Here is a 42,563-nt window from a genome sequence, read left to right on the forward strand (position 1 = left end):
GCCTTAGTGAAAACAACTTCCTTCACTTTTTTGAAAAATATTTAGGACACTATTGAATTTTTGGTGCTTTTTGTTCCAAAAATGCAATAACCAGGCGAAACTTTGCTATGCCCTTTCCTAATGAAAAGCCGTAATTTTGCCACCCAAAACAAGATGATGATGATGAAGTCAATAAACGTAATGTGTAACTCCCGGCTATTTCTTGAAGGAATACTGGGTCTGTTGAGTGCCTTCGGTCCATTTGTCATGGATATGTATCTGGCAGCTTTCCCGGAGATTGCCATGTTCTATCGGACGGAACCGTCAATGGTACAGCTGTCTCTGACCGCATGCACCGTGGGACTTGCCTGCGGACAGCTTGTGTTCGGAGCCGTGAGCGACGCTTTTGGGCGGAAGAATCCGCTTCTCGCCTCACTGATACTTTACGTTGTGGCCTCATTCGTATGTATGGAGTCGCCGTCGATAACCATCTTCATAGCAATGAGATTCTTTCAGGGGCTCGCCGCAGCCGGTGGAGTAGTCATTTCCCGTTCCATCGCCGCCGACCGATATGCCGGTGCGGCATTGGCAAGAATGTATGGTGTCATTGGCATGATAAACGGTGTCTCGACTGTGGTTGCGCCGATGTTCGGCGGAGCCGTCATCGACGGTTGGGGCTGGAAGGCTGTGTTTCTTCTGCTGCTCATTATCGGTCTTGTGATGTTCCTCGGCACAGTGGCGCTGCCGGAATCTCTTCCCGTCGCATCAAGGCAGAGACTGAACCCGTCGGTTTTCGTTCAGGGAATGAAGATGGTGGCCACCAACCGGAAGTTCTCTTCGCCCACGGTGCAGTATGGTTTTGTCATGGCAATGATATTCATCAACCTTGCCTCCGGTCCTTTTATCATGAACAGATACGGACTGACCCCCGGGCAGATAAGTCTCGTTTTCGGTGTCAATGCCGTTGCCATCGCTATTGCGGCAGGTGTGGCTTCAGGTTGTCGAAGCATGAGGAAGACAATGAGAATCGCAAACATCGGCATGCTGGTCTTTGCGTTTGCAACTTCAGCAACACTCCTGTTGGAGCTTGGCTTTTGGATTTATGAGATAGCCGTATTCTGTATGTACCTGTTCATAGGAGGCATGTGCACTGCCTCGACAACGCTTGCAATGGAAGCCGAAAGGGAGAACGCAGGCATGGCATCTGCCATCTTCGGTACAATTGGCTTTGTCGCGGGAGGAATCGTGTCGCCGCTGGTCGGCATCGGCGACATACTGTTGACGACCTCTTTATTATTCGTCGTCGTATCTGCCGCAGCTTTTTACCTGTCGTCCCTAAAGGGTGACAGGAACATTTCTATTAAGTAAATCAAGAAATCTGTAGATCTCTACTTTTATTATAAAAAAAATAACCTAAAGATAAATTTGAAACTATAACAATACAATTCCCTCCTGCTTCTTACCGTCCATCAATATGCGCAACGGCTTGTCGAAACGGACGTGGCGCACATAGGTTGACTCCTCAACGGCCGGCATGGCGTCGAGCAATTCCTTACGAAACACGCCGCCAGTACCGGGCGCATTGGTGTCAACGGTGAAATAACCCACACCGAAACTCGTCAGATTCTGGAAGAAATGCGTGCCCTGGCTGGGATCGACATGGTAGTTCTTCAACGCCACTTCCACGATAAGACGCGCCGCGCTGATGTGGGACCACTTTACGGGAATGCCCAAATAGTGGTCGCTGGAGCCCCAACGGCCGGGGCCAATCAGCACGTAGTTGCCTCCGCGGTCGACAAACTTGCGATTAAAACGCTCAATGTCAGCCGCGACATCGTAGTTGTGCATAGCCGAATATTGATCGTCGAACTTAACGTAGACCACGTCGCGCACGTCTTCCATCACACCGTGCCCCAACGAATTGTGACTGCGAAGCAGACACTTCTCGTCGGGAATGGCCTCTACGTCCTCTTCTATCATCTGCTTGGCGTCGACGATGGGACGGATTTGCAGCAGGTTGAAGTCGCCCGTGCGGTCGGCATTGACGTTGCAGGCAAACTCTATCTCGACGGGACGGCGCATGGCGGCCGAGCCGAACGTCATGGCCATCCGCATGAGCTCGGGCAACGGAAAGACACCTTGCTGTAAGACTCCGCAGAAAGAGATGATCTTGCGTCCTCCGTCGTAAATTCCGTCACGGATAATCTGATCGTAAGGATCGTAGGTGGAGGCTATATAGTTGAGCGATTGGTCATCAACTGCTTCCTTCACCTTGAGTGTTCGGATATTAAAACCGTCATCTACCTTGAAATCATCACTGCTGTTACTCATATCGAGTGCGTAGAATTGCGTTTGGGTTTCGCGCAAAGCCGTCTCCAACTCGCTGGTTTGCAACACCTGGTCGGGGTGATAGGGACTGACGCGCAGCGTCTGCCCGCCATCCACGATATACTTGCCCAACCCCAACGCCAAGGAGGCGATACCCTCTTCGGCCGTCTCGTCACCGATGGGATAGTAGTTGAGCGACCGCAAGACGCCGCTAATGTTAGGATAGAAGCGGTCGCCATACTGACGCCCCACCACTTCCTGTAAGATGACAGCCATCTTCTCTTGGTCGATGACATTGCGGGTGGCGGTCATATAAGCCTTTGAGTCCTTGTAATACACCGACGCGTAGACGCCCTTGATGGCGCTGGCCAGCATGCGAAGCATGGCATAGCGGTCGGCAAGATAAGGTATCATATAAGTACTATATATACCGGCAAACGGCTGATAGTGGCTGTCTTCGAGCAACGAACTGGAACGAACGGCTATCGGACACTTCACGGCCTCGAAGAAAGTGAAGAAGTCGTCGATGAGCGAATCAGGCAACTGCGCCCGCAGGAAGTGCTTGAGTATCTCATCGTCGCCGGCGTCACTGAGCGCGATTTGATAAAGGTTGTTTTGCTCCATGAACTGATCGAAGAGGTCGGTACAGAGTACCAGGGTCTTGGGAATCCGCACCGAGACGCCTTCAAACTTGTTAAACTCGGGATGCACCTTGACAATGTTATCCAAGAAGGCCAGACCACGCCCCTTACCGCCCAGCGACCCTTCGCCAATGCGGGCAAAGTGGGCGTAGCGGTCGAATTTCGTACGGTCGAAAATAGCGACGACACCGATATTCTTCATGCGTCGATACTGCACGATGGCGTCGAAGATGATCCGCCGGTGGGCGTCGACATCCTGCAACTTGTGCCAAGTGACGTTGCGAAGGAACGCCGACACGGGGAATATGGCCCGTGCGCTCAACCAACGGCTCATGTGGTTGCGGCTGATATGATAGAGCATGGAGTCGTCGGGAACCTTGAAGATATTATCCTGCAACTCTTTCAGACTATGGACACGCAGAATTTCCGCCCGCGACACGGGATCACGGAAGATGAAATCGCCGAAACCCATGTGCTCCTCAAGTATGTTGCGCAGGTCGACGCTCATCTTCTTGGAGCTCTTGTCTACAAAACGGAAGCCCTCGGCCTCAGCCCGCTGTCGGTTTTCTGACTCCGAACTCTCCATAATCAGCGGCACATATTCGTCCATCTGTCGGATGGCATGCAGCAGTTTTAGTCCCGCGTCAGGGTCTTTCACGGCCTCGCCACGGCCGTCGACGGCCGGCAATTGCGACAGACTGTCGTCCATGGGAAAGCGGGCGTCGGAGATAACGCCCAGACAATTGTCCTTAAACCGTTTGAACAATACCATCGCTTCCTGGTAATTACGGGCCAGAAGCACCTTGGGACGTCCACGCATGCGCAGGGTGGCCTGATGCTTATTGAGCGCTTCCGTAGCAAAGCGTTTGCTCTGAAGCAATATATAATTGTAGAGATTGGGAAGAATGGAACTGTAAAAACGAATGCTGTCTTCCACAAGCAGTATCATTTGTACGCCACCCTCCCGGATATCATGCTCCATATTCATCTTATCCTCGATCAACTTGATGATGGAAAGGATAAGATTGGTGTTGCCCAGCCAGCAGAAAACGTAGTCGAAGATGCTCAAGTCCTCATGCTGCATGCGCCTGGTGATTCCATGTGAGAAGGGCGTAAGGACTACGCAGTGAATCTTGGGGAATTTCCCCTTGATGGCTCGGGCCACGTCGAAGGCGTCGTTGTCGGCATTACCCGGCATGCAGATGACCAAATCGACCTGCGTGGTGTTCAGAATGGCCGACGCCTCCTCAATGGTACTGACTTGTGTGAACGTGGGCGGATAGCGCAATCCCAGTTCCATGTACTCATTATAGATTTTCTCCTCTACCCTGCCGTCGTCCTCCAGCATAAAGGCATCGTAAGGATTGGCTACAATCAATACATTGTAAATGCGTCGCATCATCAAATTGACAAACGTGACGTCTTTCAAATAAAACTTATTGAATTCCTGCGGTATTTTATTTTCCATGTCGCAATTTCAGAAATCGAAAATAATCGGCGTTTCTATACGGCTACAAAAATAAACAATATATTTGTAATTGGCTTTGACTTTTACCAAAATACATACGATTCGGCTGCATAAAATGGCCTACGTTTACAAGCTCGTACATCATATTGAGCATTAATTTACACAAAAACAATTTTGCCTTCAGAGTTTTTTACATATCTTTGCATCAAATACTTTACCATCTCCAAAATCTAAAATATAACCGAATGAAAAAGAAAAATCCTACTGTGGGCCGCAAATCCGGTCTCATGTCCGTAGCAGTCGTGTCGGCTTTGTCGTTTCTTGCCCCTGCAACCGCAATGGCGGAGTATGTTGACGTCGCGGCCATGAATGTCGTTCAACAGGGCAAAGTGAAAGTAACGGGAACCATCCTTGACAGCAAGGGAGAGCCAGTTATCAATGCTACCATCAGAGAAGTGGGCACAAAGAATGCCACAATCACCGACTTTGACGGAAACTATACGATAAGTGTAGCCTCCGGTGCCACGCTTCAGGTTTCATCGGTAGGCTTCAAGACCAAGACGTTTAAGGTTGGAAAAAGCGGAAAAGCTAATTTCACGCTGGAAGAAGACGCCACCATGCTGGGCGAGGTTATCGCTATCGGCTACGGAAAGGCCAAGAAAGGCGACCTTTCGGCAGCAGTCGCGTCGGTTGATAATGTAGATAAATTGCAGAAACGCCCTGTCAGCAGTGTATCACAAATGCTGCAAGGGCAGGTTCCGGGTGTTTCGGTCGTTGCCAATGGTGGTCATCCCGGCTCCGAACCTACGATTACCATCCGTGGCATGGGCTCTCCTAACGGCGAATCACCGCTTTATGTTGTCGACGGAGTGCCCGGCGCGCCTTTCAATATGAGTGATGTCGTTTCTATTACGGTGCTGAAAGACGCTGCTTCGGCTGCTATTTACGGTGCTTATGCCGGTTCGGCAGGTGTCATACTCGTGACTACCAAGCAGGCTTCGGCAGGCAAACCCGCCATCGAATACAACGGTGTATTCGGTTATTCAACCTCACAGAATCTGCCCCAATCACTTACTTGGGAAGACGAAATGAAGGTTCGCGCCTTCTCGTATAAGCAAGCCAACAGCAAACTTCCCGATGGATGGGGCGTTATTAGCAAGGACGCGATTTATGGTAAGACCAATACCGATTGGATTGATCAGATATTCCGCACGGCCGCTTTCAATCGTCACAACGTCGCCATATCGGGCGGTAATGAGGAGTTTTCTAATCGTCTGTCGGTAGAAATCAACAATGCCGATGGTACATTGGTGAACACTTATAACCGCCAAGTTACGGCCCGCCTGAACTCGATGTGGAAGATTGCTGACTTCCTCCGCATTCGAGAAGACTTTAGTTGGAAAGACCGAAAGGTTCGTGACATCAATACCACCAGTGCGGAGTCGGGCGTTATCCTCGCCGCATTGATGTTCCCCCGCAATACTTTCCCTTATGAAGGCAACGGTTACATGGGTACGGTGCCAACTGCTTATGCCGATTATGCCAACATTCACGGAGATGCCATCAACCCGATGCGTATTCTGGGAGCCGCTTACGACAACAACCATGCTTCCACTTTCACGTCGTCTACTTTCTTAGATATCATCCAGCCCATCCGTGGTCTGAACTTTACGTCACGCTTTACTTGGAAGCAGACCAACTACATGCAGCGTTACTGGCACCCCAAACGTACAGAAATCGGGAAGCCCAACCTGACCAACGAACTTTACTACCGCAACTATCGTGAGCCACAATGGGACTGGGAGAACACCATTACCTACGATCGCGTGTTCGGAAAGCATACCATGGGTCTGATGGCATCTACCACTTCGTCCCAATACAGCTATCGTTACAACGATGCGGCGATGCGTGGTTTTGAGAGCGAAACCAATCCAATGATGTACTTCGCCAATGGTACGCAGGTCATCAACCCAAGCGATTTGTACTACAAAGACCGCAACGTATCTTACGTGGCCCGTGCCGCTTACAGCTTTGCCGACCGCTATTTTCTCACCGCTTCCATGCGCCGCGACTACGCGAGCCGCCTGCCTAAGGGTAAAAAGTATGGCGACTTCCCATCGGTAACAGGTGCTTGGAAGATTACCTCTGAGCCTTGGTTCAAGAAAAACAGCACTCTGAACATGCTGAAACTGCGTGCCAGCTGGGGTAAAATCGGCAACTTAGGTTCTATCGGCTATGGCTACGGCATCGCAACACTGGCCACCCGTTATCCCAACGGCTCGTCCGACGTTGGCAGCCAGATTGGTATTGACAACCCCATATTGGCCGGTATCTACTTAGCTGATGGTTTTAACAGCAACCTTACATGGGAAACTTCGGAGCAACTCGACTTCGGTATTGATGCCGTTTTGTTCAATAACCGACTGAATCTGAGCGTTGACTACTTCAATAAGAATACCAAAAACCTTATCAAAACGCAAGACGTGAACTGGCCAAGTACCATCGGAATCTCCGCTCCGCTCATCAATGACGGCGAAGTAAACAACCGTGGCGTTGAAGTTTCGACTGCATGGAAAGACAAAGTGGGCAGCAATTTCAACTATTATATAGGTGCCAACGTTGCCACTCTGCGCAACCGTCTGACCAATATCGGCGCAGCCAACCCTGACGGGAGCAAACCGGTATGGACATACGAAAACACTTACAAGTATAAAGACCTCACCCCCTACCGCAGTGCCGAAGGTAAACCGCTCTATTCGTACTACTTAATCCGCACCGATGGTGTATTCCAGACCGATGCTGAAGCCGCTGCCTACGTCAATGAAAAGGGCGAACGCCTGCAGCCTAAGGCCAAAGCCGGCGATCTGAAGTTCGTAGACGTGAACAAAGACGGTAAAATCGGCGACGGCGATTATGAGTTCCGCGGCAACGCCATGCCCAAACTGACCTACGCTTTCAATGGTGGCTTCACCTATCAGAAGTTCTCTTTCGACTTTATGTTGCAAGGCTCTTACGGTGCTAAGCTCTTCAATGCCTACAAATACACCACGCTCAACGAAGCCGTAGGCAGCTTCAACCGTTCAGAAAAGATTCTGAAAGCCCTTAATGGTCCTACTTACGATGTGCCACGCATCTCTATGACCGACGACAACGATAATTTCGGAACCATCTCTGACTGGTATCTTGAAAGCGGTTCGTACCTCCGCATGAAGAATATCTCAATCGGTTATTCATTCACCGACCTGCTTCGCAAAATCAATTTCTTCAACGATCGCCAAAGCACACTTGATATAACGCTAAGCTGCGATAACCTTTTCACCATCACTCCGTATTCCGGTATCGACCCAGAAGTTGGTGGCGTAGGCTTCGATTGTGGGCAGTATCCAGTTTCAAGAACCGTTTCTTTGGCTGTTAAACTTAAATTCTAACTCTTTCAACACAGATTATTATGAAGATGAATAAAATATTCTTATCATTGCTGATTGCGGCCGGAACATTCAGTTCTTGCACCGGCGATTGGCTGGATACCGTAAAAGAAGGCACGCCCAACGAATCTAACTTCTGGAAAAATGATGCCGACTACATCAAAGCCGTTACCACATTATATGATTGCTACGCCTATGAGGAAACTTGGGGACGCGATTTATTCTATGAACAAGGTGCTGCCGATGACATTGTTTTCGGACGAAGCCGTGGCAGCAGTCAGATGAATTTGGCCAAACTGAAGATGAATGGTTCGTCTGAAGGACCTATCAAGTGGGTCTACAACCAGATGTACGAAACCATGTCGGCCGCGAACAACGTCATCTATCACGCGCTTCAGATTCCCGAAACAAAACGTACACCGATTCAGAAACGCTCTTTGGGTGAGGCTTACTTCATGCGCGCTTTCACTCATTACATGATAGCTTATCGTTACGGACGCCCCGACAATGGCGTGCCTTTCGTCAAGTATGAAGACTTCACCGACTATGCCAAACAGATTAATGAGATTCCGACCCAGCAAGCTACTGTCATGGACGACTACAAACTAATCGTCGAAGATCTCCAAAAGGCAGCCGACCATCTCGACTGGTTCAAGAATTATTCCACCGACGACTACGGACGCGCCACCAAGGACGCCGCATTGGGCTATATGGTTAAGACATACGCTTTCTGGGCACAGCACGACAAGAGTCAGTGGACAAAGATTCCTGCGCTTGTCGACAGGATTCAGAATGAAGGCGGTCGTGGTCTGCTCGACAGTTATGCCGATGTTTTCAAAGCCGACAACGAGTGGAGCAAGGAATATATCTGGTCTGTCAGCTCCAAAGGCAGCAACTATGCCGGTAGTATCTTCCCCGGAATATCACTTGAAAACAAAGGCTGGGGTGTCTACAACGGCTGGGGTTACATGAAGCCCACACTCGAACTCTTTGCCGAATACAATGACAAGGACGTTCGCCGTGGTGTTACTATCATGCAATATGGCGATTCATTCAGGTATTTCGGTGAAGACTGGAAGTGGTATTCCAATTCCGACATTGAGGTAGGTTTTGCTTTCAAGAAATACATGGAGCCATTCTCCTACGGCAAGATCCTGCGCGACGCTAATGGAAAGGTCACCGGTTATGAGAACAGTCATATCTCTACCAACGGCGACAGACCAACAACCGACCTGAATCTGCCTTTGATGCGTTTCTCCGAACTACTCCTTTTCAAGGCCGAAGCATTGATTATGCAGGGACAGAACGCGGCTGCGGCTGAACCACTGAACCGTATCGCAACGCGTGCACATGAGGGAATCAATTATACCAATCCGACTATGATGGATTTGATGCATCAACGTCGTTGCGAACTTGCGTTCGAATGGACTGATCGTCTGATGGATCTCAAGCGCTGGGCCGGTAGTGGTAACGCTGACTGGAACAAGGATGCGCTGGCTAAAATCAAGGGAGCCAAGCATGGTATCAAGCATGTGGACCGTACCAATCCTAACTCTCCTATTGATACTACCAACGGACAGACCATCACTGTGAATGGTAAGACCTATCAAGGAGCCATCGTTATCGGTGCCGGACAAGGCGATCCGAAGGAGTATGAGCCGGGCGGAACCTACAGCGTATTGCCTTACGAAATCAATCAAGTAATCAAGTCGAACGGCAAACTGAAACAAAACGCAGGTTATGCCTCAAACTTCTAATGGACAAATGTTCTTCTTTTAAATGAAGTAAAAGGAGTTAAAGGAGTTAAGGAGTTCAAGGAGTTAAGACAATAGCTAAACTCTGACTTCGCTATGTAGTTCAGAACACATTGTTAAGGAGTTAAGACAACAGCTGATTTGATAAAAGCGAATGTCTTAACTCCTCACAAGCAAAACGAGTAAGAACATCTTTAGTTCCTTTAACTCCATTCTCCCACTACTTGTAAATCGAGTGATAACACTCAAATTCATCAAATGAAAATTCTAAAATCCTTTATCATCACCTTTCTATCGCTTGGCACTTTGACTTCAAGCGCACAGAAAACGAACCTCCAAACCTTCACGCTCGATAAGCCTTACACTGTAGAGAAAATACAGGCGCCGAAGGGAAAGAAAGTAAAAAACGTGATCCTGATGATTGGAGACGGCATGAGCCTTATGCACATTCAAGCCGCGTGGACCGTAAACCGTGGCCGTCTGTGGCTCGAAAACGCGCAGGCGGTAGGCCTTTCCAAAACGCCGGCTACCAATCGGCTCATTACCGACTCTGGCTCGGGTGGCACATCGCTGGCTTCGGGCTACAAAACTTCCTACCACGCCGTAGGCGTAGACCCTACGGGCAAACCGCTTAAATCGCTCATCGATTATGCTAAAGAGGCAGGAAAGAGTGCCGGCGTGGCCGTCACCTGCCGCCTATGGGACGCTACACCCTGCGACTTCCTGAGCCATAATATTGACCGCGACAAGGAGCAAGAGTTGCTGGCCGAGATGATGAACAGCCAGGTTGACTTTGTTTTCGGCGGTGGAGCCAAGTTCTTCAACAAGCGCGACGACGGCCGCGACCTATTCAAGGAATTGCAGAAGAAGGGCTATCACGTATCGCGCACGTTCGAAGACTTGCTGAACAACGTGAAGAGCGGCAAGGTGTACTGCGTTCCTTTCGACGTAGACACCCCGCTGCCCGACGAGCGCGGCGACCTGCTGGCGCGTGCGTCGCTCAAGGGTATCGAACTGCTGAACCAAAACAAGAACGGCTTCTTCATGATGATTGAAGGTTCGCAACTCGATGACTACGGCCACTTCAACCAGCTTGACCTGTTGATGAAGGAGACGCTCGATTTCGACCGGACCATCGGCAAAGTGATGCAATGGGCCGCCCGAGACGGTGAAACGCTCGTCGTCGTGACGGCCGACCACGAAACGGGTGGCCTGACCGTGCACGGGGGCGATCTTGCCACGGGCACCGTCAAAGCCAACTTCTCGTCGAAAGGGCACACCGGAACGATGGTTCCCGTTTATGCTTTCGGCCCCGGCGCAGAAAACTTTACAGGCTTCATGGACAACACCGACATTTTCTGGAAAATCAAGAAGCTGCTCAAACTCTAAGATTCATCACAGACAAAAAAGATGCGTAGGATATTTTTCAGCCTCATGGCTTCGCTTGCGACCCTCACAGCCATGGGCCAGAACCTCATTCCTTCGGGGTCGCCCCTCTACAAGTTGCCTTATAAGAACACGTATGTCATGCAGACGCTCGTGGCCGAAAACGCTTTTCGCACGGCCAAGCAGGTGAAAACCAAGCCGGGAACGTTCGAACAGGCCCGCAAGGTGCTACCGGCACCCTACTGGGAGGGCCATCGGAAAGAAATCGACATGTATTGGAAAGCCTGGCAAATCGGCATTAAGAACATTTGCCAGCCACTCGACGACTCGGGCTTCATCACCAGTTACATCGCGCCGGCCTACAACGGCAACATCTTCATGTGGGACGACGCGTTCATCACAATGTTCTGCCGCTACGGCCGCAACTTCTTTCCGTTTCAGAATACGCTCGACAACTTCTACGCCAAACAGCATCCCGACGGTTTCATCTGCCGGGAAATACGGGGCGACGGCAGCGACTGCTTCGGCCGTTACGACCCCACCAGCACCGGTCCTAACCTGCTGCCGTGGTCGGAATGGCTCTACTACACGCAGTTTGGCGACGACGCCCGCCTCAACAAAGTGTTCCCCGTATTGGCCGCCTACTACAAATGGCTGAAGCTGAACCGCACCTGGCGCAACGGCACTTACTGGAGCAGCGGCTGGGGAACGGGCATGGATAACATGCCGCGGGTGCCCGAGGGCTACAACACCATTTACAGCAACGGTCACATGATATGGCTCGACGCCTGTCTGCAACAAATCATGACTGCCAAGATACTGCTCAAGATGGGCTTCTACTTGGAGCGTTGGCAGGAAATAGAGGAATTTGAGGACGACATCAAGAACCTCACCGCCTATATCAACCGCAACATGTGGAGCGAGAAGGACAGTTTTCTCTACGACCGGTTCGCCGACGACAGCCTCAGCGACACGCAGGGAATCTACGCCTACTGGGCACTCCACACCGACGTGCTGCCCAAGGAACGACTCGACCGGTTAGTCCGTCACCTCGGCGATACGACCAAGTTCAACCGCCCCCATCGCGTGCCGTCGCTCTCCTACTGCCATCCCAAGTACAAGGCCAACGGCCGCTACTGGGTAGGCGGCGTATGGCCGAGCACCAACTACATGGTTATCTCGGGACTCGTCAACAAGGGCTATCGGCAACTGGCCTGGGATATCACGATGAATCACTACGACAACGTGCTGAAAGTTTTCGAGAAAACGGGTACTTTCTGGGAGTATTACGCCCCCGAAAGCGCCGCCCCCGGCTTCATGGCCCGTAAGGACTTTGTGGGCTGGACGGGGCTGCCGCCCATCGCCGAACTCATCGAATACATCTTCGGTATCAGGGCCGACGTGGCGGAAAACAAACTGACCGTCGACGTCAACCTGACCGACGCCTACGGACTCAGCCGCTATCCCTACGGACAGGACGGCCTCATCGACATCAAAGTGGCCAAACGAGCCTCGAAAAACGAGAAGCCCAAGGTAACCGTCAAGACCAACGTGCCGCTGGAAGTGACCGTGATGTGGGGCGACCAAAAGGTCGTGAAGCACATGAAGGCCGGAAGCGAAACAATATGACACTATATGAAACAGCTCTTTCTTTTCTTTTCAGCCATCATTCCGTGCCTGTCGTTCGCCCAAAAGACAACACAGATTGACTGCCGGGTGGCAATCTTGTCGGACACGCACTTCGACATGCCACCCGAAAGCGACCAATGTTTTGAAGTGAAAGCCATCAACCGGGCCGGCAAAGATCATGGTGGACTGCACGGCGTGATTCATGCGGGCGACATGTGCGACAAGGCCGACCCGAAAATCATCAGTCTTTTTCGTCAACGCTACGACCGAGGCACGGGCGAGAAATCCATCCACTACGACTTCTATCCCACCTTCGGCAACCACGACGTCGCGCCTGCCAAGGGCCGTCCTTACGACGACCGCACGGGCAACGAGGTGAATCTGCAATATATGGACTCCGTGCTGGCAGCCTACAAGAAAGCGGGCAAGGTGGTCAACGTAGACCCGTCGAGCCGCAGCTACTCGTTCAATCTGGGTGGCGTGCACTTTGTCAACGCCCAGCTGAGCGCCGGCGAAACGTCATATTGCGCCGACAACCTGCCTTGGCTGGAAGCCGACCTACGCCGATATGCCGCCGACGGTACGCCCGTGGTCTACATCCAGCACTACGGTTTCGACGATGACGGACTGACATGGTGGAAAGAGGAAAACCGCAAACGGCTGTTCGACCTACTCGACTGCTACCAACTGGCGGGCTTCTTTGTGGGGCATGCCCACACCGCCACGCTCCGTTACTATCGAGGCTATCCCATCTTCCAGGTGAACAACGGTTGGAAAGACGGCGATGGCGACCCATCGTTTCTCATTCTGCACATCAAAGGCAGGGATGTGACCATAGAAAACTGCCACTTCAACAGTGGCGACGGCCGCTACCGGGTGACGCAACCGACATTGCGTCTGACAATTCCCATCAATCACTGACTCGCTAAAAAACGTTATTTCTCTTCATGGCTACGACAATAGCAATAGACCTTGGCGGCACAAACATAAGGGCTGCCAGAATTAACAACGGTATTATCGAACGGAAAACAGCGGCCGACTGCAATGCGAACGGCACCAAACAGGAAATCATCGACCAGCTCTTCGTTCTCGTCGGCCGGCTCATCAACCCACAAGTGGAAAGCATTGGCATTGGTGTTCCCTCGGTGGTCGACCATGACAAAGGTATCGTCTACGACGTGCAGCACATCCCATCGTGGGACATCGTGCCGCTGAAAGAGTTGATGGAAAACCGATTCCATATCAGAACCGAGATAGACAACGACGTCAACTGCTACGTGTTGGGCGAGAAATACTTCGGCGCGGGCCGCCCCTACTGCTCTCTCGTGGGCATCACGTTGGGCACCGGCGTGGGCGCGGGCATTCTTATCGACAACCGGGTGTGTCGTGGCGTCAATACGGGCGCGGGCGAAATCGGGTGTCTGCCCTATCTCGACGCCAACTACGAACAGTATTGTTCGAGCCAATGGATGAAGCGGCGGAGTATTGACGCCGAAACGCTCTCACGACGGGCGGCCACAGGCGACGCCGAAGCACTGAAGCTATGGGCCGAGTTTGGCTGTCACTTGGGCAAACTCATGCAGGCGATTCTCTTCACCTACGATCCCGAAGCCATCATCATCGGCGGCGGCATTGCGGGTGGAGCGACCTACTTTAAGGCTTCCATGCTGGCTTCCATGGCCGACAACTTCCCCTATGCTAAGGAATTGGAACACATCCAAATCCATTTTTCAACATTAAAAGACAGCAACCTTTTAGGTGCTTCTCTGTTATGATTACGACCCTTTAAACCAAGGATTGACCGGCGATTATCGCAGACCGCCTGTCATTCCTACTCTCAAACCCGAACCATTAGAGAATTATGAAAGCAATATCATAGCAAAATTTTGCGTTCCCATCATTATTACCATGCGATGGTAAGAATTGTAAATATTCTCTGTAAAATCACATTTCTAATGAATGGATTTGGAGTAAAGGGCTGTTTTATAAATCAAGAAAAACATTATTCATTTCTCATAAAATCGAAACGATGAAACAAAAACTTTTTTATCTGTTGTTGGGCACGCTGGTTTGCCTGCCGGCAGCTGCCAAATGGAAGGCTAAACACGTGGTACTGATCGGATTGGACGGCTGGGGAGCCTACAGTGTACCCAAGGCAACGAACATTCCAAACATTCAGAAGCTGATGCAAGGCGGCTGCTACACACTCAAGAAACGCAGCGTGTTGCCGTCGGAATCGGCCGTCAACTGGTACACGATGTTCTGTGGCGCCACGCCCGAGATGCACGGTTATACCAATTGGAACTCACGCGTGCCCGAGATTCCGTCGATGGTGACGAATGAGCATGGCGTATTCCCCACGGTGTTCTACGAACTACGCCGCCAATATCCCAAGGCGGTCATCGGCTGTCTGGCCGAATGGGATGGCATCCGCTACTTAGTCGACACGCTGTCGGTGGACTATGAGGCTGTGGCTTCCAACTACGAAAAAGACAGCGAGCAGCTCTGCCGCATGTCGGAGGAATATATCAAGACACGGAAACCTAACCTGCTGGCCATCATCTACGATCAGATTGACCACACGGGGCATGCCGTGGGGCACGACACGCCGGCTTATTACGAGACACTCAGTCGGGTGGATGGTTACATCGGGCGCATCGTCCGGGCATTGAAAGATGCCGGAATCTTCGACGATACCATCATCATCATCACGTCGGACCACGGCGGCGTGGGCACACGTCATGGCGGAATGTCGCTTGCCGAACTGGAGGTGCCTTTCGTCATTTATGGCAAGAACGTCAAGTCGACGGGCGAGTTCAAGGAGACGATGATGCAGTTTGACACGGCTGCGACCATCGCCGACATCTTCGCGCTGAAGACGCCGCAATGCTGGCGGGGACAATCCATGAAGCAGGTGTTCGGAAAGTAAGAGAAGAAAGTTGTCGAAATCTTAGAAAGAGCAATTCAACGATCAAACGGAATCATGAAAAGACTGATGACAATCCTATCGGGACTGCTGCTGATATGCGGTCTCATGGCTCAACCTCTATATGTGGGCACCTACAATATTCGCTACAACAACCCTGACGACACAACCGAAGGAAACGGCTGGGAACGGCGCTATCCGCATCTTTGTGACTTTATCAACTTTGAGGAACCGGCTATCTTCGGCACACAGGAAGTTCTGGCAGACCAGCTCCGCGACCTGCGGAAGGGACTGGATGGCTACGGTTATCTGGGCGTAGGCCGTGACGACGGTAAGGAAGCGGGCGAATACGCGGCCATTTTCTACAAGACCAATCGGCTGGAAGTGCTGGAGAGCGGTAATTTTTGGCTGTCGGAAACGCCCGAAAAGCCGTCGCTGGGCTGGGACGCGGCCTGCGTGCGCATCTGCACCTGGGGCAAATTCATGGATCGGACGACAGGGAAGGTGTTTTTCTTCTTCAATACACACATGGATCACGAAGGTATTGTAGCCCGCAGAGAGAGCGCCCACCTGATCATCAGCCGCATTCGCGAGTTGGCAAAAGGCCAACACACTATTCTCACGGGCGACTTCAACGTGGATGAGACGGATGAAATCTACAAGATTTTCTCGGAATCCGGTTTCCTACGCGACTGCTACGCCAACGCCCATCAGCGCATGGCACCCATCGGAACATGGAACGACTACATGCAGGACTATCGTAACAAGGCACGCATCGACCATATCTTCGTGTCCGATGACTTCGACATCAGCCACTATGGTATCTTCACCAACAGCTATTGGCTGGGCAAAACTCGCCGCAACATCTCAGACCATTATCCTGTCATGGTGAAGCTTGAGATGAGATAAGCATGATGTAAAAAAAGCAGGTGGTATGGAGGTAACGTGAAACAATGGGAGAAGACTATTTCTTCTCCACATCCTTCCACCAGGATTTCATCTTTTCCAGAATGCGTTTGGTCAGTTTATCTTCCTTTTGAGGCAAGCTTTTCTGACTACCGGGCGTAGCGTTCTTAGACGCCGCGCCTTTGTTCGGGGCTGCCGGCTCGGCTGTTTTAGGCTGCGGAATCGGTTTTTTCGGATTCTTATTGTTGCCTTCGGCCGTTGCAGCCGGCTCGTTAGACTGGCCTCGCCACTTATCCTCCAGTCCATAATTCCGGTCAGTCATTTCGAAATCAAGCTCAGGAAGTACCTTCTCTTCCAGCTTAAAGGGCACGCCACGGTCGGCACTCACTTTCTCGACCGTCACCATGGCAACACCTCGATTCAATATGTCGAGTGCCTTGGCGGCCCCCCATGACAGATCGATGATGCGACCACGGCTGAACGGACCACGGTCGGTGACTTTCACAATGACCACTTTGCCGTTGGCAGGGTTGGTCACTTTCAATCTTGTACCGAAGGGATAGGTGCGGTGGGCGCACGTCATGCTGTCGTGATGCAGCCTTTCGCCGCTGGCGGTGCGGGCTCCCGTGGCCCTCTTAGAATAAAAAGTGGCCTTACCTTTCTGCGTTTGGGCACACAGAAAGGTAAAGGCCATTAAGAAAATAACTTGTAAAAAAATCCTCTGTTTTCTACAATTCACAATATATTAGGATTGGTTTATACGACTCCCTGAGCCATCATGGCGTTGGCAACCTTCATGAATCCCGCCACGTTGGCACCTTTCACGTAGTCGATGTAACCATCGGGCTCTTTGCCATACTTCACGCACTGCTCATGGATAGAGTGCATAATCTTGTGCAGGTTCTCGTCAACCTCGGCGGCACTCCAATGCAAACGGATGGAGTTCTGCGTCATTTCGAGGCCCGATGTAGCCACTCCACCGGCATTGACAGCCTTACCCGGCGCGAAGAGTTGCTTGGCGGCGATGAACTTGGTCACAGCTTCGGCCGTGCAACCCATGTTACTTACCTCGGCCACGCACAGCGGCTTGTTGGCTAATATCATGTCGGCGTCTTCGCCGTTGAGTTCATTCTGTGTCGCGCAAGTAAGATAAATGTCGGCTTTCACCTCCCAAGGCTTCTTGCCGGCGATGAACTTGCTGCCCGCAAACTTCTCGGCATAGGGCGCACAAACATCGTTACCGCTGGATCGGAGCTCTAACATATAGTCGTTCTTCTCGCCTGCGATGCCTGCGGGATCATAAATATAGCCATCGGGACCACTGATGGTGATAACCTTGGCGCCCAGCTCCGTAGCCTTCTGAACGGCGCCCCAAGCTACGTTTCCGAAGCCGCTGACCACAACTGTCTTACCTTTCAGATCGAGATTGCGGGTCTGCAACATCTGATTGACGAAGTAGAGAGCGCCATAACCGGTAGCTTCGGGACGGATATTGGAGCCGCCCCACTCCATGCCCTTACCGGTCAGTACGCCTTCCCAATGACGAGTCAGCTTCTTGTACATGCCAAAGAGATAGCCAATCTCACGGGCACCGACGCCGATATCGCCTGCCGGGACGTCGATATCGGGACCGATATGACGATAGAGCTCACTCATGAAAGACTGGCAGAAGCGCATAATCTCAGCACTACTGCGGCCTCGTGGCGCAAAGTCGCTGCCACCCTTGCCACCTCCCATGGGCAGAGTGGTCAACGCGTTCTTGAAAGTCTGCTCGAAACCGAGGAACTTCATGATGCTCAAATTGACTGATGGATGGAAACGCAGACCACCCTTGTACGGACCGATGGCACTGTTGAACTGCACGCGATAGCCTATATTAACATGAACTTCGCCCTTATCGTCAGTCCAAGGTACACGGAACATGATCACACGCTCCGGTTCTACGATACGCTCAATGATCTTTGCTTTTTCAAATTCAGGATGTTGGTTGTACACATCCTTAATCGAATGAAGAACTTCTTCTACTGCCTGAAGGAACTCAGACTCGCCTGGATGCTTCTTAGCCAGGTCTTGCATGATTTTCTCAACTTCCATAGTGTCTTAAATTATAATAGGTATATAGGAATAATAGATTACGAGATTGCGTGTCATTTTGTAATGTTGACACCACAAATGTAGGGATTAATCTTGAAAGCGACAAATAAAAAGGGGCTTATTTTAGGTCTACAGGCTTACATTTTGTTAAATATGCGCATTTTTACACTTGTTAAGGCACACAAGGAGTGAAGAATACGCGTTACGGTTTGGTAACGCCTTCTTCATATTGCTCCATAAACATGTGTTCGCCATCAAACACCGCGTAGGTGAACTGCCAAATCCAGTCGCCCAGAATCATGACACGAGCCTGACGTTCGAGCACGATATCCAGCTCGATATGCCGATGTCCGTAGATAAAATAGTCTATATTCCGGTGGGTCTTCATATACTCCTTGGTGAAGAGCACCAAGAACTCGCGGTCTTCTCCCATGTAGGGCGGCTCCTTGCCGTCGGCCCGTTTCAACCGGCTATGCTTGGCCCAGTTGAGTCCCAGAGCCATTCCCCAGCGAGGATGTACGGCATTGAGCAGACGCTGGCACATGCGATTGTGAAACAGTTTACGCAAGAGCTTGAAGCGATTGTTGGGATCTCCCAGTCCATCGCCGTGCGCCAGAAAGAAGACCTTGCCGTAGATCTCCGTCGTCTCGGGCTTCCGGTGGACGATAACGCCGCATTCCTGCTCCAGATAACCGTATGTCCACAGGTCGTGGTTACCCGTGAAGAAGTGCACTTCCACCCCACAGTCGGTCAGTTCGGACAACTTGCCCAAGAAGCGCGTGTAGCCTTTGGGCACCACATACTTATATTCGTCCCAGAAATCAAACATATCGCCCAGCAGATAGACGGCAGCGGCCTTCTCCTTGATACTGTCGAGAAAGCGGACCAGCCGACGTTCCTGGGTCCGCCGGTGTTTAAGTGCCAACGAACCTAAGTGGGCGTCGCTCAAAAAATACACGTTCTTCATCATCTCTTCTATTCAAATCCTAACTCCACCCTGGCTTCCTCACTCATCATGCTCTGGTCCCAGGCCGGCTCAAAGACAAGGTTAACATTCGCCGAAGTGACCCCTTCGACACTCTCTACCTTGGTACGAACATCCTCCAAGATAAAATCGGCCGCCGGACAACTGGGCGCCGTAAAGGTCATATCCAGGTCGACACCACCATCGTCGTTCACTTCCACCTTATAAATCATGCCCAAATTCCAAATGTCTACGGGAATCTCGGGGTCGTAAACGGTCTTCAACACGTCTACGATACGTTCTTCTATCTTTGTTTTTTCTTCTTGTGTCATCATCACGGTGTCGTTTAGTCTTCCATCAACTTGCGGTAACGGGTTTTCTTGATGTCCTCGTTACCCAGTCGACGGGCTTTATTGATTTCGTATTCAGAGTAATCTCCTTCGAAGTAAACCACCTCGCCGTTGCCCTCGAAAGCCAGAATGTGCGTACAGATACGGTCGAGAAACCAACGGTCGTGGCTGATGACGACAGCGCAACCGGCAAAGGCTTCTAAGCCTTCTTCCAAGGCCCGCAGAGTATTGACGTCGATGTCGTTGGTCGGTTCGTCGAGCAACAGCACGTTGCCCTCCTGCTTCAGGGCCATGGCCAGCTGCAAACGGTTACGCTCACCACCCGAAAGCACGCCGCAGAGCTTGTTCTGGTCAGTACCGGAGAAGTTGAACCGCGACAAGTAAGCGCGCGAGTTGACATCACGTCCGCCCATGCGGATAGTCTCATTGCCCTGTGCCACCACGTCGTAGACCGACTTGTTGGGGTCGATATCCTTATGTTGCTGGTCTACATACGCCAGTTTCACGGTCTCGCCCACCTCAAACGTGCCTCCGTCGGCCTGTTCCAGTCCCATAATCAGGCGGAAGAGTGTCGTCTTGCCGGCGCCGTTGGGACCGATAACCCCGACGATACCGTTGGGCGGTAGCATAAAATTGAGGTCGTTGAAGAGAACTTTCTCGCCGAAAGCCTTCTTCACATGCTGCGCTTCAATGACCTTGTTTCCCAGACGCGGACCGTTGGGAATGTAGATTTCGAGCTTCTCCTCACGCTCCTTCTGCTCCTCGTTGAGCATTTGCTCATACGAGTTCAAGCGAGCTTTGCCCTTAGCCTGGCGGGCTTTGGGAGCCATACGCACCCACTCCAGTTCTCGTTGCAAGGTCTTGCGACGCTTCGACGCGGTCTTCTCCTCCTGCTCCATGCGGATGGTTTTCTGCTCCAGCCACGAAGAATAGTTCCCTTTCCATGGAATACCCTCGCCACGGTCAAGTTCCAATATCCACTCGCTCACGTCATCGAGGAAGTAACGGTCGTGCGTAACGGCGATGACCGTGCCCTCATATTGCTGCAAATGCTGCTCCAGCCAGTCGATACTTTCGGCGTCAAGATGGTTGGTAGGCTCGTCGAGCAACAGCACGTCGGGCTTCGTCAGGAGCAACTTACACAGGGCCACACGCCTGCGCTCGCCACCGGAAAGATTGGTCACAGGCCAGTCACCCGGCGGACAATGTAACGCGGCCATGGCGCGTTCGAGCTTCGAATCCATGTTCCAAGCGTCGGTGGCGTCGATGATATCCTGCAGTTCGGCCTGCCGCTGCATCAGCTTATCCATCTTGTCAGGGTCGCCGTAATATTCTTCCAGACCGAACTTTACATTGATGTCGTCGTATTCCTTCAAAGCGTCGTACACCTGACGCACGCCATCCTGCACGTTTTCCTTGACGGTCTTGGTCTCGTCGAGCGGCGGATCCTGCGGTAGATAGCCCACTGTATAACCCGGGCTCCATACGACGTCGCCCTGCGTGGGCTGTTCCAGTCCGGCGATAATCTTCATCAGCGTCGACTTACCGGCACCGTTCAGACCGATGATACCGATTTTCGCGCCATAAAAGAATGAGAGATAGATATTCTTCAGAATTTGTTTTTGGTTTTGCGGAATGATTTTCGACACTCCTACCATTGAGAAGATAACTTTTTTGTCGTCTACTGTTGCCATATATATTTGTTGTTATTGTTTACAATTCGCGTATCGGTTAACTTTCTTAGCCATGTTTCTCGTTTCACCATCGGAAAGCAACCACCCTCATATATACCTTATTATATATATAAACAAAGTTACGATTCCTTTCTCGACACAATGTCACGGCACAACTACAAGTTTCCAATAAGCATTGATTCGTTTACAAATATATAAAAAATCGCCGTAATACTTAAAGTTATTATGAAGTTTTACGAAATCCCATACGATTATGACTGGAATAGGGCTCACTCGATCATTTGTGGGGACAAGTCTGCAAGCGATGAAGTCGTATAAATCTGTCAATCGTTTATGGGAGCGGGAGAGACGCACCGATGATGAAGGCTCCGGCTTCATCACTTGTAAGCTCATCCAATTGATTCAGCGCTTCCGTGATTTGTTAGAAAAAACTACCTGATTTTAACACTTCCGCAACATGTCATCTAAGTGCCGGCATGCCGAAAAAGTCCTTCACTTTGCCGATTTCTATATCCTTTTATGCTCAAAGCTATGCTTTTATCGGCTCAAAGCATAGCAATTACACGACCAAAGCATAGCTTTTAGCCGATGAAAGGGCCACGATTACGGCCTAAAAGCATAACGATTAAGGGTAAAAAAACGAGGGGAAAATACGCTAAAAAGCACAACATACTGATAACCAGCGTTTTATAAACTTGCTCTACAATCGATTATTCTCGCCCATCTCTTTTCTTTTTCAGAATAATGCCACTTTTTTGAGGGTATATGTAAAGATAATTCAGGGTGCGGTAGATATCATCAAATCATGTTTCTAATGAGCGATTTGGGTTAAAATACTCTTTTCTGGGTATTGCGACCTTTTCGTTTCGTTACTATTTTTGCAATATCAAACTTTTCTTATGCCCAAAGACAGATACCATATTCCAATCAGACAAATATGCTCATCACATCAAGCGCGCCGTTCCGGTCAAGAACAGCGCGCTTTTTTTGTGAACAAAATAGAACAAGATTCATTATTGTTTCTCAAAACAGCCCATGCAGATATTAAAAGATAACATCCGACAACGTATTCTGGCAGTAGCCCGCCAGGAATTCGTCACCCACGGCGTGCGAAACACCTCCATCCGTTCCGTGGCGCAGAAGTCCGGCATTGCCACCGGCAATATATACAACTATTTCAAAAGCAAGGATGAGTTGTTTCGTGCGGTGCTCCAACCGCTCATCGACACCCTCGACCGTCACATGCTGTCGCACAACGAAGAGCATCGGCTGAATATAGAGGTGTTCAACGCCAACACGTTTCAGGACGAGTATATCCAAGCCATGAAAGAACTTATCAAGAATTACCGTCCCGAACTCCGACTGTTGTTGTTCAATGCCGAAGGAACATCGCTTTCCGGATACAAGGAAAGAATTGTAGAGCACCAGATAAAGATAGGTTCTGAATACATGCAACTGATGAAAGCGCGCTATCCTTACATCAACATCGACATCTCGCCGTTCTTTCTCCACATCACCAGTTCCACCTGGATGACGATATTCTCCGAACTCGTGGAACACGAAGAATATGACGACAGCGAGATCGACCGGGCGCTCAAGCAGTATGCCGCCTACAGCGTGGCCGGGTGGAAAGAACTGATGAAACCGTAAAACAACGTTTTCGTTCAGCCAAATGAGCAATGCCAAATTTATTTGAGCATTGCCATGGCGAGAAAACGCACTTTTCGAGGAACGAGAAAAAACTTTTTTAAACATAATAAAAAACTATGATAACAATACTCAAACGTTTAGGAACTTACATGGGAGGGCGCAGACTGTTGCTTCCCTGCTCTGTTGTACTGTCGGCAGTCAATGGTTTGCTGTCGCTGGTTCCCTTTGTTTTCTTGTGGTTGGTGGTGCGCACGCTGTTCACTGCCGACGGAAATCTTGCCGATACGCCCGTGTGGGACTATGCCATTGCGGCGTTCGTGGTGTCGGTGGCGAATGTTTTGCTCTACTTTGCCGCCCTCATGCTCTCGCATCTTGCCGCTTTCCGCATCGAAACCAATATGCGGCGCACTGCCATGCAGCGGCTTATGCGTGTGCCGTTGGGATATTTCGACACGCAGAACACGGGGCGCATGCGCAAGATTATCGACGAAGATTCGAGCCAGACACACTCTTTCGTGGCACACATACTGCCCGATGTGGCAGGCAGCATCGTTGCCCCGATCGGCATTGTCGTGCTGTTGATGGCGGTAGACTGGCAGTTGGGCATTGCCGCAATGGTGCCGATAGTGTGCGCCTTCGGCATTATGGGCTATATGATGAGCCCTAAAAGCAACCATTTCCAGCGTATGTACCTCGACGCACAGGAGAAAATGAGTGCCGAAGCCGTAGAGTACGTGCGCGGAATACCCGTCGTAAAAGTCTTCCAACAGACGGTATTCTCGTTCAAACGCTTTCACGACAGCATCATCAACTACCGCGACCTCGTCATCAAATACACCCTTTCGTGGCGCACACCTATGTCTGCTTACACCGTAGCCATCAATGCTTTCGCCTTTCTGCTGGTTCCTACGGGCATCATAATGATAGGGCACGGCGGCGAAACAACGGTCATCGTTGCCGATATGGTGCTCTATGTGCTCATCGCACCCGTCATTTCGGCCAACGTAATGAAAGCCATGCACCTCAGCCAGAACCTCTTTTTGGCAAACGAAGCGGTAGACCGGTTGGAGCAACTCACCGCTACGCCGCCGCTTCCCGAAAGTTCCAACCCCGAGAAAGCAGCGGCCTTTGACATCAGCTTGCGCAATGTGTCGTTCCGATACGAAGCGGCGGAGCGCGATGCCGTAAGCCATATCGACCTCGACATACCGCAAGGCAAGACCGTTGCGCTGGTGGGATCGTCCGGCAGTGGCAAGACAACCATCGCAAGGCTCGTTCCCCGCTTCTGGGACGTGCGCGAAGGCAGTTTGAAAATAGGCGGCATAGACGTTCGGAACATGGATAAGGCAACGCTGATGCGCAACGTGTCGTTCGTGTTTCAGAACACCCGACTGTTCAAGACCTCCATTTTGGAGAACATACGCTACGGCAGTCCCGACGCAACAATGGAACAGGTGAACCGTGCCGTAGACCTTTCGCAGAGCCGGGAAATCATCGAGCGGCTGCCACAGGGACTGAATACCGTGATAGGAGCGGAGGGAACATACCTCTCCGGCGGCGAACAGCAACGTATAGTGCTTGCCCGTGCCATTCTGAAAGATGCCCCCATCGTGGTGCTCGACGAAGCTACCGCCTTTGCCGACCCCGAAAACGAGCACCTTATCAGGCAAGCCTTTGCCCATCTGACACGTGGAAAAACCGTGCTGATGATAGCCCACCGACTGACCACCGTGCAAGATGCCGACAACATTGTCGTGGTAGATAACGGCAGAATAGCCGAACAGGGCACGCACCAACAACTTATGGAACAAGCCGCGCTATATTATAAGATGTGGAACGAATACCAAAAGGCGGTGGCATGGAAACTATAAAACCTAACAGAAAGGACATAAAACTATGATTAAATATCTTCAACAACGGTTCGCCCTTACCGAAAAAGGAGCGAAAGACTTGCGGAATGGCATCGCCTTCTCTACACTGCTGAACCTCGCATTGATGCTGCCGCCCACCTATTTGTTCTTTTTCCTCATGGAATACATCGATGCCGACACCCACACCGAGCCGCACACGCTGTGGTTCTACGTGCTTGTGGCAGCGGCGTTGGCAGTGCTTATGTTCTTCATAGCACGCCGACAGTACGACAGCACCTACACCACCGTCTACAACGAGAGCGCGCAACGCCGCATCGGAGTGGCAGAAAAGCTGCGCCGACTGCCCCTCGCTTTCTTCGGCGAACGCAACCTTTCCGACCTCACCTCTACCGTAATGGAAGACTGCACGATGCTCGAACAAACCTTCTCGCACGCTGTTCCCCAACTGTTTGCGTCGGCTCTGAGCGTCGTCATCATCGCCGTGGGTATGTTCTGCTACAACTGGCACTTGGCTTTAGCCCTCTTTTGGGTCGTTCCGCTTGCCGTAACCACCTTGCTGTTGTCGCGCCGTCAGCTCCACAAAGCCTTCGTCGAGCACTATAAAGTGAAGCGCGGCGTAACCGAACAGATACAGGAAGGCTTGGAATGCATACAGGAAATAAAGTCGTACAGCGGCGAACAGGCATACTGCCGCAGTTTCGACGAACGGCTGAAGGGCTACGAGCGCGAGCTGGTGCGCGGCGAACTCCTGTCAGGCGTATTCCTCAACCTCGCCGGAATGCTGCTCAAGCTCGGCATGCCCACCGTTATATTGGTGGGAGCGTGGCTGTTGCAGCAGGGCGAAGTGTCGATGTTCAGTTATCTGGCTTTCCTTATTGCTTCGGCAATGGTTTATAATCCCATTATCGAAGTGTGCAACTTTCTCGCCCTGCTCTCCTTTCTCGACGTGCGCATCAACCGCATGAAGGAAATAGAAAGCATGCCCGCGCAGGAAGGAAACGCAGCCGTCCGACTCGAAAACTACGACATCGAGTTCCGCAACGTAAGTTTTGCCTACGAAACCGAGAAGCAAGTGCTGCACAATGTTTCGTTCATCGCACGCCAAGGCACCGTTACCGCCCTCGTAGGACCGTCGGGTGGAGGCAAAAGCACCACCGCCAAGCTCGCCGCACGCTTTTGGGACATCGACGACGGACAGATTCTTGTGGGGGGAAACGACATCTCGAAGATTGACCCCGAAACGCTGCTGCAACACTATTCCATTGTTTTTCAAGACGTGTTGCTGTTCAATGCCTCCATTGCCGACAATATCCGCATCGGCAAGCGCGACGCCACCGACGAGGAAGTGCGCAATGCCGCCCGAATGGCGCAGTGTGATGACTTCATCAGCCGAATGCCGCAAGGCTACGATACCGTCATCGGCGAAAATGGCGAGACCCTCTCCGGCGGCGAACGGCAGCGCATTTCCATTGCCCGTGCCCTGCTGAAGAATGCCCCAATCATACTTCTTGACGAAGCCACCGCCAGTCTCGACGCCGAGAACGAAACGAAGATACAGGCCGGTATCTCCGAACTGGTGCGCAACAAGACTGTTATCATCATCGCCCACCGCATGCGCACCGTCCGCAATGCCGACCACATCGTGGTGCTTAGCGATGGAACGGTGAGCGAACAGGGCACACCCGATGAGTTGTTGGCACGTAACGGAGAGTTCGCCCATATGGTGGAGTTGCAACAGGAAAACAGCGTTTCCCGGCATAGGGAAAGCTGAAAATCATCGTTGGGAACGAAAAACGCCCACCGTTTTCATCAAAAATCACCGTTGAAAGCAAAAAACGCCCACCGTTTTCATCAAAAATCATCGTTGGGAGCAAAAACGCCCGACGTTTTCATCAAAAATCACCGTTGGGAGCAAAAAATGCCCACCGTTTTCATCAAAAATCAAATGAAACCACAATGAAAATCGAAAAAATCAACCATAAATTCAAGCAACTGGCCGATTGGATACTCTCCCATCGCTTCATCGTGGCGGGATTGTTCGCCATCCTCGTCGCCTTCTCGTTCGTAGGTACGAAGCGCATCATCATGCGCACCTCTTTCGACGACTATTTCGTGAGCGACGACCCCATGCTTCTCAAAACGAATGAGTTCAAGTCGATCTTCGGCAACGACTACTACGTGGCCGTGCTGGTCAGAAACAAGGATATTTTTTCCACTCGCAGCCTGACACTCATTCGCGAACTAAGCAACGAACTGAAAGACAGCCTGTCCTATGCCGACAAGGTGACATCGCTCACCGACATCGAGTTTGCCGTGGGAACGGAAGAGGGCATGACCATCGAGCAGATTGTGCCCGACCGGATACCGACCGACGCGGCCGCGCTGCGCGAAATCAAGCGCAAGGCTTACAGCAAGCCCTACCTGGCCCGGAAGATGGTGTCGCAAGACGCCACGATGACCTGGATCATGGTGAAGCTGCGACCTTTTCCCGAGGACAGCGTGTGGAAGCAAACGAGCGACATCGCGCCCGACATGCTTACGGGTAAGGAGACCGGCCGCATCATCGGTAAGGCCCGATATGCCGAACTGTCGCCCAACGCCTCGGGCATGCCCTATCTGGGCTATGAGAAGTTCATCTATCTGCAAAACGAACTGAGCAGGCTGTTCCTCTTCGCCTTCATGGTCTCTATCGTCGTCATGCTGGTCGTCACGCGTTCGCTGCGGGGTGTTGTCGCGCCGCTGCTCACTTCGATTCTGGCTCTCGTAATCGGCTTCGGCGTCATCGGGTGGACCGGACTCTATATCGACATGTCCACGGCCATGATTGCCGTGATTCTCACCTTCGCCTGCTCCATTGCCTACAACATCCATCTCTACAACTTCTTCAAAACACGCTTCGTAGAGACGGGCCGCCGCCGGCTCTCCATCGTCGAAGCCGTGAGCGAGACGGGATGGGGCGTGCTCCTGTCGGGCCTCACGACCGTGGCGGCCATGATGACGTTCCTCGCCATGAAGATTGTTCCGATGAAAGCCATCGGCATCAACACCTCGCTGTGTCTGCTGGCCGTGCTGCTCACCTGTCTGTTCGTCACGCCCGTCGTGCTGTCGTTCGGCAAAGACCGCAAGCCGGCCGCCAACATGTCGAAAAGCTTAGAGGGCTACATCGCCAACCGCTTTGAGCGCTTCGGCAACTTCATCATGCGCAACCACCGCTCCGTCATCGTCTCGTCGGCAGCGCTCACCGCCTTCTGCGGCATTGGCCTCTTCTTCATCGAACCGGCCTTCGACATCGAGAAGACGATGGGCCACAAGATTCCCTATGTCAAGAAGTTTCTCGACCTCTGCCGGACAGAACTCGGCACCATGTATGCCTACGACCTCATGATTACGCTGCCCCACGACAACGACGCCAAGAAACCGGAGAACCTGCGACGACTCGACCGGCTGGCAGCAACGGCCGACGGCTACAAACTGACCAAGCGCCATAACTCCATCACCGACATTGTGAAGGACATGAACTGTACGCTCAACGGCAACGACCCGCGATTCTATCGCATTCCGGCCGACGCCAACATGGTGGCGCAGCTGTTGCTGCTCTACGAAAACGCCGGCGGCACCGAGGCGGAATACTGGATGGATTACGATTACAAGCGGTTCCGCTTACAGTTAGAGATGAAAGATTACAACTCCAATGAGGCCGAAAAGGAAATGGACGCGCTGGAACGGGAAGCCCGCAGGCTGTTTCCCGATGCCCATGTAACGGTGGTGGGCAACCTTCCGCAGTTCACCGCCATGCAGCAATACGTCGAACGCGGACAGATGTGGTCGATGTTGCTCTCGGTGCTGGTCATCGGCATGATTCTCGTGCTCATCTTCGGTAATTGGAAAGTGGGCCTCGTGGGCATGATTCCCAATATCGCGCCGGCCATCATCGTGGGCGGCATGATGGGCTGGCTCGACTATCCGCTCGACATGATGACCGCGTCGCTCATCCCGATGGTGCTGGGTATCGCCGTCGACGACACTATCCACTTCATCAACCACTGCCATGTGGCCTACGACCGATGCGGCGACTATCAGCAAGCCATCAACCGTACGTTCCGCACCGAAGGCCTGGCCATCGTCATGTCGACGGTCATTGTCTCGGCTACGTTCGCCGGATTCATCTTCTCCGACGCCACGCAGATACGCAACTGGGGAATCCTGGCCGTGGCGGGCATGGTGTCGGCACTCTTGGCCGACCTTTTCCTCACGCCCATCCTCTTCAAGTATCTCCGCGTGTTCGGTAAAAAATAATCATTCAATATTCATCATTCCATAACAAATCCAATGAAAACAAGACATTTCATACTATCGCTCATCGCCCTGATGGCGGTCGGCGGCGCGCAGGCAGCCCAGCTGTCGGGCCGAGAGATCATGCAGAAAGTAAAAAACCGGGCCGACGGCGACAGCCGTTATGCCGCCATCGAGATGACGCTTATTCAGAAAAGCGGCCACAAACGGGTACGCAAACTGGAGTCGTGGGCCATGGACATCGGTAAGGACACCAAGAAAATCATGTTTTTCACCTACCCCGGCGACGTGAAAGGAACGGGCTTTCTCACCTGGGATTACGACAACACGGACAAGGTAGACGACAAATGGCTCTATCTGCCGGCCATGAAAAAGACCCGCCGCATCAGTGGAAAGTCGTCCAAGACCGACTACTTCATGGGCAGCGACTTCACCTACGACGACATGAGCACCCGCAGTGTGGACGAGGAAAAGCATACTTTCGTGCGAGAGGAAACGTTCGACGGACACCGTTGCTGGGTGGTGGAGTCGGTGCCTTATGGCAAGGACGACATCTACACGCGACGTGTCACGTGGATTCGACAGGACTGTCTGATACCGGTCAAAGCCGAATATTACGACAAACTCAACAAGCTGCACCGCAGTCTTACCATCTCCAACATAGAGAAAGTACAGGGCTTCTGGACGATGCACTCCATGCAGATGGAGAATGTGCAGACGGGGCATCAGACCCTCATCCGCATGAGCAATCAGAAATTCAACGTGAAGGTGTCGCCCAACCTCTTCACCGTTTCCAAATTGGAGAAAGGACTCTGACATGAAACGGCTGCGATTATGGATTCTGCTGCTTGTGCCGTTGCTCTCGGCACGGGCACGCGCGCAGACCGACACGCTGCTTCAGACGACGGCCGACATGGAGCGGCAAGCCATCGAACGGGAAGCCTCCGACGCCTCGGACGACCCGTCGCTGCAAGTCAGGGTGAAAGGATTTCTCGATACCTACCACGCCGTCAGGACTGAGGGTAAGGCCGATTGGATGGCGTCGAGGACACGGGCACGCGGCGAAGTGACGCTCGAGAAAGGGCCGGCCTCGCTTTTCCTCTCGCTCAACGCCACCTACAACGCCCTGCTGAACGACCGCACGGGACTGGAACTGCGCGAGGCTTACCTCTCTTATGCCAAAGGCAACGTCGACCTGCGCGTGGGACGACAGATCATCGTGTGGGGCGTGGCCGACGCCCTGTGCATTACCGACTGCGTGTCGCCGATGGACTACACCGAGTTTCTGGCACAGGACTACGACGACATCCGCATTCCCGTCAATGCGCTACGGGTCCGATACACGTGGCGAAGCCTCACTTTGGAAGCGGTGTGCATACCCGTCGGCGCGTTCGGCATTCTGCCCACCGACCCACACAACCCATGGGCCCTGCGACCGACAGCCACTTCGTTACCCTATACCATTGATCTGGAAAGCGGTCGACCGGCCAAGCGGCTGGCCAATATGGAGTTTGGCGGTCGGCTGACCCTGAACCTCAGCGGACTTGATCTCTCGCTGAGTGGCCTGCGCACGTGGAACAAAATGCCGGTCGTGGCAGCCCATATAGCCGACGACGGACGTTCGCTGCGTGTCGACGGGCTATATCGGCGCATGACCATGATAGGCGCCGACTGCGCCTTACCGATCGGCCGGTTTGTGCTGCGGGGCGAAACAGCCTGCTACTTCGATGAGCCTCAGGAAGCTACCGTGGATATGGACGTTCTGCGCAGCAATGTGCTCCACGCGCTCATAGGTATAGACTGGTTTCCGGGTCACGACTGGAACGTCAGCGCTCAGTACGCCCATCGGCATTTGACGGGCCGCCCCGATAACGCCACAGTCTACCGCAACACCGGCCTCGCCACGGCAAGAATCGGCAAAGAACTGCTGCGCAACACGTTGAAACTGTCGACCTTCGCCTATATCGACGTGACAAACGGCGGTGTCTTCAACCGCTTCTCGGCTGCCTACGCCCTCAACGACCAGATTGAACTGACCGCAGGCTACGACTTTTTCCATGCCGACAAGGGGAAGTTCGCCGCGTATGGAAAGAACTCCGAGGCATGGGTAAAACTGAAATACAGTTTTTAGTGCCCGATGAATTGTAAAGGACTTCGTGAAAAAATGGTAGCGGTTTTCACTTCAAGTCATAGAAGAATTTCCACAACGGAGCCACCATCATGACCTGGAGAAACGCTCCGCTTTTCAGCATTTCGAGCACCTCAGCCTTATCCACGAGATAGACTTTCAGGTCTTCCGTAGCGTCGAAATGCGGAGTTCCGACGCGTTCCACGTCTTTGGCATAGTAGCTATAACAGAAATTGTCCATCGCCCCCGGATTGGGAGCCACACGCAAAAGCTCTGTCCACACGCCATTGCCATATCCGGTCTCCTCCATCAGTTCACGTCGGGCCGCCTCTAATGGCGTCTCTCCCGCCTCCACACAGCCGGCGGGAATCTCCGTCGACATCACGCCCAGACCGTGACGGTATTGCCTTTCCAGGATAATCTTGCCGTCGGTGGTCTCGGCTATCACGTTAATCCACGTGGGATAATGCAACACGTAGTATTCGTCGTGTATGCGGCCGTCAGGCAGTCGTACCGTGTCGCGCCGAGCGTTGAGCCAAGGTCGGGAGATGATTGGCTCCGTCGCCAGCACCGTCCATTTCATATTGTCATCATCAAATTTCATAGGCTGTTGAGTATATCTTTTTTTCAAGCAGAACTTAGCTGTCTGTAAAGATAACACAAATAGATGAGAATACAATTATTCCGCTGTGCCGAATATAATTGCAGTGTAGGGTATATTCGAGGAAGTAAAATAAATTTATAGTAGAATTAAAATAATATGGAATGGACAAAAGCAACTGAACCTATAGTAGAAGTAGAACTTTCTGAATCATCTAAGGGTATTACTAAGGATATTATTGAAGAGATGAAAAGTAGATGGTGCTGCTCCGATTTTGGCTTTTGTAAAGAAAGTAGTAAGAAAAACGACCTCTAAAAATCTTTCAGTTAGATCGAAAAATAAGGCTGAAAGGTCGCTTTATGCCCCTATGCGATGCCATTTTTAACTCATTTCGAGATCAAAGGGCTGCTTTTACACACAGAAAGCTATGCTTTGACCTCTTCATTGCTATGCTTTTAGCAACTCAAAAGGCTACTTTTAAAGGGTATTTTCGACATTTCAAGTTGTTTTTTAACAAGAAAGGACTTTGCGTTTTTTGATAATTTATTGATAATCAGAGCACTGCTTGTTTTATAGAAACTTTCAAAATCCTACGTTTTTAGTCACGAACTTTATTCTCGAAGCAAATTTTGATAGTGATTTGTATATTTTTTTACGGGGAAATATAGTGTAAGAAGGAGTTTGAAGGTATCTTGCAAATTATTTAGCTGCCTGATCATCCGGAAAATATGGTACAAGAAGGGGCTTGAAGGAGCCCCGGTAAATAATGATAAGAGGAACATCGGGAGAAAGGATTTTCTTCTTGCTTCTCCCTTTTATACAGGACTTTGATTATATTTGCAAAAACTTCTATCGCATTTATGAGAAAAACAGAGAACAAGGAAGTTATTCACACCGGAGAATACAGGGACTGGTTGAAATCTCCAAAGAGAGGATACAACAGAGTCAGATAAAGGCTTCCGTTCAAGTGGACAGCGAACTATTGCACCTGCATTGGCGGATGAGAATGGAGAAGCTGCCGAATACCACTTAGGGAAGCTGTTTCCTCGATACACGCAGTAGATATCTGAAGGCAGAGTTTACTTCCTCGAAAGGCTTCCCCGTAACCAATCTGAAGTATATCAAACGCTTTTATTGCTCTTTTCTGAATTTCGCCACTAACTTGTGCCAAATTGATTAAGGAATAGCCTTCTCGTTCTGATTCAATAGCGCATCCTATGATAAACGAAGAACAATATCACCAAATTCTCCAACGCTGCGAAACTCTACAAAAAGAGAATGACGAACTGAAGGCGTTGCTGCGTGTGCATGGAATTGAATATACCTTAAAAAAGGATGAGGCAGTAGATTCTCTTTATTCTCCAATAATCTTTCCTTCCATACGGCTTACACTTGATGATAAGGTTAAGCTGTTTCGTAGTCTGTTCAAAGGAAGGGAGGACGTGTATGCAAAAAGATGGCAAAGCAGAACTACATGGAAAGATGGTTATCAGCCTGTCTGTAATTAAAAGATTGAACATTATGGGATTGTTTTCGCTTCTCTTAGCTCTTTATACAAGAATATTTACTACATTTGCAAATAATCTTATAGTATTTACGAAAAGTATAACCACAGAATTAAAGAGGTGCTCACCGAGATATCTTTCAGGAGACAGCCTTTTTATGGTACACAAATTATTCCCATCAATATCCAACCCTATCAATTTTATGGATTATGACGACAAAGATTGTTGCACTTGACATTAAGAGAAGACACCCCAAGCGACTCGATTCCAATACCGATTTTGTATATGCACGTTTTGGAAATCAGGTTCTGGCGATTCTTGATCAGCAACTACCGAACAACAGTATAGAAGAAAGAATCGACATTGCCATCACCATCACGCTTTACATGGAAGATATCATTGCCGAGAGCGGGCTGTGGCACGGCTTTGTCATGAAGCATAATGAACTTTACGGAAAGCCTCTTCCTTTCTATTCCATCGATGAGGACGGATATTTTATGAACGAGCCTAACGTTGAAGATATCCAATTTCTTATTTGGAACAGTTTGTCTCTTAATGAAGGGGAACTTATTCATCCCATCAATCCGTTTATTCTCCATACGGCACAAGTTTTATTCAACTTCTGCCTGGATCACTTCGAGACGCTGCCTGTCAACGAAGCGTTGCATGACTATTTCCATCGGTGCGACTTCATGAACGACTTCATCACGATGCGCTTCACGCTGGAATGGTTGCTTTTTAGCTGTTACCTTACTTTCACGCCTCAAATCAGTACCCCGTATCAAGATTTACAGGAACAGCTATATGAGAATCTTTATAAAGAAGCGGCCGATATAGATCAGGCCAGATATATGACAAACAGCCTAAGCGTTTTCCTGTTTAAAATAGGCCCGCTTGCACTTTATCCCTATGAATGGCTGGAAAGCATCTTAAAAGCCAACGGGCAAAACAGGTATGCCCGGCGTCTCTCGGACATGGTTTTTGAGAATATCGATTTTTATAAAGTAATCGAAGAACAGGATGAGGGCATACTCTTCAAATCGAGCGACGGCAAAGAACGGTTTGCGGAATACACGGCCCTAAATCTTAAGCGAGGCATGATTGGCAAGACAAACGACATCATCATGTCACTTGTATTCTATCAGGACAGGTGGGAGTTGAACGGTGTCATGAGTACGGTTCCAAACGATAACAACAGCCTTGAAACGGAATCATCCGAAGAAACCGGAAAAACATCCGATATCGGCATTCCTAACTATAAAAAACTAATGAAGCTATCCAGCAACAGTCCGCTTTTCTACTTCAGAGATGAAAAAGAATATCGGGAGTTCCTACTAAAAGATATGGGATTGAAAAATGTCGATTCGCATGTAGGCTTGTTCCAAGGCGACGGTAAAAACATCGTAGTGTTTATTCCGAGTCCGACCAAAGGCTTCGATACTTGTTCCAATGCGGCGCAATGTATTTGTGACAAGCGAAATCCATATTACGTCGCCACCACAGATCAAGCCGAGCAATGGAACTTGTTCATCCATCTTTCTACCCATGAAATGCTCCAATATCTTTTCAAGCATGACATGCTGCCCCATCTCCGTTTCCCTTGTCCTAAGGGATTAGAAGCCGACGCGCACAAAATCGTCACGGAGAATTGGGAATTTCTGGAACGAACTTTCAAGCGTATAAACTATTAAAGCAGACGGACCATGACCAAAGCAAAGTTAAGGAAAAAACTCGATTCGCTTCCAAAAGAAAACGTCATCAACATCATCATGTCTCTCTATGACGCCAGCAAGGAAGCCAAGATGTATTTAGACTTCTACACTACGCCCAACAGCGCAGAAGAGGTCAAACGCTTCAAGAAAATCATTCGCAAGGAGTTCTTTCCCGAACGGGGATTTTCAGAAAAGCCGTCATTTGCCACATGCAGAAAAGCCATCTCAGATTTCAAGAAGATGAAGCCCCAACCTTTCTATCTCGCCGACCTCATGATTTATTACATTGAGAATGGCTGCGAATACACCATGACCTTCGGCGACATGTGGGAACAATACTACATCACACTTGAGACCAACTTTGAGAAGGCCATGAAATACATTACTGAATATGGTCTGCTTGCCGACTTCAAAGAACGCGTTGAGCAAATGCTCAATGCGACGGATTGCGGCTGGGGCTTTTCAGACACCTTGTGGGATATCTACGGAGAGTATAGTAGGTAAAAAGTGTCGATGGTTTCGCGTATGCTGACGGCATGGTCGGGTATCTATAGAGAAAGTTGTCATGTCATATAGGTATTGTCATATTCATAAAGTAATTTTGGCATTATTATCACTATCTTTGTAGTATCAGCAACAACAGGTGGAGCGTAGCAGTTCGTGTAAACTGGTTGTGATTTGCTTGAAAACAACTATCTTTGTAGTATCAACAACAACTGTCGTCCTGTGTTGAAAAACTTAAGCGCTGTTGTGATTTGCTTGAAAACAACTATCTTTGTAGTATCAACAACAACTCTCTTCGGTGGAACTGTTCCAAGAGTGGGTTGTGATTTGCTTGAAAACAACTATCTTTGTAGTATCAACAACAACTTACCGTCTGATTTAGGCCGGCTCAGTATCGTTGTGATTTGCTTGAAAACAACTATCTTTGTAGTATCAACAACAACTCAATATCTATAAAACAGTGATAACCAATACCATACATAGATATTACAAAAAATAAAAAATGGTGCTACAAGACAAAGTCCCACTCGTCAAGGGTGGGATTTTTGTTTTCTATCAAAAGAGGTTTAGAACAGTTCCAGTTGCTGACCGGGAGCGTTAGGAGGCTTCGGTTTCTCGCCATAAAACAGTTGGATGTTAGCAAATTGCTTATCTGTAATACACAAAATTCCGACTTTTCCAAACTTTGGAAGAAATGCCCGGACACGCTTTATATGGACTTCCGCATTCTCTATACTTGCACAATGACGTACATAAATAGAAAATTGGAACATGGTAAACCCATCCTTTATCAAAGATTTACGGAAATCAATATAGGCTTTTTTCTCTTTCTTTGTTTCCGTTGGCAGGTCGAAGAAGACGAGTATCCACATAATCCGATATTCACTGAAGCGATCGAAGCTGGACATAAACGGTTACATTTCCGGATAACTAATGCGACGAACTTCCCCTGCAAAGCATTTCGCAAGAGACGCGGTTGTCTGTTGAGCAGCTATCATCAGCGGACTACGCTTGCCATTCACAATCACATCCAGCATAGGAATTCCCAGGAGTTGCATTTTCAATTCTTTCGTAATCTCTGAAATATCATCATTACGGCGAATGATATCAATAACAAGTTGGTCTATATATGGGCGATAGGGTTCCATAATATCATCTGCCAGACAATAAGCGTTGTAACGATTATGATGATGAATTCCTAAAGTTGGGAGCAAGCCACTCCCCACCAGCGCCCGAGCAATCACAGCACGCAAGATGGCATAACCATAATTCAAGAGATTGTTGGGTGGCGTACCCTCTCGGTCACGAACAAAATCGGGATTATCCATAAAAAGATTACGCCAATAGTAGGCTGCAGCCCTCGCCTCCAGATTATCCGGATCACCACTGCGCACTTCGTTTGCCCATACCCGCATACAATTGGTTTCCTTGTCCGTATTGACTCGTAGGACATGTTCTTGGTTAAGAATCTTATATTTTATAGTTTGTTGCCAAAGCTGTTTACGCAATGGCAGAGAAGACTCCAACTGTGAACGGAATCTTTCATTTTGGGTGGTATTACCACACAAAGGGAGGAGCATACCTACAGGCATACTCTTCTGATCGCAAGTAATAACTGCACAATTATTCTTCAATAGTGCCTCCAACACACCTGATGTAATTGTAATACGCTGGTTATCAAGCATGACCACCCCGATATCTTCTATCGGGATGGTGCGCTCGGCTTCTTTTTTCATCGCCTCAGGTAATGTCTTGTTGCTTTCTACTTCAGGTAAATGCAATACTAATTGTGCATTTCGCAAACTTAGGTAAATTGGATTGCTGAAGCATAAGGTCTTCTTTATCATAGGCAAGAAAGAATTACTTAATAACCCTAATAATATTTCCCAAACGATCTACTTCAAGTTTCCAGCAGACAGCCTTTATCATTTCACCAGTCAAAGCTCGGCCCATCTTATTCATAGATTCAAATTCTACTTTATCATAAAGAGGTTTTACTACGGAATAAGGCAAGAAATAACATTCTTTCCCCGTAGAACTCGCCATCTTATAAATCCTCTCCTTATTCAACCTACATTCTTTCATCAGTTTTTCTTCTTCTGTTGGCACATACACTAAGTCATTAGGTGAGAGATAGAACTTCAATGAAACATCCTTTTCATTCTTCTCCGGCACAGGAGACAATCCTTGTTTCAGTCTCTCTGCCACCTCATTCAAAGGAATGGTGTTATAAGTTCGGGTTCCGTCTTCATCCTCATAGATTGCAAAGTAGAGGTTAGTGCCTTTCTGAGCCTCAACAAATTTATCAGCTTTATTGCCTGTTTGCCCTACCTGAAACTTTGTCCCCATCGGTTCGGAGATTCTTACTTTCAATATTGGTTGATGCATCTTACCATCATTGTACAATGCTATGTTCTGGTTCATCTCGGCAATCCCCTCTGGTGTAAAGGCTATTGCAGGATCCCCTCCTTTCGCTTCAAGGTAGTTGAGTAATATTTTCTGAATACCCGTATCGGTAATAGAGCCTATGCGTTTAGTATCAAATGATGTGTCGAGCGGTTTCCTTGTTGCCACAAGTGGTTCCTTCTCATCACTGAATCGCCATACTTCCACCTTATCCACATTCTGCTTGTTCCAACGATAATCAGTACTCCTGAAATGAGCAAGCAACTGTTTGGTATTGAAATTCCTTTCCACCAAGCCGTTAATATAATCACGCAGTTCCTTGTTACAAATAAACGGAATATTCTCTAAGGCATCCTTCAGCTTGATAAACGCTTTTCGCCGAAGGTTGACATGTCCAAAGACGGTTTCTTTATGCATCGGCTTTCTCACCGCCCACATCTCTTTATTTTTCTGTTTTGCCATGGTCTTCTTACCATCAGTATCATATCGCTCATAGTAATTGGTAGCTTTATTGATAACGCGAACATAGTTCTTGAAGCTGACTACCACGTCCTCCAGTGCCGCCCGAGTATCCTGCGTGAAACTCTCCCATGGCTTGCGGATAATTCGGTTCTTATCACAAAGCTGCTGTCGCAGGTCTTCGCGCTTCTTCGGACTATTGGCCGACTCGTTATTAAGATAATTAATAATATTGCGAGAGGCACACGCTATCACCAAAGCATCCATGGCATGGTGCCGGTGATCAATACGTTTCTTGTTGAAGCCACGTTGCAGTTCCAACGGAACAGAAGTTTGGAAGACTCGTTTACCTTCCTTATTCTCCCAACGGCCGAAAGCATCCGACTTTGTCAACTCATTGAGACGTTCAAAGCGAGAATAAACAATACTATTCCAAACATCATTCAATCCCCAGTCTTTCTTCAATCTGTCAGTAATGCCACCCGTACAAGAAACAACAAACTTTGATGTTGCTTCCATTTCATCCTCCGTGCGTACGATATTTGAAAGTAAAGTTCTCACCACCTTACTTATGTATCGGCTGTCATTCAGCTGACGGTTCAGGAAGTCTTGTGGTATATCTTCCATCAAGAGTTTCTCCTTTTTATACTTATTATTGGCATAATGATCTGTTACGAAAGCCTTATATTCACTTTCACTCAGCACCTTCACATCACCCAACAGCGTGCAGTGAACAATCTCCCCGCCATGATTCTTGATAAACTCATAGCCTAACATATTGCTCTTCAACGCGTTCACTTCCGACTCACAAATCACCTTGTTATTAAAAGAATCATCAAAGTACCGACTCTGCGGAATAATATGTTCTATCTGATAAGCCGAAGTAAAGAGTTTAGACAGAGAGATAGGCTTTCCCGTATAAGGCGAACGATATTTCTGTTCCAGCCAGAGTTTATACTTCAAAAGCTCCTTTGCCGAAGGTTGCGACATCTTCGATATCTTGGAAATCTCCTCATAATCATTGTCTTCCTTGGTCAGCTCCTGCAATGCCCCTTCTTCGTAGATACGCAATATTTCCTGTTGCATGGGCGAAGAAGGGCGCACATCCTTGATGTCCGTGTCATTTTTCAGTTCCATCAGCAGATTCTTGATGCGCAGATTGGTATTCTCATTTCTAAGAATATTCTCTGTCATACGGGCACGCTGATCGGATGTACTCTTCATACTGCGCCCAAGTTCTACATGAATCTCATCTATACGTCCGGCTTCCTTCCATATATTATGAACCGTTCGGAGTGTTTCGAGGATGCACTGTTCCACAATAGGATTACGAAGCGAATGCTGTTTAAAGCCTTTGATATATGCCATCAGATTTTCCGGAGTTTTCCAATGTTTTATTTCTGTAGCTTCCGAATGACGGCCATACACCACATAGCATGCCAACCATTCGGGTAAACCTTGGAAATCGGACAGTTCACCTAACGAATAAGCTGTATGGTTCATTCGTTCTCTGATTTTTTCTTCTACATCCCCTTGTAGTATATGCTCTATCCGCTTCTTTGTTTCTTTACAGATATCATCTTCGTGCCAGCAACTCCCCATACGCATGACAGCCAATAGCTTCTTTACAGCCTTTTCAGAGTAGGCTCCATAATCTTTCTTGAATGGTTTCACTTTTAAGAAAGCGCTGACAAACTCTTTGTCGTCCTTCAGTTTACGCAACGCCCCCTCGGCCTCATCCTTAACTTCCACCGAGTAGAGCAAGTGCCAAAGGCGATATTGCCGTGCAGTATCGTCGAGCCAGCTACGTTCCATACCAGCCCTGTCAAGTGCCATAAGCAGTTCGTGGCGTGTTTCGTTGCAAGGATATTTTTTCTCTTTGTCTTCGATGTAATTCCAGCGGACAGGGAACTCCTTCTCGCTCCCTCGCTTTACTTTCTTCAAATTGAAAAAATCTTTCAGCAAAGTTTCTTGAGTAATATCCTTTCGATTGTTCAAATAAATGAATAATCGGGCATAATCTTCCTTTGATGGCAGATACTCAGCGGTTACTTCCTTGTCATCTGTCCTGTCATACAGTCGGAGATTAAGGACGAACTGCCACAAACGAAACTCCTGATAATAAGGATTCGACTTCGCTATACACTTGATTCCCTGTCGCTTTATCTCTCCCGTTTCTTTATCCACATATTCATAATGCTCGTAAGGGCAGTCGGCTATCAACGATTTTTTGCTTTTCAGCGGACGCTGATAGAAGATAAGATCTGTCAGAAGCAGGTAAACCATATCTTTCTTCAGCAAGCTGTCCCGATGGGGCTGATTACTTCTGTAAAGTTCCTCCGCACACTTTTCCAGCATCTTCTTGCATTGCAACTCCTCGTGATACTTGCTTTGCTCGCGCAAGATAGCCTCTAATTCCTGCTTATAATATTTACGTTCGATGGTACGGATAAAGTTTCCACGAATCTTGTCCGTCGGTTCTGCCAGCAGATGGTCGTAGATAAAGGCACCGACTGTCTTGCCCGACGCTTCCAACTGGCTCTCTGTCCGTTTCTTTCGCAGTCCCCAATCGTCCTCGCCGGGTGCACGGAACGAACGTTTTACTTCTCCATCCTTATCTTTCTTGAGTGTTATTCCATCTTTCTCATATTCCGTTGTGACAACAAACTGTTTTATCTTCCCTACCCAATCGCTCAAATCAATCTTGCTGGGACGATGATATATCCATCCGTTTTCCAACTTTACGTTATACCATGTGTTGCCTCCTTTTCCTTCTTCCGCGGCTTCCACGCTGACAACTTTCAGCTCATAGTATTCTTCACGCTTGGTTGGATTCTCTTCCTCCTCTTCTCCACGCAACTGATAATAGCCGCGTTTCTGATTGAAATTGAGTAGTATCCACGCCAGCTCCTCTTTCCGAATAGGTTGCGTGAGAGCTTTCTTTCGCAGGTAATAGAGTGTCCAGTCTAATGGAATTTTCCTTCCGTCTGCGACCAATGCCGGCTGATGATGAGCAAAGTCTACCATCATTGCGTGAAAAGAATCCATAAAAAGGAAACGCATCGAACCATCTTCCTGCCGTTCCCATGCCAACTTCGGTTCGCCGTGATAGAGGAATTTGCCATAAGTAATGGGGGCTTCTTTGTTCCATCCGATGGCCGAATCATAATGAGGAGGCAGAAAACCCATCACATGTAGCACCCTGTGCAATCGCTCACGCCGTAACAAAGAACGCTCCCTTATCCTCCGCACGCCGCGGAAGCTCGTGCGGATTTTCGTCTGCGACTCTGTTACTCCCTTGTCAAAATTACCTAAAGTGTCCTGACTCATGGGGATAATACGACTACCCAACTTAATGTCGTGCAAATAATTCCCATTGTCATCAACAGAGACTTTAGCCCAACCAATACTATTGGTTCCCAAGTCTAATCCAAGAATTGTTTTCATTTTCTTACTGTTTTATTTGGTCCTTAGTTATTAATTCTTTATATTTGCCACAGTTTTTCAAGCAAGTCACAATAAGGATTATTCCGTTGTGCAAACAATCAAGGCGGGGCAACTCGCCTTTTATGTTATACGAGCCTATAGCTCAGACTCTGCAATATAGCACCTTTTAATCTGTAGTCTATTTCGGTATTGATTATTATCATTTCATTTTAATTCTACAAATATAGTATTTTATCGCTTGTTCCCATCTTCAAACACGATATTTTTAAAAGGATATCATCGTTATTCCAAAGTATCTATATTGTCGGCGGCTGAGAAGACATTTGCGACAGACGGCTAAAAGATTCGGGCAAGCAAACGGTGTTAATAATCAAAAACTGTAAAATAAGGGGTCAGTAGAAAATTAATGGGGACAGGTTTACAAGTATCAATGATATCTACCG

General features: G+C 49.5%; 29 protein-coding genes. 19 read left to right on the plus strand and 10 right to left on the minus strand.

The window, feature by feature from the left end; genetic code table 11:
• Positions 1-153 precede the first annotated feature (153 nt).
• Complete coding sequence (locus JHU38_RS08165; RefSeq protein ID WP_158267272.1) at positions 154-1,347, plus strand: multidrug effflux MFS transporter; 1,194 nt, start codon at positions 154-156, stop codon at positions 1,345-1,347.
• A gap of 63 nt (positions 1,348-1,410) precedes the next feature.
• Here JHU38_RS08165 and JHU38_RS08170 read toward each other — a convergent pair whose 3' ends face one another.
• Positions 1,411-4,416, minus strand: a complete 3,006-nt coding sequence (locus JHU38_RS08170; RefSeq protein WP_107581312.1) for a PEP/pyruvate-binding domain-containing protein — start codon at positions 4,414-4,416, stop codon at positions 1,411-1,413.
• 245 nt (positions 4,417-4,661) lie between these two features.
• Here JHU38_RS08170 and JHU38_RS08175 point away from each other — a divergent pair, with 245 nt between their 5' ends.
• The 8 genes from JHU38_RS08175 to JHU38_RS08210 all read left to right on the plus strand — a co-directional run bounded on the left by JHU38_RS08175 (position 4,662) and on the right by JHU38_RS08210 (position 16,445).
• Positions 4,662-7,844, plus strand: coding sequence for a SusC/RagA family TonB-linked outer membrane protein (locus tag JHU38_RS08175; protein ID WP_199222640.1), 3,183 nt, complete (start codon positions 4,662-4,664; stop codon positions 7,842-7,844).
• Between the two features lie 26 nt (positions 7,845-7,870).
• Positions 7,871-9,598 (plus strand): RagB/SusD family nutrient uptake outer membrane protein, encoded by a 1,728-nt coding sequence (locus JHU38_RS08180; protein ID WP_232369894.1) that lies wholly within the window; start codon positions 7,871-7,873, stop codon positions 9,596-9,598.
• 255 nt (positions 9,599-9,853) lie between these two features.
• Complete coding sequence (locus tag JHU38_RS08185) at positions 9,854-10,984, plus strand: alkaline phosphatase (RefSeq protein ID WP_107581314.1); 1,131 nt, start codon at positions 9,854-9,856, stop codon at positions 10,982-10,984.
• 21 nt (positions 10,985-11,005) lie between these two features.
• Entirely contained in the window at positions 11,006-12,610 is a 1,605-nt protein-coding gene (locus JHU38_RS08190; RefSeq protein WP_107581315.1) for an MGH1-like glycoside hydrolase domain-containing protein, read from the plus strand.
• 6 nt (positions 12,611-12,616) lie between these two features.
• Positions 12,617-13,531 (plus strand): metallophosphoesterase, encoded by a 915-nt coding sequence (locus tag JHU38_RS08195; protein WP_107581316.1) that lies wholly within the window; start codon positions 12,617-12,619, stop codon positions 13,529-13,531.
• 26 nt (positions 13,532-13,557) lie between these two features.
• Positions 13,558-14,385, plus strand: coding sequence for an ROK family protein (locus JHU38_RS08200; RefSeq protein WP_107581317.1), 828 nt, complete (start codon positions 13,558-13,560; stop codon positions 14,383-14,385).
• A gap of 254 nt (positions 14,386-14,639) precedes the next feature.
• On the plus strand, positions 14,640-15,539 hold the full coding sequence (locus JHU38_RS08205) for an alkaline phosphatase (protein ID WP_107581318.1): 900 nt from the start codon (positions 14,640-14,642) through the stop codon (positions 15,537-15,539).
• A 54-nt stretch (positions 15,540-15,593) separates the two neighbouring features.
• Entirely contained in the window at positions 15,594-16,445 is an 852-nt protein-coding gene (locus JHU38_RS08210) for an endonuclease/exonuclease/phosphatase family protein (protein ID WP_107581319.1), read from the plus strand.
• A gap of 55 nt (positions 16,446-16,500) precedes the next feature.
• On the opposite strand, the gene JHU38_RS08215 is transcribed toward JHU38_RS08210, so the two are convergent.
• From JHU38_RS08215 to ettA, 5 genes are all read right to left on the minus strand, one after another.
• Entirely contained in the window at positions 16,501-17,136 is a 636-nt protein-coding gene (locus JHU38_RS08215; protein ID WP_199222641.1) for a septal ring lytic transglycosylase RlpA family protein, read from the minus strand.
• A gap of 62 nt (positions 17,137-17,198) precedes the next feature.
• Positions 17,199-18,536 carry an NADP-specific glutamate dehydrogenase gene (gdhA, locus tag JHU38_RS08220; protein ID WP_107581321.1) on the minus strand — a complete coding sequence of 446 codons (1,338 nt, stop codon included), beginning with the start codon at positions 18,534-18,536 and terminating at the stop codon, positions 17,199-17,201.
• A gap of 202 nt (positions 18,537-18,738) precedes the next feature.
• On the minus strand, positions 18,739-19,503 hold the full coding sequence (locus JHU38_RS08225; protein WP_107582322.1) for a UDP-2,3-diacylglucosamine diphosphatase: 765 nt from the start codon (positions 19,501-19,503) through the stop codon (positions 18,739-18,741).
• Between the two features lie 8 nt (positions 19,504-19,511).
• A complete protein-coding gene (locus JHU38_RS08230) occupies positions 19,512-19,832 on the minus strand; it encodes a metal-sulfur cluster assembly factor (protein ID WP_107582323.1) in 321 nt (106 codons plus the stop codon).
• Between the two features lie 14 nt (positions 19,833-19,846).
• Complete coding sequence (gene ettA / locus JHU38_RS08235; RefSeq protein WP_107581322.1) at positions 19,847-21,544, minus strand: energy-dependent translational throttle protein EttA; 1,698 nt, start codon at positions 21,542-21,544, stop codon at positions 19,847-19,849.
• Positions 21,545-22,579: 1,035 nt separating this feature from the next.
• Here ettA and JHU38_RS08240 point away from each other — a divergent pair.
• From JHU38_RS08240 to JHU38_RS08265, 6 genes are all read left to right on the plus strand, one after another.
• A complete protein-coding gene (locus JHU38_RS08240; protein ID WP_107581323.1) occupies positions 22,580-23,194 on the plus strand; it encodes a TetR/AcrR family transcriptional regulator in 615 nt (204 codons plus the stop codon).
• Positions 23,195-23,310: 116 nt separating this feature from the next.
• Positions 23,311-25,065 carry an ABC transporter ATP-binding protein gene (locus JHU38_RS08245; protein ID WP_107581324.1) on the plus strand — a complete coding sequence of 585 codons (1,755 nt, stop codon included), beginning with the start codon at positions 23,311-23,313 and terminating at the stop codon, positions 25,063-25,065.
• Positions 25,066-25,090: 25 nt separating this feature from the next.
• A complete protein-coding gene (locus JHU38_RS08250; protein WP_107581325.1) occupies positions 25,091-26,836 on the plus strand; it encodes an ABC transporter ATP-binding protein in 1,746 nt (581 codons plus the stop codon).
• 185 nt (positions 26,837-27,021) lie between these two features.
• Entirely contained in the window at positions 27,022-29,361 is a 2,340-nt protein-coding gene (locus JHU38_RS08255; protein WP_107581326.1) for an efflux RND transporter permease subunit, read from the plus strand.
• A 33-nt stretch (positions 29,362-29,394) separates the two neighbouring features.
• Positions 29,395-30,174, plus strand: coding sequence for an outer membrane lipoprotein-sorting protein (locus JHU38_RS08260; protein WP_107581327.1), 780 nt, complete (start codon positions 29,395-29,397; stop codon positions 30,172-30,174).
• A gap of 1 nt (position 30,175) precedes the next feature.
• The gene (locus JHU38_RS08265; protein WP_107581328.1) at positions 30,176-31,489 is read left to right on the plus strand and encodes a DUF1302 family protein; all 1,314 of its coding nucleotides are present in this window, start codon (positions 30,176-30,178) and stop codon (positions 31,487-31,489) included.
• 46 nt (positions 31,490-31,535) lie between these two features.
• Here the strand turns inward: JHU38_RS08265 and JHU38_RS08270 are convergent, their stop codons facing one another.
• Positions 31,536-32,090: an NUDIX hydrolase gene (locus tag JHU38_RS08270; protein ID WP_107582324.1), complete on the minus strand. Its 555-nt coding sequence runs from the start codon at positions 32,088-32,090 to the stop codon at positions 31,536-31,538.
• Positions 32,091-32,246: 156 nt separating this feature from the next.
• Here JHU38_RS08270 and JHU38_RS08275 point away from each other — a divergent pair, with 156 nt between their 5' ends.
• From JHU38_RS08275 to JHU38_RS08295, 4 genes are all read left to right on the plus strand, one after another.
• On the plus strand, positions 32,247-32,402 hold the full coding sequence (locus tag JHU38_RS08275) for a hypothetical protein (RefSeq protein ID WP_158267273.1): 156 nt from the start codon (positions 32,247-32,249) through the stop codon (positions 32,400-32,402).
• A gap of 902 nt (positions 32,403-33,304) precedes the next feature.
• A complete protein-coding gene (locus JHU38_RS08285) occupies positions 33,305-33,595 on the plus strand; it encodes a TOTE conflict system archaeo-eukaryotic primase domain-containing protein (protein WP_107581331.1) in 291 nt (96 codons plus the stop codon).
• A gap of 206 nt (positions 33,596-33,801) precedes the next feature.
• Positions 33,802-35,283 (plus strand): DUF3843 family protein, encoded by a 1,482-nt coding sequence (locus tag JHU38_RS08290; RefSeq protein ID WP_107581332.1) that lies wholly within the window; start codon positions 33,802-33,804, stop codon positions 35,281-35,283.
• 12 nt (positions 35,284-35,295) lie between these two features.
• The gene (locus JHU38_RS08295) at positions 35,296-35,808 is read left to right on the plus strand and encodes a DUF6155 family protein (protein ID WP_107581333.1); all 513 of its coding nucleotides are present in this window, start codon (positions 35,296-35,298) and stop codon (positions 35,806-35,808) included.
• Between the two features lie 566 nt (positions 35,809-36,374).
• Here the strand turns inward: JHU38_RS08295 and cas2 are convergent.
• From cas2 to cas9, 3 genes are read right to left on the minus strand one after another with little or no spacing between them, the layout of a single operon-like run.
• Complete coding sequence (gene cas2 / locus JHU38_RS08300) at positions 36,375-36,716, minus strand: CRISPR-associated endonuclease Cas2 (protein WP_107581335.1); 342 nt, start codon at positions 36,714-36,716, stop codon at positions 36,375-36,377.
• A gap of 6 nt (positions 36,717-36,722) precedes the next feature.
• Positions 36,723-37,655, minus strand: coding sequence for a type II CRISPR-associated endonuclease Cas1 (gene cas1 / locus JHU38_RS08305; protein WP_107581336.1), 933 nt, complete (start codon positions 37,653-37,655; stop codon positions 36,723-36,725).
• Positions 37,656-37,668: 13 nt separating this feature from the next.
• Entirely contained in the window at positions 37,669-42,120 is a 4,452-nt protein-coding gene (cas9, locus tag JHU38_RS08310) for a type II CRISPR RNA-guided endonuclease Cas9 (RefSeq protein ID WP_107581337.1), read from the minus strand.
• Positions 42,121-42,563: the final 443 nt, after the last annotated feature.

The sequence above is a fragment of the Prevotella illustrans genome, from assembly GCF_017426725.1.
Lineage (GTDB): Bacteria > Bacteroidota > Bacteroidia > Bacteroidales > Bacteroidaceae > Prevotella > Prevotella illustrans.

What these genes read in the sequence shown, in the direction of transcription:
- JHU38_RS08165 (WP_158267272.1), top strand. Translation starts at nt 154, where the DNA reads ATGATGATGATGAAGTCAATAAACGTAATGTGTAACTCCCGGCTATTT.
- JHU38_RS08170 (WP_107581312.1), bottom strand. Translation starts at nt 4,416, where the DNA reads ATGGAAAATAAAATACCGCAGGAATTCAATAAGTTTTATTTGAAAGAC.
- JHU38_RS08175 (WP_199222640.1), top strand. Translation starts at nt 4,662, where the DNA reads ATGAAAAAGAAAAATCCTACTGTGGGCCGCAAATCCGGTCTCATGTCC.
- JHU38_RS08180 (WP_232369894.1), top strand. Translation starts at nt 7,871, where the DNA reads ATGAATAAAATATTCTTATCATTGCTGATTGCGGCCGGAACATTCAGT.
- JHU38_RS08185 (WP_107581314.1), top strand. Translation starts at nt 9,854, where the DNA reads ATGAAAATTCTAAAATCCTTTATCATCACCTTTCTATCGCTTGGCACT.
- JHU38_RS08190 (WP_107581315.1), top strand. Translation starts at nt 11,006, where the DNA reads ATGCGTAGGATATTTTTCAGCCTCATGGCTTCGCTTGCGACCCTCACA.
- JHU38_RS08195 (WP_107581316.1), top strand. Translation starts at nt 12,617, where the DNA reads ATGAAACAGCTCTTTCTTTTCTTTTCAGCCATCATTCCGTGCCTGTCG.
- JHU38_RS08200 (WP_107581317.1), top strand. Translation starts at nt 13,558, where the DNA reads ATGGCTACGACAATAGCAATAGACCTTGGCGGCACAAACATAAGGGCT.
- JHU38_RS08205 (WP_107581318.1), top strand. Translation starts at nt 14,640, where the DNA reads ATGAAACAAAAACTTTTTTATCTGTTGTTGGGCACGCTGGTTTGCCTG.
- JHU38_RS08210 (WP_107581319.1), top strand. Translation starts at nt 15,594, where the DNA reads ATGAAAAGACTGATGACAATCCTATCGGGACTGCTGCTGATATGCGGT.
- JHU38_RS08215 (WP_199222641.1), bottom strand. Translation starts at nt 17,136, where the DNA reads ATGGCCTTTACCTTTCTGTGTGCCCAAACGCAGAAAGGTAAGGCCACT.
- gdhA (WP_107581321.1), bottom strand. Translation starts at nt 18,536, where the DNA reads ATGGAAGTTGAGAAAATCATGCAAGACCTGGCTAAGAAGCATCCAGGC.
- JHU38_RS08225 (WP_107582322.1), bottom strand. Translation starts at nt 19,503, where the DNA reads ATGAAGAACGTGTATTTTTTGAGCGACGCCCACTTAGGTTCGTTGGCA.
- JHU38_RS08230 (WP_107582323.1), bottom strand. Translation starts at nt 19,832, where the DNA reads ATGACACAAGAAGAAAAAACAAAGATAGAAGAACGTATCGTAGACGTG.
- ettA (WP_107581322.1), bottom strand. Translation starts at nt 21,544, where the DNA reads ATGGCAACAGTAGACGACAAAAAAGTTATCTTCTCAATGGTAGGAGTG.
- JHU38_RS08240 (WP_107581323.1), top strand. Translation starts at nt 22,580, where the DNA reads ATGCAGATATTAAAAGATAACATCCGACAACGTATTCTGGCAGTAGCC.
- JHU38_RS08245 (WP_107581324.1), top strand. Translation starts at nt 23,311, where the DNA reads ATGATAACAATACTCAAACGTTTAGGAACTTACATGGGAGGGCGCAGA.
- JHU38_RS08250 (WP_107581325.1), top strand. Translation starts at nt 25,091, where the DNA reads ATGATTAAATATCTTCAACAACGGTTCGCCCTTACCGAAAAAGGAGCG.
- JHU38_RS08255 (WP_107581326.1), top strand. Translation starts at nt 27,022, where the DNA reads ATGAAAATCGAAAAAATCAACCATAAATTCAAGCAACTGGCCGATTGG.
- JHU38_RS08260 (WP_107581327.1), top strand. Translation starts at nt 29,395, where the DNA reads ATGAAAACAAGACATTTCATACTATCGCTCATCGCCCTGATGGCGGTC.
- JHU38_RS08265 (WP_107581328.1), top strand. Translation starts at nt 30,176, where the DNA reads ATGAAACGGCTGCGATTATGGATTCTGCTGCTTGTGCCGTTGCTCTCG.
- JHU38_RS08270 (WP_107582324.1), bottom strand. Translation starts at nt 32,090, where the DNA reads ATGAAATTTGATGATGACAATATGAAATGGACGGTGCTGGCGACGGAG.
- JHU38_RS08275 (WP_158267273.1), top strand. Translation starts at nt 32,247, where the DNA reads ATGGAATGGACAAAAGCAACTGAACCTATAGTAGAAGTAGAACTTTCT.
- JHU38_RS08285 (WP_107581331.1), top strand. Translation starts at nt 33,305, where the DNA reads ATGATAAACGAAGAACAATATCACCAAATTCTCCAACGCTGCGAAACT.
- JHU38_RS08290 (WP_107581332.1), top strand. Translation starts at nt 33,802, where the DNA reads ATGACGACAAAGATTGTTGCACTTGACATTAAGAGAAGACACCCCAAG.
- JHU38_RS08295 (WP_107581333.1), top strand. Translation starts at nt 35,296, where the DNA reads ATGACCAAAGCAAAGTTAAGGAAAAAACTCGATTCGCTTCCAAAAGAA.
- cas2 (WP_107581335.1), bottom strand. Translation starts at nt 36,716, where the DNA reads ATGTCCAGCTTCGATCGCTTCAGTGAATATCGGATTATGTGGATACTC.
- cas1 (WP_107581336.1), bottom strand. Translation starts at nt 37,655, where the DNA reads ATGATAAAGAAGACCTTATGCTTCAGCAATCCAATTTACCTAAGTTTG.
- cas9 (WP_107581337.1), bottom strand. Translation starts at nt 42,120, where the DNA reads ATGAAAACAATTCTTGGATTAGACTTGGGAACCAATAGTATTGGTTGG.